This window comes from Gordonia sp. SGD-V-85 (assembly GCF_001456905.1).
GTDB classification, from domain to species: Bacteria; Actinomycetota; Actinomycetes; order Mycobacteriales; family Mycobacteriaceae; genus Gordonia; species Gordonia hongkongensis.
This window is the reverse complement of record NZ_LNQO01000002.1, coordinates 173,015-230,685: the sequence shown is the minus strand read 5'-3', so window position 1 is coordinate 230,685 and position 57,671 is coordinate 173,015. Positions and strand designations below refer to the sequence as shown.

At 69.7% G+C, this 57,671-nt stretch carries 53 protein-coding genes (1 of these 53 cut by a window edge); 15 read left to right on the top strand and 38 right to left on the bottom strand.

Features of this window, described 5'->3' with window-relative positions; all coding sequences use genetic code 11:
• Positions 1–432: 432 nt before the first annotated feature.
• Both rpsO and AS181_RS03100 read right to left on the bottom strand, forming a co-directional pair.
• Complete coding sequence (gene rpsO, locus AS181_RS03105; protein ID WP_004021887.1) at positions 433–702, bottom strand: 30S ribosomal protein S15; 270 nt, start codon at positions 700–702, stop codon at positions 433–435.
• A gap of 118 nt (positions 703–820) precedes the next feature.
• On the bottom strand, positions 821–1,789 hold the full coding sequence (locus tag AS181_RS03100) for a bifunctional riboflavin kinase/FAD synthetase (RefSeq protein ID WP_082652846.1): 969 nt from the start codon (positions 1,787–1,789) through the stop codon (positions 821–823).
• A gap of 100 nt (positions 1,790–1,889) precedes the next feature.
• Here AS181_RS03100 and AS181_RS03095 point away from each other — a divergent pair, with 100 nt between their 5' ends.
• A complete protein-coding gene (locus tag AS181_RS03095) occupies positions 1,890–2,558 on the top strand; it encodes a metal-dependent transcriptional regulator (RefSeq protein ID WP_082652845.1) in 669 nt (222 codons plus the stop codon).
• Positions 2,559–2,580: 22 nt separating this feature from the next.
• Here AS181_RS03095 and truB read toward each other — a convergent pair whose 3' ends face one another.
• The 10 genes from truB to rimP form a co-directional block, all read right to left on the bottom strand.
• The gene (truB, locus tag AS181_RS03090; protein WP_058250137.1) at positions 2,581–3,480 is read right to left on the bottom strand and encodes a tRNA pseudouridine(55) synthase TruB; all 900 of its coding nucleotides are present in this window, start codon (positions 3,478–3,480) and stop codon (positions 2,581–2,583) included.
• A 1-nt stretch (position 3,481) separates the two neighbouring features.
• On the bottom strand, positions 3,482–4,138 hold the full coding sequence (locus AS181_RS03085) for a 4'-phosphopantetheinyl transferase family protein (RefSeq protein ID WP_058250136.1): 657 nt from the start codon (positions 4,136–4,138) through the stop codon (positions 3,482–3,484).
• On the bottom strand, positions 4,135–5,136 hold the full coding sequence (locus AS181_RS03080) for a metallophosphoesterase family protein (RefSeq protein WP_175404254.1): 1,002 nt from the start codon (positions 5,134–5,136) through the stop codon (positions 4,135–4,137). Before AS181_RS03080 ends, AS181_RS03085 begins: the two co-directional genes overlap by 4 nt.
• 28 nt (positions 5,137–5,164) lie before the next feature.
• Positions 5,165–6,517 (bottom strand): MATE family efflux transporter, encoded by a 1,353-nt coding sequence (locus AS181_RS03075; protein ID WP_175404253.1) that lies wholly within the window; start codon positions 6,515–6,517, stop codon positions 5,165–5,167.
• Between the two features lie 38 nt (positions 6,518–6,555).
• Positions 6,556–7,512, bottom strand: coding sequence for a DHH family phosphoesterase (locus AS181_RS03070; RefSeq protein WP_058250134.1), 957 nt, complete (start codon positions 7,510–7,512; stop codon positions 6,556–6,558).
• Positions 7,509–7,964, bottom strand: coding sequence for a 30S ribosome-binding factor RbfA (gene rbfA, locus AS181_RS03065; RefSeq protein ID WP_058250133.1), 456 nt, complete (start codon positions 7,962–7,964; stop codon positions 7,509–7,511). Before rbfA ends, AS181_RS03070 begins: the two co-directional genes overlap by 4 nt.
• Before the next feature lie 100 nt (positions 7,965–8,064).
• Entirely contained in the window at positions 8,065–10,920 is a 2,856-nt protein-coding gene (gene infB / locus AS181_RS25600) for a translation initiation factor IF-2 (RefSeq protein WP_058250132.1), read from the bottom strand.
• 99 nt (positions 10,921–11,019) lie between these two features.
• Positions 11,020–11,304, bottom strand: a complete 285-nt coding sequence (locus AS181_RS03055) for a YlxR family protein (protein ID WP_058250131.1) — start codon at positions 11,302–11,304, stop codon at positions 11,020–11,022.
• Positions 11,305–11,405: 101 nt separating this feature from the next.
• Positions 11,406–12,416 carry a transcription termination factor NusA gene (gene nusA, locus AS181_RS03050; RefSeq protein ID WP_058250130.1) on the bottom strand — a complete coding sequence of 337 codons (1,011 nt, stop codon included), beginning with the start codon at positions 12,414–12,416 and terminating at the stop codon, positions 11,406–11,408.
• A gap of 16 nt (positions 12,417–12,432) precedes the next feature.
• Positions 12,433–13,029 (bottom strand): ribosome maturation factor RimP, encoded by a 597-nt coding sequence (gene rimP / locus AS181_RS03045; protein WP_058250129.1) that lies wholly within the window; start codon positions 13,027–13,029, stop codon positions 12,433–12,435.
• 96 nt (positions 13,030–13,125) lie between these two features.
• Between rimP and AS181_RS03040 the strand changes: the two genes are divergently transcribed.
• Both AS181_RS03040 and AS181_RS03035 read left to right on the top strand, forming a co-directional pair.
• The gene (locus tag AS181_RS03040; protein ID WP_058250128.1) at positions 13,126–13,689 is read left to right on the top strand and encodes a hypothetical protein; all 564 of its coding nucleotides are present in this window, start codon (positions 13,126–13,128) and stop codon (positions 13,687–13,689) included.
• On the top strand, positions 13,686–14,171 hold the full coding sequence (locus tag AS181_RS03035) for a ferritin-like domain-containing protein (protein WP_058250127.1): 486 nt from the start codon (positions 13,686–13,688) through the stop codon (positions 14,169–14,171). The genes AS181_RS03040 and AS181_RS03035 overlap by 4 nt, the downstream gene beginning before the upstream one ends.
• Before the next feature lie 6 nt (positions 14,172–14,177).
• On the opposite strand, the gene AS181_RS03030 is transcribed toward AS181_RS03035, so the two are convergent.
• A complete protein-coding gene (locus tag AS181_RS03030; protein ID WP_058250303.1) occupies positions 14,178–15,908 on the bottom strand; it encodes a proline--tRNA ligase in 1,731 nt (576 codons plus the stop codon).
• Between AS181_RS03030 and yaaA the strand changes: the two genes are divergently transcribed.
• On the top strand, positions 15,907–16,689 hold the full coding sequence (gene yaaA, locus AS181_RS03025) for a peroxide stress protein YaaA (RefSeq protein ID WP_175404252.1): 783 nt from the start codon (positions 15,907–15,909) through the stop codon (positions 16,687–16,689). The genes AS181_RS03030 and yaaA overlap by 2 nt on opposite strands.
• A 22-nt stretch (positions 16,690–16,711) precedes the next feature.
• Here the strand turns inward: yaaA and AS181_RS03020 are convergent, their stop codons facing one another.
• The 5 genes from AS181_RS03020 to AS181_RS03000 all read right to left on the bottom strand — a co-directional run bounded on the left by AS181_RS03020 (position 16,712) and on the right by AS181_RS03000 (position 21,565).
• Entirely contained in the window at positions 16,712–17,251 is a 540-nt protein-coding gene (locus AS181_RS03020; protein ID WP_058250125.1) for a pyridoxamine 5'-phosphate oxidase family protein, read from the bottom strand.
• A 30-nt stretch (positions 17,252–17,281) separates the two neighbouring features.
• Positions 17,282–18,727: a DHA2 family efflux MFS transporter permease subunit gene (locus AS181_RS03015; protein WP_175404267.1), complete on the bottom strand. Its 1,446-nt coding sequence runs from the start codon at positions 18,725–18,727 to the stop codon at positions 17,282–17,284.
• 189 nt (positions 18,728–18,916) lie between these two features.
• Positions 18,917–20,221, bottom strand: a complete 1,305-nt coding sequence (cobA, locus tag AS181_RS03010) for a uroporphyrinogen-III C-methyltransferase (RefSeq protein ID WP_231742230.1) — start codon at positions 20,219–20,221, stop codon at positions 18,917–18,919.
• A gap of 28 nt (positions 20,222–20,249) precedes the next feature.
• Complete coding sequence (locus tag AS181_RS03005; protein WP_091344227.1) at positions 20,250–20,516, bottom strand: hypothetical protein; 267 nt, start codon at positions 20,514–20,516, stop codon at positions 20,250–20,252.
• 41 nt (positions 20,517–20,557) lie between these two features.
• Positions 20,558–21,565 (bottom strand): acyl-ACP desaturase, encoded by a 1,008-nt coding sequence (locus AS181_RS03000; RefSeq protein ID WP_058250123.1) that lies wholly within the window; start codon positions 21,563–21,565, stop codon positions 20,558–20,560.
• A 138-nt stretch (positions 21,566–21,703) separates the two neighbouring features.
• Between AS181_RS03000 and AS181_RS02995 the strand changes: the two genes are divergently transcribed.
• Positions 21,704–22,399 carry a response regulator gene (locus AS181_RS02995; RefSeq protein WP_058250122.1) on the top strand — a complete coding sequence of 232 codons (696 nt, stop codon included), beginning with the start codon at positions 21,704–21,706 and terminating at the stop codon, positions 22,397–22,399.
• 1 nt (position 22,400) lies between these two features.
• On the opposite strand, the gene AS181_RS02990 is transcribed toward AS181_RS02995, so the two are convergent.
• The 6 genes from AS181_RS02990 to mqo are packed head-to-tail and all read right to left on the bottom strand — an operon-like array spanning position 22,401 to position 30,241.
• Positions 22,401–24,059: a GAF domain-containing sensor histidine kinase gene (locus AS181_RS02990; RefSeq protein ID WP_058250121.1), complete on the bottom strand. Its 1,659-nt coding sequence runs from the start codon at positions 24,057–24,059 to the stop codon at positions 22,401–22,403.
• Positions 24,059–25,540, bottom strand: a complete 1,482-nt coding sequence (locus tag AS181_RS02985; protein WP_058250120.1) for a cobyrinate a,c-diamide synthase — start codon at positions 25,538–25,540, stop codon at positions 24,059–24,061. Before AS181_RS02985 ends, AS181_RS02990 begins: the two co-directional genes overlap by 1 nt.
• Complete coding sequence (gene cobO / locus AS181_RS02980) at positions 25,534–26,151, bottom strand: cob(I)yrinic acid a,c-diamide adenosyltransferase (protein WP_058250119.1); 618 nt, start codon at positions 26,149–26,151, stop codon at positions 25,534–25,536. Before cobO ends, AS181_RS02985 begins: the two co-directional genes overlap by 7 nt.
• A 40-nt stretch (positions 26,152–26,191) precedes the next feature.
• Entirely contained in the window at positions 26,192–28,168 is a 1,977-nt protein-coding gene (locus AS181_RS02975; protein WP_058250118.1) for a VWA domain-containing protein, read from the bottom strand.
• Entirely contained in the window at positions 28,165–28,668 is a 504-nt protein-coding gene (locus tag AS181_RS02970) for a GNAT family N-acetyltransferase (protein WP_058250117.1), read from the bottom strand. The genes AS181_RS02975 and AS181_RS02970 overlap by 4 nt, the downstream gene beginning before the upstream one ends.
• Positions 28,669–28,714: 46 nt before the next feature.
• The gene (gene mqo / locus AS181_RS02965; protein ID WP_058250116.1) at positions 28,715–30,241 is read right to left on the bottom strand and encodes a malate dehydrogenase (quinone); all 1,527 of its coding nucleotides are present in this window, start codon (positions 30,239–30,241) and stop codon (positions 28,715–28,717) included.
• A gap of 197 nt (positions 30,242–30,438) precedes the next feature.
• Here mqo and AS181_RS02960 point away from each other — a divergent pair, with 197 nt between their 5' ends.
• Entirely contained in the window at positions 30,439–31,467 is a 1,029-nt protein-coding gene (locus tag AS181_RS02960; protein ID WP_058250115.1) for an alpha/beta hydrolase, read from the top strand.
• The gene (mtr, locus tag AS181_RS02955) at positions 31,464–32,861 is read left to right on the top strand and encodes a mycothione reductase (protein ID WP_058250114.1); all 1,398 of its coding nucleotides are present in this window, start codon (positions 31,464–31,466) and stop codon (positions 32,859–32,861) included. The genes AS181_RS02960 and mtr overlap by 4 nt, the downstream gene beginning before the upstream one ends.
• A 57-nt stretch (positions 32,862–32,918) precedes the next feature.
• Here the strand turns inward: mtr and AS181_RS02950 are convergent, their stop codons facing one another.
• Together AS181_RS02950 and AS181_RS02945 are read right to left on the bottom strand one after the other, a co-directional pair.
• Positions 32,919–33,722 (bottom strand): alpha/beta fold hydrolase, encoded by an 804-nt coding sequence (locus AS181_RS02950; RefSeq protein ID WP_078112257.1) that lies wholly within the window; start codon positions 33,720–33,722, stop codon positions 32,919–32,921.
• Positions 33,723–33,797: 75 nt separating this feature from the next.
• Entirely contained in the window at positions 33,798–35,393 is a 1,596-nt protein-coding gene (locus AS181_RS02945) for a cobyric acid synthase (protein WP_058250300.1), read from the bottom strand.
• Positions 35,394–35,556: 163 nt separating this feature from the next.
• Between AS181_RS02945 and AS181_RS02940 the strand changes: the two genes are divergently transcribed.
• Positions 35,557–37,770 (top strand): protein kinase domain-containing protein, encoded by a 2,214-nt coding sequence (locus AS181_RS02940; RefSeq protein WP_231742228.1) that lies wholly within the window; start codon positions 35,557–35,559, stop codon positions 37,768–37,770.
• Positions 37,771–37,813: 43 nt separating this feature from the next.
• Here the strand turns inward: AS181_RS02940 and map are convergent, their stop codons facing one another.
• On the bottom strand, positions 37,814–38,677 hold the full coding sequence (gene map / locus AS181_RS02935; RefSeq protein ID WP_058250111.1) for a type I methionyl aminopeptidase: 864 nt from the start codon (positions 38,675–38,677) through the stop codon (positions 37,814–37,816).
• A gap of 120 nt (positions 38,678–38,797) precedes the next feature.
• Here map and AS181_RS02930 point away from each other — a divergent pair, with 120 nt between their 5' ends.
• From AS181_RS02930 to AS181_RS02920, 3 genes are read left to right on the top strand one after another with little or no spacing between them, the layout of a single operon-like run.
• Positions 38,798–39,820 carry a heme/hemin ABC transporter substrate-binding protein gene (locus tag AS181_RS02930; RefSeq protein WP_058250110.1) on the top strand — a complete coding sequence of 341 codons (1,023 nt, stop codon included), beginning with the start codon at positions 38,798–38,800 and terminating at the stop codon, positions 39,818–39,820.
• A complete protein-coding gene (locus tag AS181_RS02925) occupies positions 39,817–40,953 on the top strand; it encodes a FecCD family ABC transporter permease (RefSeq protein ID WP_058250109.1) in 1,137 nt (378 codons plus the stop codon). Before AS181_RS02930 ends, AS181_RS02925 begins: the two co-directional genes overlap by 4 nt.
• Positions 40,947–41,753 carry a heme ABC transporter ATP-binding protein gene (locus AS181_RS02920; RefSeq protein ID WP_058250108.1) on the top strand — a complete coding sequence of 269 codons (807 nt, stop codon included), beginning with the start codon at positions 40,947–40,949 and terminating at the stop codon, positions 41,751–41,753. The genes AS181_RS02925 and AS181_RS02920 overlap by 7 nt, the downstream gene beginning before the upstream one ends.
• Positions 41,754–41,780: 27 nt before the next feature.
• Here AS181_RS02920 and AS181_RS02915 read toward each other — a convergent pair whose 3' ends face one another.
• From AS181_RS02915 to dxr, 5 genes are all read right to left on the bottom strand, one after another.
• Positions 41,781–43,622 (bottom strand): penicillin-binding transpeptidase domain-containing protein, encoded by a 1,842-nt coding sequence (locus AS181_RS02915; protein ID WP_058250107.1) that lies wholly within the window; start codon positions 43,620–43,622, stop codon positions 41,781–41,783.
• A gap of 58 nt (positions 43,623–43,680) precedes the next feature.
• The gene (locus AS181_RS02910; RefSeq protein WP_058250106.1) at positions 43,681–44,517 is read right to left on the bottom strand and encodes a GNAT family N-acetyltransferase; all 837 of its coding nucleotides are present in this window, start codon (positions 44,515–44,517) and stop codon (positions 43,681–43,683) included.
• Positions 44,518–44,549: 32 nt separating this feature from the next.
• On the bottom strand, positions 44,550–45,737 hold the full coding sequence (gene ispG, locus AS181_RS02905; protein WP_058250299.1) for a flavodoxin-dependent (E)-4-hydroxy-3-methylbut-2-enyl-diphosphate synthase: 1,188 nt from the start codon (positions 45,735–45,737) through the stop codon (positions 44,550–44,552).
• A gap of 70 nt (positions 45,738–45,807) precedes the next feature.
• On the bottom strand, positions 45,808–47,037 hold the full coding sequence (locus tag AS181_RS02900) for a M50 family metallopeptidase (protein WP_058250105.1): 1,230 nt from the start codon (positions 47,035–47,037) through the stop codon (positions 45,808–45,810).
• A 51-nt stretch (positions 47,038–47,088) separates the two neighbouring features.
• Positions 47,089–48,264, bottom strand: coding sequence for a 1-deoxy-D-xylulose-5-phosphate reductoisomerase (dxr, locus tag AS181_RS02895; protein WP_058250104.1), 1,176 nt, complete (start codon positions 48,262–48,264; stop codon positions 47,089–47,091).
• A 143-nt stretch (positions 48,265–48,407) separates the two neighbouring features.
• On the opposite strand from dxr, the gene AS181_RS02890 reads away from it, so the two are divergent.
• On the top strand, positions 48,408–48,710 hold the full coding sequence (locus AS181_RS02890; RefSeq protein WP_058250103.1) for a DUF2631 domain-containing protein: 303 nt from the start codon (positions 48,408–48,410) through the stop codon (positions 48,708–48,710).
• A 98-nt stretch (positions 48,711–48,808) separates the two neighbouring features.
• On the opposite strand, the gene rlmN is transcribed toward AS181_RS02890, so the two are convergent.
• A complete protein-coding gene (gene rlmN, locus AS181_RS02885) occupies positions 48,809–49,915 on the bottom strand; it encodes a 23S rRNA (adenine(2503)-C(2))-methyltransferase RlmN (protein ID WP_058250102.1) in 1,107 nt (368 codons plus the stop codon).
• Between the two features lie 30 nt (positions 49,916–49,945).
• Between rlmN and AS181_RS02880 the strand changes: the two genes are divergently transcribed.
• A complete protein-coding gene (locus tag AS181_RS02880) occupies positions 49,946–50,353 on the top strand; it encodes a LapA family protein (RefSeq protein WP_058250101.1) in 408 nt (135 codons plus the stop codon).
• Between the two features lie 25 nt (positions 50,354–50,378).
• Here the strand turns inward: AS181_RS02880 and AS181_RS02875 are convergent, their stop codons facing one another.
• The 4 genes from AS181_RS02875 to AS181_RS02860 all read right to left on the bottom strand — a co-directional run bounded on the left by AS181_RS02875 (position 50,379) and on the right by AS181_RS02860 (position 53,707).
• Positions 50,379–51,230, bottom strand: coding sequence for a phosphatidate cytidylyltransferase (locus AS181_RS02875; RefSeq protein WP_058250100.1), 852 nt, complete (start codon positions 51,228–51,230; stop codon positions 50,379–50,381).
• Entirely contained in the window at positions 51,227–51,784 is a 558-nt protein-coding gene (gene frr / locus AS181_RS02870; RefSeq protein WP_058250099.1) for a ribosome recycling factor, read from the bottom strand. The genes AS181_RS02875 and frr overlap by 4 nt, the downstream gene beginning before the upstream one ends.
• Positions 51,785–51,841: 57 nt before the next feature.
• Complete coding sequence (gene pyrH, locus AS181_RS02865) at positions 51,842–52,576, bottom strand: UMP kinase (RefSeq protein WP_058250098.1); 735 nt, start codon at positions 52,574–52,576, stop codon at positions 51,842–51,844.
• Between the two features lie 99 nt (positions 52,577–52,675).
• Entirely contained in the window at positions 52,676–53,707 is a 1,032-nt protein-coding gene (locus tag AS181_RS02860) for an alpha/beta hydrolase (RefSeq protein ID WP_058250097.1), read from the bottom strand.
• Between the two features lie 80 nt (positions 53,708–53,787).
• Between AS181_RS02860 and AS181_RS02855 the strand changes: the two genes are divergently transcribed.
• Positions 53,788–55,431 (top strand): condensation domain-containing protein, encoded by a 1,644-nt coding sequence (locus AS181_RS02855; protein WP_435082116.1) that lies wholly within the window; start codon positions 53,788–53,790, stop codon positions 55,429–55,431.
• A gap of 95 nt (positions 55,432–55,526) precedes the next feature.
• Positions 55,527–57,113: an MFS transporter gene (locus tag AS181_RS02850; RefSeq protein ID WP_082652853.1), complete on the top strand. Its 1,587-nt coding sequence runs from the start codon at positions 55,527–55,529 to the stop codon at positions 57,111–57,113.
• 54 nt (positions 57,114–57,167) lie between these two features.
• Here the strand turns inward: AS181_RS02850 and tsf are convergent, their stop codons facing one another.
• Positions 57,168–57,671, bottom strand: partial view of a translation elongation factor Ts gene (gene tsf, locus AS181_RS02845; protein WP_058250094.1) — the 3' portion only. It continues 321 nt past the right edge of the window; only the last 504 of its 825 coding nucleotides appear in the window; the start codon falls outside the window, past its right edge; the stop codon is at positions 57,168–57,170.

Below are 57,671 nucleotides of genomic sequence, written 5' to 3'. Positions count from 1 at the left end.
CGTCTGACGCGGCCACGAGAAGGTGGCCGCTTGTGCGGTTGGGGGTGGCCTTCGCGGAGGTGCGCAGCACGAACTCACGTGTCACGTCGAGCGGGCTCGCACAGGAGCGCACGCGCGGATCGGACCTACCCAGAACGCGCCGAGAATGTGCGGCAGCACGGTGAATGGCGCAGCGTGTCTGCGCCGGATGAGTGCTCAGACGGCCTTCGATCGAAGCGGCCGGAATCCTGCGCGCCCGAGGGTTGCCCGGGCGAGGGTTCCGGCGGCCACTACCGAGGACCGATCTGGCTGGTCGTTCCGCACTGCCTCGAGTTCCGGCACGATCCGTCTGTCAGCGTATCACCGCCGACTGTCGATACCTCAATACGACGACCCCCGATACGACAAAACCGGCCGCCCCCGTTTCGGGGGCGGCCGGTGGAAGTCGGGAGATCAGCGACGCAGGCCGAGACGCTCGATGAGCGAACGGTAGCGGTTGATGTCGACCTTGGCGACGTACTTCAGCAGACGACGGCGACGGCCGACCAGCAGCAGCAGACCGCGGCGGCTGTGGTGATCGTGCTTGTGCTGCTTCAGGTGCTCGGTGAGGTCGGTGATGCGCTTGGTCAGCATCGCGACCTGGGCCTCGGGCGAGCCGGTGTCGGTCTCGTGCAGACCGTACTCGGCGAGGATTTCCTTCTTCTGCTCGACAGTCAAAGCCATGGAGTTACTCCTGTTTCTCAGTACCGCGTCCGAAACAACCACGGTGCGCCACCGCGGACTGCAGCAACACCGACTGATCAGGCTACCGCCCGGGTGGGACCCGGCCCAAATCCAGGGCTCAGCTCTCGGCCGCCGCCAGGATCTCGCGCGTCTTCGTCACGTCGTCACCCATGGCGGTGATCAGGTCGTCGACGCCGTCGAACTGTTCCATCCCGCGGATGCGGTGCACGAAGTCGACGGCGACGTGCTGCCCGTAGAGGTCGGCGCTCTTGTCCAGAACGAATGCCTCGACCGTTCGGGTGCGGCCGGAGAAGGTGGGGTTGGTGCCGACCGACACCGCGGCCTGGTAGCGCTCCCCCGGTTCGACCTCGCCGACGACCGGACCCGCGCCCAGGATCGTGAACCAGGCGGCGTAGACCCCGTCGGCGGGGATCGCGGCGTACATCGGCGGGGCCACGTTGGCCGTCGGGTACCCGAGGTCGCGGCCACGGCCGTCGCCGCGCACCACCACACCCTCGACCCGATGCGGGCGGCCGAGCGCCTCGGTCGCGCGGTCGACGTCACCGGCCGCGACACACGAGCGGATGTAGGTCGACGAGAAGGTCACCGCATGTTCACCGAACAGCGAGACCGATTCCACCGAGAAGCCGAATTTCCCACCGAGTTCGGCGAGCTTGGCCACGTCGCCGGCCGCCTTGCGTCCGAACGTGAAGTTGTCGCCGACGACCACGACGGCCGCGTGCAACGTCTCCACGAGGATGTCGTGGGCGAAGTCCTTGGGCGACCGGGCGGCGAGTTCGGGTGTGAACGGCATGACGCAGAAGACGTCGATGCCGAGCTCCTCGGCCAGCTCGGCGCGTCGTGTCAGCGTCGTCAGTTGCGGCGGATGGGATCCCGGGCGGACCACCTCGGACGGGTGCGGGTCGAACGTCATCAGCACCGCCGGGACGCCGTGCTCCTTCGCCGCCTTCGTGGCGGCGTTGATGAGCTCGGCATGTCCCCGGTGAACACCGTCGAAGACACCTATGGTGACCACGCACCGTCCCCAGCCCGCGGGGATGTCGTCCAGACCTCGCCAACGCAACACGCGACCAGACTACGGGCACCCGGTGTTCCAAACCACCACCGCCACTCGCGTTTGCGGTGGGGTTAAGCTCTTGGTCATGCCTCGGGGAACGGATCGTCCGGTGACAGAACTGTCACAGGTGACCCAGGACTATCTGAAAGTGATCTGGACCAGCCAGGAGTGGGAAGACGTCAAGGTCACCACCAAGCTGCTGGCGCAATCCCTCGGCGTGTCCGCATCGACCGCGTCGGAGGCGATCCGCAAACTCGCCGACCAGGGCTTCGTCTCGCACGAACCGTACGGCGCGGTCACCCTCACCGCCGCTGGACGGTCCGCGGCCATCCTGATGGTGCGCCGCCACCGGCTGATCGAGACCTTCCTGGTGCGCGAGCTGGGCTACCGCTGGGACGAGGTCCACGACGAGGCGGAGATCCTCGAACATGCGGTGTCCGACCGGCTGATGGCCCGGCTCGATGCGAAACTCGGCTTCCCCGACCGGGATCCGCACGGCGACCCGATTCCCGCACTCGACGGCTCGATCCCCGCACCGGACGCGGCACTCCTGGCCGACCTGGAGGTCGGGGCGTCGGGCGCCATCGCCCGGATCTCCGACACCGATCCCGAGATGCTGCGCTACTTCGACCAGGTGGGCGTCGCCCTCGACTGTGTGGTGACCGTCGCCGAGAAGCGCCCGTTCGCGGGCACGATCTCGGTGTCGCTCGACGACGGCGACCCCATCGACCTCGGCGACATCGCCGCGCGCGCCATCTTCGTCGTGCCGCGCGGCTGAACCGTTTCTTCGGCAGGGCGCGTCAGCGCAGGGTCGCCGGCCGCACCACCATCACCGAACTCGCGCGGCGACCCTTCTCCTGGATCAGCGCGATCGCCTGTTCCCTCGGATCGACGACGACGTAGATCTCCTTGCGGCCGATCGGCTCCAGCCATCGCCCCTGACTGATCGACTCGGCCTCGTCGTCGTCGATGTCGCGGCGCGGGAACGAGATCTTGACCGCCTCGTCGATGTCGAGGCTGACGCGCGGCTCGTCGCGGACGTCGTCGAGTGTGCGCGCATGGTCGAGGGTGAACGGGCCGACCGCCGTCCGCCGGAGTTCGGTCAGGTGCCCCCCGACCCCGAGCGCGGCGCCGAGGTCGCGCGCCAGTGACCGGATGTACGTGCCCGACGAACAGTCAACGGCCACGTCGAGATCGACGAACGCGGCGTCGCGCCGGGCGTCGAGCAGCTCGAAGCGGGACACGGTGACCGGGCGCGCCGCGAGGTCGAAGTCGGCTCCGGTCCGCACCAGTGCGTGCGCTCGCCGCCCGTCGACCTTGATGGCGCTGACCTTCGCCGGGACCTGCTGGATGTCACCGGTGAGATCGGCCATGGCCGCGGCGATGTCGGCGTCGAGGACCCCGGATGCGTCTGCCGTGTCGAGGATCTCGCCTTCGCGGTCGTCGGTCGTGGTGGACGCGCCGAGTCGGATCGTCGCCGTGTACGACTTCGTCGTCAGCGAGAGGAGTCCGAGAAGCTTTGTGGCCCGCTCGATCCCGACGACCAGGACACCGGTGGCCATCGGGTCGAGGGTACCGGCGTGCCCCACGCGGCGGGTGTTGAAGATCTTCCGGCATCGTGACACGACATCGTGGCTGGTCATCCCGGCCGGCTTGTCGACGACGAGCAGTCCGGCGTTCTCGATGGTTGCGTCGGCCACGTCAGGTCAGCGCGATCGTGGTGGTGATGATGCCGCGCTCGACCAGCCAACGTCCGGAGAACTCCAGCAGCGGCGGTCCCCCGTCGGCGGCGGCCGGGTCGATGAGGATGCGCGAGGTGAACGTCCCCGACGTCGGGGTGGACTGTTCGAAGGTGATGTGCGCGTCCTCGAAACCCAACCAGCGCTTGGCGACCGGGAACCAGGCCTTGTAGGTGGCCTCCTTCGCACAGAACAGCAGACGGTCCCAGTGCAGGTCACCCGACCGGGTCGCGAGCACCTCGCGCTCGGCGGGCAGGCTGGTGTGCTCGAGCACACCGTCGGGCAGGCTGTCGTGCGGCTCGGCGTCGATACCGAGGGAACGCACCGACATCGCGTAGGCGACCGTCGCGGCGCGATAACCGTCGCAGTGGGTGAGGCTGCCCACGATCCCGGCCGGCCACACGGGTGCCCCCTTGTCCCCCTTGAGGATCGGGACGGGCTCGTAACCCAGCTCCCCCAGCGCCTGCCGGGCGCAATGCCGAACGGTGGTGAACTCGCGACGACGCTTCTCCACCGCGCGCGAGATCAGGCTCTGCTCGGCCGGCAGCAGGACGAGATCCGGCGGATCGGCGAACGCCTCCGCCGAGGCGACGCCGGCCGGCAGGAGCTGTTCGATCATCGGTTGTCCTCTCGCGCTTGCCGTTCCGCTTGCCGCTCGGCCTGTCGTGTTCGTCGTTCCGCCTGCCGCTGCTCGACCCGCTGCCGGAACTCGGCGGCCCGTTCGGCGTAGTCGGGCGGCAGGTCGAACCGGACTCCGTGCTCGGGCAGATCGGACGCACCGAGCCCGTCTCCGGGAACGATGTTGCGCATCAATGGGTTCGGGAGTCCGCGGCGCTTCCACTCCCGCGGGTAGCCGACCGACACCTCCTCGAACCGGATGCCGTCGTACCAGGTGGTCCGGGGGATGTGCAGGTGCCCGTACACGCAGCACGCTGCGTTGAACTCGGTGTGCCAGTCCGCGGTCAGCTCGCTGCCGCACCACAGCGCGAACTCCGGATAGATGAGCGCGTCACACGGTTCGCGGCGCAGCGGCCAGTGGTTGATGAGGACCGTCTTCTCGGCGGGGTCGATGGCCTGCAGCCGACGCCGGGTGATCTCGATCCGCGCCCGACCCCAGGCGTCCCGGGTCGGGAACGGCTCGGACGACAGCAGGAACTCGTCGGTGGCCACCACATTGCGTTCCCGGGCGAGCGCGAGCGCGGTCAGTTTGTTGGCCGTGCCCTCCGGGCGGAAGGTGTAGTCGTACAGCAGGAACATCGGGACCACGCGGACGGGATCGGAGCCATCGCCCGGATCGAACAGCGGGTAAATGTCCTCCGGGGTCACCACGCCGATGTCGCGGCAGGCCTGGACGAGGTAGTCGTACCGCGCGACCCCGAACACCTGCAGCGGATCCTTCGCCGTCGTATACAGCTCGTGGTTGCCCGGGACCCACACGACGGTGGCGAACCGAGCCCGCAGACGACGCAGGGTGTCGACGATGTCGTCGGTGCGTTCGGCGACGTCACCGGCGACGATGAGCCAGTCGTCCGGCGAGGTCGGCCGGATGCTGTCGATGATGTGCTCGTTGCCCCGATGCGCGATGTGCAGATCGCTGATCGCCCACAGAGTAGCCACGAGGATCCATCGTGCCAGAGGATCGCGATCAGGCGCGGACCGCACCTGCCCGGCGCCACCGGCCGGACCGGATCCGCCACACCACGGTGGCCAGACGCACGAGCATGAACACCACCAGGCCCGACCACACACCCGCGAGTCCCCAGTCGAACACGAGCGACAGCCAGATCAGCGGCAGGAACCCGATCAGGGCGCCGGCGAGGGTCGCGGTGCGCAGGAAGGCGGCGTCGCCGCTGCCGAGGAGCACGCCGTCGAGCGCGAAGACCACGCCGGCGATCGGCAACATGCCGACGAAGAACCACCAGGGCACCCCGACGGCGTCGAGGACGGCGGCGTCGGAGGTGAAGATACGCGGGATCAGCGTCGCACCGGCCGCGAAGAGGGCAGCCATCGCGGTGGCGGCGACCACGGACACCGCGGTGACGCGCCGGGCGACGGAGTCGGCTGCGCCGAGTCGTCCCGCTCCCAGCGCCGCGCCCACCAGCGCCTGGGCGGCGATGGCCACCGAGTCGAGGAACAGAGCCATGAACTCCCACAGCTGCAGCACGAGCTGGTGCGCCGCCACCTGGGCGACCCCGAATCGCGCCGCGACCGCGGCCGCCGAGACGAAGCAGATCTGGAACGACAGACTGCGCACGATGAGATCCCGCGCCATGACCAGTTGCGCGCGGATGATCGACCAGTCGGGTGCGAAGGCGCGCGAGCCGGGCCCGTGGCCGGCACCCACGGCGACCCGCCGTGCCTCGCGGACCACCCGCACGGCGAACAGCACGCCCGTCACACCCTGTCCGATCACGTTGGCCACCGCGCTGCCGTCGAGACCGAGACGCGGGAACGGGCCGACGCCGTGGACCAGTCCGACGACGAGGACCGCGGCGAGGGACAACCCGACCACGACGTAGACGACGGGACGACGAGTGTCCTGGACGCCGCGCATCCACCCGTTCCCGGCCATCGACAGCAGGATCAGCGGGACGCCGAACATCGCGATCCGCAGCCAGCCCGCCGCGTCCTCGGCCACCGCGGCGGACTCCGGCGAGGACGTCCCGACCAGCAGACGCATCACGACCGGGGCGCACGGGTAGGCGACGGCGACGATCGGGACGCCGACCGCCACCGCGATCCAGCTCGCCTGTACGCCTTCGACGACGGCGCCGGGCCGGTCACCGGAGCCGAAGCGACGCGCGGAGCGGGCGGTGGTGCCGTAGGACAGGAAGGTCAGCTGCGTGCTGACGATCGAGAGCACCAGGGTGCCGACGCCGAGAGCGGCCAGTTGTTCGCCGCCGAGGCGTCCGACGACCGCCAGGTCCAGCAGGAGGTACAGCGGCGGCGCGATGAGGACGGCGAGAGCCGAGACGGTGAGGGTGGCGATGCGTGCCACGCCCGGGGCGTCCCCGGCGTCCGGCTCCGACGCGAGGCTCAGAGCGACTCCAGCAACCTGGCGACCACCTCGTCGGCGGTACCGGTGTCGCTGTACCCGGAGGCCTGACGATGCCCGCCGCCGCCGTGCGCCCGGGCGATCGGTACGAGATCGACGATGTCCTTGGACCGCAGCGAGACCGTCCAGACACCCGGCTCGCCCTCCTTGAACACCGCTGCCACCTCGGCCTCACGGGCGGTCCGGATGGTGTCCACGACGCTCTCGGACTCCTCCCAGCTCATCCCGGCCAGCGCCTGCTGGTCGACCACGGCGTACACCAGACCCTCACCGTCGCAGGCGGTCGGTACGAGCTGCGCCGACGCCAGGACACCCGACATCATCGAGAACCAGGCGAACGGATGGGAGTCGAACAGGATCCGGCTCCACTTCCGTGTGTCGACGCCGGTCTCCAGGAGCCGGGCCGCGACCCGGAACGACGCCGGACGGGCCCAGCGGAACGAGCCGGTGTCGGTGCTGAGGCCGGCGTAGACGCAGGTGGCGATGTCGGCGTCGAGTTCGACACCCAGGTCGTCGAGGACGTCGAGCACCAGCACGGCGGTGCAGTCGGCGGCCGGGTCCACCAGGTCGAGATCGCCGAAACCGGGGTTCGACGCGTGGTGGTCGATGACGATCGAGGTCTGCGCCGCGGTGAACGTCTCACCGAGCGAGTCCAGCCGCTCGAGGTTGGCGGCGTCGACCGCGACCACCAGTGGGTGTCCGACGACCTGCGCGGGAGCGCACAGCAACTTGCCACCGGGCAGCCCGGCGAGCGACGCCGGGAGCTGTTCGGTCCCCGGGTAGGAGACCTCGACGTCGACGCCCCGGCGGTCGAGTGCCAGCCCCAGCGCCAGACCGCTGCCGATCGTGTCCGCATCGGGGCGGACATGACAGCAGATGGTCACCGCGGTCGCGGAGGCCAGCGTCGCGGCGATCGCCGCACTCGACGAACTGCTCACTCGCGGGTACCGGTGGTGTCGTCGTCCGCCGAGCGGTACGGGTCGGACTCCCCCGCCGGCTTCGCCTCGGCAGCGCGTCGGGCGACGAGTTCGTCGTTCGCGCGGGCGCGGGCGACGAGCTCCTCCATCTGACGCGCGGCATCGGGAACCGTGTCGAGTACGAAGCGCAGGGTCGGGGTGAAGCGCACCCCGGTACCCGCACCGACCTTCGACCGCAGCACGCCGGTCGCCTTCGCCAGACCCGAGGCCGCAGCCTCGAAGTCGGGTTCGGCGTCGATGGATTCACCCATCACGGTGTAGTAGATCGTCGCATCGTGGAGATCGTTGGTCACCCGGGCATCGGTGACCGTCACATACGCCAGTCGCGGATCCTTGATCTCGTGCGCGATCGCCGACGCGACGATCGACGAGATCCGCTTGGCCAGGCGCTGAGCCCGTGCCGGATCTGCCATTCCAGGACTCCTTCCATAGCGCTGCGTGCGCGCCGACCGGAGACCGGTCGGCGCGCACCACAACTGTCGAGATGTCGTACGAGGGTGGTCGTCGCCGCGATCAGTCGCGCGGCTTCTCCCGCAGCTCGTAGGTCTCGATCACGTCGTCCACCTTGATGTCCGAGTAGGTCAGCGTGAGACCACATTCGTAGCCTTCGCGAACCTCGGTGGCATCGTCCTTCTCACGCTTGAGCGACGACACGGTGAGGTTCTCGGCGACCACCACGTTGTCGCGCAGCAGGCGGGCCTTGGCGTTGCGCCGCATGATGCCCGACTGCACGAGGCAACCGGCGATGTTGCCGACCTTCGACGACTTGAAGATCGCGCGGATCTCGGCGCGGCCGAGCTCCACCTCTTCGTAGATCGGCTTGAGCATGCCCTTGAGCGCGCTCTCGATCTCGTCGATGGCCTGGTAGATCACCGAGTAGTACCGGATGTCGACGCCCTCGCGGTTGGCCAGCTCGGTGGCCTTGCCCTCCGCCCGGACGTTGAAGCCGATGATGATCGCATCCGAGGCCGCCGCCAGGTTGACGTTGGTCTCGGTGACGCCACCGACACCGCGGTCGATGATCCGCAGCGAGACCTCGTCGCCCATCTCGATGTTCAGCAGGGCCTCTTCGAGGGCCTCGACCGTACCCGAGTTGTCACCCTTGAGGATGAGGTTGAGCTGGCTGGTCTCCTTGAGAGCCGAATCCAGGTCTTCCAGGCTGATCCGCTTGCGGCTGCGTGCCGCCAGCGCGTTGCGCTTGCGCGCGTTGCGCCGGTCGGCGATCTGCCGGGCGATGCGGTCCTCCTCGACCACGAGCAGGTTGTCGCCTGCGCCGGGGACCGAGGTGAAGCCGATGACCTGGACCGGACGCGACGGCAGCGCCTCGGGGACGTCGTCGCCGTGTTCGTCGACCATGCGTCGGACACGTCCGTAGGCGTCGCCGGCGACGATCGAGTCGCCGACCTTGAGCGTGCCGCGCTGGACCAGCACGGTCGCCACCGGGCCGCGGCCGCGGTCGAGGTGCGCCTCGATGGCGACACCCTGGGCGTCCATGTCCGGGTTGGCACGCAGGTCCAGCGACGCGTCCGCGGTGAGTAGGACGGCCTCGAGCAGCGCGTCGATGTTCTCGCCCTGCTTGGCCGAGATGTCGACGAACATGGCGTCGCCGCCGTACTCCTCGGGGACCAGACCGTATTCGGTCAGCTGCCCGCGGATCTTCTGCGGGTCGGCGCCTTCCTTGTCGATCTTGTTCACCGCGACCACGATCGGCACGTCGGCCGCCTGGGCGTGGTTGACCGCCTCCACCGTCTGCGGCATGACGCCGTCGTCGGCCGCGACCACGAGGATCGCGATGTCGGTCGCCTTGGCGCCGCGGGCACGCATGGCGGTGAACGCCTCGTGACCCGGGGTGTCGATGAAGGTGATCAGGCGATCCTCACCGTTGAGGTGGGTGTTCACCTGGTAGGCACCGATGTGCTGCGTGATGCCGCCGGCCTCGCCCTCCCGGACGTTGGCCTTACGGATCGTGTCGAGCAGTCGGGTCTTACCGTGATCGACGTGGCCCATGACGGTGACCACCGGCGGACGCTGTTCGAGGTCTTCCTCGCCGCCCTCGTCCTCTCCGTAGGTGAGGTCGAAGCTGTCGAGCAGCTCGCGGTCCTCGTCCTCGGGGCTGACCACCTGGACGCGGTAGTTCATCTCCGAGCCGAGCAGCTCGAGCGTCTCGTCGTTGACCGACTCGGTCGCCGTCACCATCTCGCCGAGGTTGAACAGCGCCTGGACCAGCGAAGCCGGGTTGGCGTCGATCTTGTCGGCGAAGTCGGACAGCGACGCACCGCGGGCGAGACGGATGATCTCGCCGTTGCCGCGCGGCAGCCGGACGCCACCGACGGCCGGTGCCTGCATGTTCTCGTACTCGGCGCGTTTCGCCCGCTTCGACTTGCGACCACGGCGCGGTGCACCACCGGGACGACCGAAGGCGCCTGCTGCGCCGCCGCGTCCACGGCCGCCACCGCCACCGCCGCCGGGACGACCGCGGAAACCGCCACCGGGAGGTCCTCCCGGTGCACCGGCTCCGCCGCCGCCGCGGTAACCACCGCCGCCGCCGGGGCCACCACGGCCTCCGCCGGCACCGCCTCGACCACCCGGACGGGCGTCAGGACGGGCCGCGCGTGACGGCATCGCGCCGGGACTCGGACGCGGGGGCATGTTGCCGGGATTGGGACGGGGACCGCCCTGGCCGGGAGCGGGACGACCGCCACCGGGACGCGGACCACCCTGGCCGGCGGCGCCGGGACGACCTCCGCCGGGACGCGGACCGCCCTGACCCGGTCCGGGACGGGCAGCCGGACGCGGCGCGGGCGCCGGTGCCGACGAATACGGGTTGTTGCCCACCCGCGGCGTACGCGGACCCGGCTTCGGGCCGGGACGCGGCCCCGGGCTCGACGTGGGGGCAGACGGTGTTGCCGACGCGGCCGGGGCCTGCGGCGCCGGTGCCGCGGGAGCGGGACGCGGGCTCGGACGTTCCGCCGCGGGGGCGGGCGCCGGGGCCGGGGTCTCCGCCGGTGCGGGCGCGGGCTTGGGTGCGCCCGGCTTCGGCGCGTTGGTGCGCGGGCCGGGGCTCGGACGATCGGCGACCGGCGCCGACGGGGTTGCGGGTGCACCGGGCTTCGGTGCGTTCGTGTTGCCGGACGGCTTGGGTCCGGGCTTGGCGCTCTGGCGCGGGCCGGGGGCCGGGGACGACTTCGAGTCCTTGGCTCCCCCGTCCTTGCCGGGGAACGATTCACGCAGTCGACGGGCCACGGGGGCCTCCACCGTCGACGACGCCGATTTGACGAACTCGCCCTGCTCCTTCAAACGCTCGAGCACCTGCTTGCTCGTGACGCCGAGCTCTTTGGCCAGTTCGTGCACGCGGGCTTTGCCTGCCACTGCTCTCCTCACTTGGAGGCCAAGCGGCTCACCCGCTACGGCCTCGATTTAAGTCCGGTACATGCTCATCGTGACTTCACGGTGTGCTCATGTCTTCTGCTACCTGTTCCGGCTCCGGGGAGCCATCCTCTGGTGGGTGATCGCGCCGAGCTGTTCGGTGAGATCGTCCGGGTCCACGGTCAGACCGGGGGTCCGGAGTGCCGCGGCGAAGGCCCGGCGTCGCGTCGCGGTGGAGATGCACTCCGACCGCGCGTGCAGCCACGCGCCTCGTCCCGGCATGGTCTTCGCGGGATCGACCACGACTGTCGGGGTGTCACCGCACAGCTGTGCGACGACACGGACCAACTCGCCGGCCTCTGCCCGCTGCCGGCAACCGATGCACATCCGGATGGGTGTGCCGCCGGCTGGCGAACGGGGGGCGGATCGCTGAACCATCGATCAGTCTAGCGCGAGCGGGCCCGGCGGGGACAATCGGCCGCTGCGCGTCACTCCGGCCCGCCCTCGGCCGCCGGCGCGGCGTCGGACCGGATGTCGATCCGCCACCCCGTGAGCCGGGCCGCGAGCCGGGCGTTCTGGCCCTCTTTGCCGATGGCCAGCGACAGCTGGTAGTCCGGCACGATGACCCGCGCGGCCTTGGCGGCGGCGTCGACGACCGTCACCGAGACAACCTTCGCGGGCGACAACGCATTCCCGACGAAGACCGCCGGGTCGGTGTCGAAGTCGATGATGTCGATCTTCTCGCCGGCGAGTTCGCTCATCACGTTCCGTACGCGCTGGCCCATCGGACCGATGCACGCGCCCTTCGCGTTGAGGCCGGCCACGCCGGTGTGCACCGCGATCTTCGACCGGTGGCCGGCCTCGCGCGCCACGGCGACGATCTCGACGCTGCCGTCCTCGATCTCGGGCACCTCGAGGGAGAACAATTTCCTCACCAGGTTCGGGTGGGTCCGGGACAGGGTGATCTGCGGACCGCGGGGTCCGCGGCTCACGCCGACGACGTAGCACTTGATCCGGTCGCCGTGGGTGTAGACCTCGCCGGGCACCTGCTCGGCGGGCGGGATGATCCCCTCGGTGGAATTGGCGTCGCTGCCGATCTGGACGACGACCATCCCGCGTGCATTGGCGCGCGAGTCCTGCTGCACGACGCCGCCGACGATCTCACCCTCGTGGGCGACGAGGTCGCCGAAGTTCTTCTCGTTCTCGGCGTCGCGCAGGCGCTGGAGGATGACCTGCCGTGCGGTCGTCGCCGCGATGCGGCCGAAACCCTCGGGGGTGTCGTCCCATTCGTGGACGACGTTCCCGTCCTGGTCGACCTCCTGCGCCATCACGCGGACGGCGCCGGACTTGCGGTTGACGTCGACACGGGCATGCGGCGCGAAACCGTCGGTGTGGCGGTAGGCCGTCAGCAAGGCGGTCTCGATGGCGGTGATGACGGTCTCGATCGAGATGCCCTTGTCGGCCTCGATCATGCGCAGGGCGGCGATGTCGATGTTCATGTCGTCGGTCTCCTATTCACTTGTCGTGTTCATTTGTGGTGTTCAGTTGTCGCGCGGCCGCGGGGGCGCGGCGCGCTTCGATCTCGTCGGGTCCGAGGCCGCACAGTTCGAGCTCGCGCACGCTCGGCTGAGAGAAATCCACCTGCACCACGGCTTCGGTCACTGAGGCGAGGTCGACGGTCTCCACCGCGATCCGCCCCTTGTGGTTCGCGACCACCTCGACCGCCGGCGCCGGGTCGTCGAGCAGCCTGCCGATGCGTCCGGCGACGGTGCGCGGCTGCGATCCGGGTCCGCCGGCGACCCCCACGACGACGCGCCGACCGGTGTTGCGACGCCAGTGCCGCGGCAGGGTGAGCGGGCTGTCGACGCCGCGCGAGGTCACCTCGAGCACGTAGGCGAGGTCGGCGAAGTCCGGCGTGGCGTCGAGGAGGTCGGAGATCTCGGTGCTCAGTCCGGCGAGGACGTCGAGGTCGCTGCCACCGTCGCGGTCGACCACGATCGACAGTTCCTCCTGGCCGTCCCGGCTGCGCGCCGTGATGTCCTCGAGGTCGAATCCCCGTTCGGCGACAAGCTTTTCGACGAGTTCGCGCACCTGCGTCGGGCTGATCGGCATGCCACTCCCCTCGTCTTCAGTTGTCGGGCCGTGCCGGGTCTCGCACGACGTTGCTCCGAACATCCTAGTGGATCGATCGCGCGGAGAACTGCTGGCATGATGTCCCGGGTGAGCATGCCCCCGATCGAGCGACGGACCCTGCGGCACCCGATCGACCGGCGCACCGCCTTGCGCGGCGGACTCCTCGCGGGCGCCGTCGTCGTCGGTGCCGGGGCGGCCGGCGTCGGACTGACCGGTTGCGATTCGTCGCCCTCCGCGGAGACCCTGCTGGCCGAGAGCCTGGTGCCCCTGGTGCGCTCGGCGTCCGCGGACGAGAGCACCGCGCGCGCCCTGGTCGCCGTCGAGCCCGCCTACGCCACCGCACTCGGTGTCGTGGCCGATCAGCGCGCCCAGCACGCTCGCGCACTGCGCGAGGAGATCATCCGGCTCGACCAGGAGGTGGCGGCGACACTCGACCGTCCCGCCACCTCGGCGACCGCCTCGACATCCCCGGCGGGTGCCCCACCGGCGGCACCGTCCCTGGCTCGACTGCGCGTCGATCTCGACGCCGCGGCCGGGCAGGCCCGCCGGGTCGCGCTCGGCGCCGCCGGGTACGCAGCCGGGCTGACCGGGTCGGTCGCCGCGGCGGTCACTTCGATGCGAGAGGTGCAACTGGCATGACGTCCCCCGTGAACACACCGGCGTCGAACTCACCGGCCGCGCAAGCAGATCCCGACGACCCGTTGGTCGTCGCCGCCGAGACCGAGAACGCCGCGATCTTCACCTACGGCGTCATCACCGCCTTCGTCGCCGCCTCCCGTCGACGCACCGTCGCCGAGTACGCCGACGCCCATCGCGCCCGACGCGACGAGATCGACCGGACGATCGAGGCGGCGGGGAACACACCGCCGCTGGCGGCAGCCGGCTACACGCTGCCGATCGAGGTCACCGACCCGACCACGGCGGCCCGCGCCGCGCTCGGCGCCGAGAACGACTGTGCGAGCGCCTATCGTGCGTTGCTGGAGCAGGCCGACGACGAGACCGGACGCCGGATCGGCGCCGACGGGCTGTCGGAGAGCGCGGTGCGCGCCGCGCGCTGGCGGGTGGCTCTGCAGGAGAGCCCGGTCACGGTGGCGTTCCCCGGGTCTCCCGCAGACGGCTGAGCCGCCTCAGCCGCGGGCGGCCGCCACCACCGCGTCGACCGCGGTGTCGACCGCGACCTCGGTGGCCTCACCGGTGAAGCGGTCGCGGATCTCGATGGTGCCGTTGGCATATCCGCGACCGACGACCACCACGGTCGGCATCCCCAGGAGTTCGGCGTCCTTGAACTTCACTCCGGGCGACGCCTTCCGGTCGTCCAGGAGCACATCGAGACCGGCCGCGTCGAGGTCGGCGGCGAGCTGCTCGGCGCCGGCGACGGCGGCCTCGTCCTTGTTGGCGATGACGAGGTGAACCGCGAACGGCGCCACCGACTTCGGCCAGCGCAGGCCCTTGTCGTCGTGGGACTGCTCGGCGATGACCCCGACGAGGCGCGACACCCCGACACCGTAAGAACCCTGGGTCAGGCGGACCGGCTTGCCGTTCTCGCCGAGGACGTCCACCTCGAAGGCGTCGGTGTACTTCTGGCCGAGCTGGAAGATGTGCCCGATCTCGATGCCCTTGGCGCTCACCAGGGGTCCGGCGCCGTCCGGCGACGGATCGCCGTCGCGGATCTCGGCGGCCTCGACCGTCCCGTCGGGCGTGAAGTCGCGGCCGGCGACCAGACCGACGTAGTGCCGGCCCGGCTCATCGGCGCCGGTGATCCAGGACGTCCCCTCGACCACCCGCGGATCGACGAGGTAGCGGATGCCGTTGTCGGCCAGCGCCTTCGGTCCGATGTATCCCTTGACCAGGAACGGGTTCGCGGCGAAGTCGGCGTCGGTGAGCAATTCGACCTCGGCGGGTTCGACGGACGCCTCGAGACGCTTGAAGTCGACCTCGCGATCGCCCGGGACACCGATGCCGGTGACCTCCCAGTCACCGCCCGGCACACGGAGTTTCACGAGCACGTTCTTGAGGGTGTCGGCGCCGGTGTACTGACCGTCGAGCGTCGCGTTCGCCCAGTCGACCAGGCTGTCGATCGTCGGGGTGCCGGGCGTGTCGTGGACGACCGCCGCGGGCAGGTCGTCGTAGGGCAGCGGATCGGGCGCACGGGTGATGACCGCTTCGACGTTCGCGGCGTAACCGGATTCGACGCAGCGCACGAAGGTGTCCTCGCCGACCGCGGACTCGGCCAGGAACTCCTCGGAGGCGCTGCCACCCATCGCGCCCGAGGTCGCGGCGACGATGACGTACTCGATCCGCAACCGCTCGAAGATCTTCTGATACGCCTCGCGGTGCGCGTTGTAGGCGGTCTTGAGTCCGTCGTCGTCGAGGTCGAAGGAGTAGGCGTCCTTCATCACGAACTCACGGCCGCGGAGGATGCCCGCGCGCGGCCGTTCCTCGTCGCGGTATTTGGTCTGGATCTGGTACAGGATGACCGGCATGTCCTTGTACGACGAGTACTCACCCTTGACCAGCGTCGCGAACAGCTCCTCATGGGTCGGGCCGAGGAGCATGTCGGCACCCTTGCGGTCCTTGAGGCGGAAGAGCGAGTCGCCGTATTCGGTCCAGCGGTTGGTGGTGTCGTAGGGCTCGCGGGGCAGCAGGGCGGGCAGCAGGATCTCCTGGCCGCCGATGGCGTTCATCTCCTCGCGGACGACGTTCTCGATCGCCTTCAGCACGCGTAGACCGAGCGGCAGCCACGAGTACACACCGGGCGCGACCCGGCGGATGTAGCCGGCTCTGACCAGCAGCTTGTGGCTGGGGACCTCCGCGTCGGCGGGGTCGTCGCGCAGGGTCCGCAGGAACAGGGTCGACATGCGTGTGATCACGACCAACCAGCTTAGTTATGGTGTTGCGGTGCTCGTCATCCTGCCTCCCTCCGAAACGAAATCCGACGGCGGGCGCGGCGCTCCCCTGGATCTCGACACGCTGTCCTTCCCCGAGCTGAACCCGGTCCGCAAGCAGGTCGCCGAGGCGCTCGTCGCCCTGGCCGCCGATCTCGAGGCCAGTCGTACCGCGCTCGGGCTCGGCGCCACCCAGCTCGACGAGGTCGACCGCAACGCCGACCTGTGGCTGTCCCCCACCCGGCCGGCTCTCGAGCGCTACACCGGCGTCCTCTACGACGCCCTCGATCACCGGTCGCTGACCCGGGCGGGCAAGACCAAGGCGTCCGACCGGCTGGCGATCGGGTCGGCGTTGTTCGGTGTCGTGCGGGCACCCGATCCGATTCCCGCGTACCGGCTCTCGGGCGGTTCCAAGCTGCCCGACATGCCGACGCTGGCGGCGCTGTGGAAACCGGACCTGTCCCCCGCGCTGGACGCGGTCGACGACTTCGTCGTGGACCTGCGCTCGGGCGTCTACCACCAGCTCGGTCCGGTGCGCGGCGCGGTGACGGCGACCGTGATGACCGAACAACCGGACGGCTCACGCAAGGTGGTCAGCCATTTCAACAAGCACTACAAAGGTCTGATGGCCCGCGAGCTGGTCCGCACGCGGCGTTCCGTACGCGACGTGAACGGTGTGGCCGCGGTCCTCGCCGACGCCGGGCAGCGGGTCGAGATCGAAGCGCCGGACCGCATCGTCGTACTGACCGACTGACCCGGCACCGAGATCCACGACGCTACTGCGCGTCGAAGTCGAAGAGGGTTGCGCCACCGGGCTCCACGGTCTGCAGGACGGTCGCCCGCCGCGGCGTCACCCGGTAGACGTACCAGGGCGGCGGGCCGGCCGACGGCGCACTGAAGTCGGCGGTCAGCGCGGCACCCGACTCATCGACACGGCACGGCCACCCGTCGCTCGCCCACAGCTCCGCCATCTCGGCGACGACGGCGGGCTCGGTGACCAGGTTCGCGTCGCCCTCGACCACCAGGTCGGCCTCGTCGAGTGCCACCGACAGGGTGCAGCGCGGGTCGCGGGCGAGGTTGCGCGCCTTCCGGGTCGACCGACCGGTCTCCAGCCAGATCGCGTCCCGGTGCCACAGCGCCCCGATGCCGGTGACGTGCGGGCTGCCGTCGGCGTTGATCGTGGCGATCCACCACGTGTGCCGGTCGGGGCCACCGGTCCCGGGTGCCTGGGACACCCCGGCGGTCAGTCGGGCCGCGACGGGCTGCCAGTCGAGCGTGCCGATGTCGTAGAGCTCAGCGAGATTCTTGGCATCCATACCGGGACCGACCGTGCGTCCGCCCGGAATTCATCGCCGGGTGTCGGACCCCGGGGTGTTCGGCTCGGCGTCGAGCCCGGCGTCGGCGGCTTCCTGGGCGGCCTGTCCCTCGGCGACCTGCTCCGGCGTGAACCGCATGAACAACACCACGACCGCGGCGAGGACGGCGATGCCAGCGCAGGCGGCGAAGGCCAGCCCGTAACCCTCGGCCTGCGCGGCGAGCTGGGTGGGGTTCATCGTCTCGACCGGCGCGGTGGTGCCGCCCTTCGACAGCGCGCGCGAGGTGACCATCGCACCGACGACGACCAGGCCGACGGCCCCGCCGAGGTTCTGCGCGACCTGCGCGAGCGCGGTCAGGGGGCCGATCTCGGTGGTGCCCACCCCGGCCACCACGGACAGGGTCAGCGGGATGACCGCCAGACCGACGCCGAAGCCGATCACGACGACGGGGACGAAGATGCTCGGGAAGTAGTCCGGTGAGTCGGTCGCGATCGACGATGCGTAGAGGCAGCCGACGAGGATCACCGCGCCGCCGACCAGGACGAGCCAGCGCGGCTGGATCATCAGCGCCAGCTTCGACGCGATCGCCGCGGCGATGCCCAGCCCGAACGCGAACGGCACGACCGCGAGCCCGCTCTGGATCGGCGAGTACTGCAGGATGCCCTGCAGGTACAGCGAGATGAACACCGCCATGCACATCATGATCATGCTGGCGAGCAGGATGGCGAGCAGGGCTGCGACGCGTGAGCCGTTGTCGAAGAGGGAGAACGGCAGCAGTGGGTTCCGGGCGCGCCGTTCGACCACGATGAACGCGGCCAGGGCGAGGGCGCCGAGGATGAACGAGCCGACCACGACCGGCGCCGTCCAACCGTTGGGCCCCTCGTTCACCGCGAGCACCAGCAGGGTGCAACCGAGGGTGCCGAGGACCGCGCCGGGCACGTCGAGGGGCAGCCGCTCACCCTGGGATTCCCGCAGCGCGACGATCGCCCCGACGACGACGATCAGACCGATCGGCACGTTGATGAGGAAGACCAGGCGCCACGACAGCTCGGTCAGCACCCCGCCGAGGATGAGCCCGGCCACCGATCCCACGCCGGTCATGGCCGCGTAGACCGCGAAGGCCTGACTGCGCGGTTTGCCGGGCGCGAAGGTGGTGGCGACCAGCGCCATGGCGGTGGGCGCCGCGATCGCCGCCGACGCGCCCTGCAGGGCCCGGCCGGCGAGGAGGCTCGCCTCGTTCCAGGCCAGTCCACACAGCAGCGAGGTGAGGGTGAAGGCGACCACGCCGACGATGAACATCCGCTTGCGGCCGAACGTGTCACCGAGACGGCCGCCGAGGAGCATGAGACCGCCGAACGCCAGCACGTAGCTGCTGATGACCCAATTGGCGCTGGACTCCGAGAGCGTGAGCGCGTCGCGGATGCTCGGGAGCGCCAGCGCGGCCACGGTGCCGTCGAGCACGACGAGCAACTGCATCCCGGACAGCACCAGGATCGGCAGGCCGAAGACCGGACGGAACTGCTCGCTGTTCCCCGTTCCTGTGTTCACCGTTCCAGTGTTCACGGTTCCGGTGTTCGCAGCTCCGGGAGTCGACATAGAGAACGACCGTACCGGCCGATCGCCGGGACATGCCAATCTGCGTTGATTCGGTCTGGGTTGATCTGTTCAGGCGCCCTCGGTGAATGCGGCCACGTCGCCGATGACGACGATCGCGGGCGGACGCAGCCCCTGCGCCTCCGCGACCTCGCCGGCGTGCGCGAGATCGGTACGCAGCAGACGCTGGGTCGGCAGGGATCCGTTCTCGATCATCGCGACCGGGGTGTCGGGCCGCCGGCCGCCGTCGAGCAGTGCGTCGGCGAAGACCTCGACGCGTTCGACCGCCATCATCAGGACCAGGGTGCCGCGCAGCTTGCCCATGGCCGACCAGTCGATCAGCGAGTCGGGGTGGCCCGGCGGCACGTGGCCCGAGGCGATCACGACCTCGTGGGTGACGCCGCGGTGCGTCACCGGGATGCCCGCCGATGCCGGTGCGGCGATCGAGCTGCTGATCCCCGGCACCACGGTGACCGGGACCCCGGCGGCCACACAGGCCTGCAGTTCCTCGAAACCCCGCCCGTAGACATAGGGGTCCCCGCCCTTGAGGCGGACCACGAACTTGCCCTCCTTGGCCTTCTCCACGAGGACGTCGTTGATGGCTTCCTGCTTCATCGCGCGGCCGTAGGGCACTTTGGCGGCGTCGATCACCTCGACCTGCGGGCCGAGTTCGGCGAGCAGTTCGGGGGGCGCGAGCCGATCGGCCACCACCACGTCGGCCTCGGCGAGGAGCCGTTGGCCGCGGACGGTGATCAGGTCGGGGTCGCCGGGACCGCCACCGACGAGGGCCACGCCCGCGGCGTGCGGGGCGGCGTCGTCGACACTCAGCGACCCCTCGGCGAGGGCACGGCTCATCGCGGCTCGGAGTGCGGCCGACAGTTTGTGGTCGCCGCCGGCGAGGACGCCGAACTGGACGTCGCGGTGACGGCCGGACGCCGGGGTGACGGCGGTGCCGTGGCGGGCGTCGTCGGCCCGGACGCAGAACGTGTGCCTGCGCTCGGCCTCGGCCACCACCGCCTCGTTGACGGCGGGATCGTCGGTGCAGGCCATCGCGTACCAGGCGCCCTCCAGATCGCCGTCGGCGTAGCGGCGCTGGGTGACGGTGATGCCGGTGAAGGATTCGACGGCCGGGGTGGGATCGAGCGCGATGACGTGCACGTGGGCACCCGCGGCGACCAGATTGGGCAGCCGCCGCTGCGCGACGGACCCGCCGCCCACCACGACGACCTTGCGTCCGCGGAGGTCGAGGCCGACCAGGTAATGCCCCTCTCCGGAGGGGAAGGCGTCGGGCCCGGGGACGTGCGGGGGTCCTGGGACATTCGACCCCGGGACATTCGACCCCGGGACATTCGACAGGGCGGAGTCAGGCTCGGACATGGGAGCTGACCTTACCGGGACAGCCGATCTAGAGCGGCAACTCACCCGTCCGCCGGACGTGGGCCCACACATCGGCAGCCGGGACACCGAGCCGGTGGGCCGCGGACTGCAGCAGCGCCCCGAGCAGGCTCGAGGTGCAGAACGCGGCGTCCAGCGAGTCGTCGGCGTTGATCCGGATCTGGTTCCACCACAGCGGGTTCCGGTCCGCGGCGGCCTCGGCCATGGCGATCGCGGTGGCGAAACCGGCAGGGGCGGAGGCGGACGGCCGCGCGCCGGCCCCCCTCACGTCGGTCACGGTCACGTCGGTCACGGTCACGTCGGTCACGGTCACGTCGGTCACCGGGCCCGCAGTTCCCGTGCGTGCTGGCGCTGCAACGCCCGCTCCCGCGACTCCTCGAACTTGCGCACCTTGACGTCCATCTCCTCCAGGAACTCCGCGAGGCGTTCGCGGTAGTGTTCGCCGACCGGCCCGAAGTCGTCGCGCTCGAAGATGCGCCACTTCCGCAGCACGGGCATGACGACATCCGACATGTGTTGCGGCAGATCGTAGATGCCGCCCTTGGCGATCAACACGGCGTTGCGCCGGAAGTTCGGCATGGTCGCGCCGGGCATCTGGAAGTTGGTCACGATCGCGTGGATGGCGGCCATGGTCTGGTCGGGAACGAGGTCGAGCGCGCCGGCGACGATGTTGCGGTAGAAGAGCATGTGCAGGTTCTCGTCGGCCGCGACACGTTGCAGCATGCGGTCGGCGATCGGGTCCCCGCATGCCTTCCCGGTGTTGCGGTGCGAGACCCGGGTGGCCAGTTCCTGGAAACTGACGTACGCGACCGCGAACAGCATGTCGAAGCTGTGGTCGCGCTGCCCGTCGTCGTCGGGCAGCGGGTTGAATCCCGACGTCATGTGCGCCATGCGTATCTCTTCGAGCTCGACCGGGTCGACACCGCGGGTCACCACCAGGTAGTCGCGCATCACGATCGAGTGGCGGTTCTCCTCGGCCGTCCAGCGCCCCACCCACCAGCCCCAGGCATCGTCGAGGGTGAAGTTGTCGGCGATCACCCGGTGGTACGACGGCAGGTTGTCCTCGGTGAGCAGATTGGTGATCATCGCGGCCTTGGCGACATCGGAGAGCCGCGACTGCGACGGATCCCAGTCGAGTCCGCCGAGAGCTGCGAAGTTGCGTCCGTCGTCCCAGGGCACGTAGTCGTGCGGGTGCCAGTCGCGCGTCATCTTCATGTGCCGCTCGACCTCGGTCTCGCACACGGGCAGCAGTTCACGCAGTAGATCCGAACCGGTCATGCCGCGGTCGGCGGGTTCGGCGTCGGGGGGTCCGATGAGGGTGGTCACGTGCTCTCCTGATCACAGCGGGGTCGTACCATCCACTCTGCGCGGCGGGACGGGTGGTGCTCGTGAGGCGAAGGTCCCGCATGTATGGGGTCCGACGTCGCGACTTCCCGGCGCCGCACATCCGGTACTTTCAGACCCATGTCCCCTGTCACGACCGATTCGGCCACCGCCGATCCGACCCCGTCCCCGAATCCGGTCCGCGCCTACCTCGTCGACGACCACGAGCTCGTCCGGCGCGGTCTGCGCGACCTGCTCGGAACCGCCGGCGACATCGAGGTGGTGGGCGAGGCGGCCTCGGTCGGCGAGGCACTTGTCGGCATCCTGGCGACCAAGCCCGATGTGGCCGTGCTCGACGTCCGGTTGCCCGACGGCAACGGGGTCGAGCTGTGCCGGGACGTTCGCGCCGCCGAACCGGGGATCAAGTGCCTGATGCTCACGAGCTACGCCGACGACGACGCGCTGCTCGCCGCGGTCCTCGCCGGCGCCTCGGGTTTCGTGCTCAAACAGATCCTGGGGCACAACCTGGTCGCCGCGGTTCGGACCGTCGGTCGGGGCGGTTCACTGCTCGACGATCGGTCCACGGCGGCCCTGCTCGCCAAGCTGCGCAACGAGAAGCAGACCGAGAAGGATCCGCTCGCCGAGCTCACCCATCAGGAGCGCGAGGTGTTCGCCCTGATCGGCGAAGGCCTGACCAATCGGCAGATCGCCGGCCGGATGTTCCTGGCGGAGAAGACGATCAAGAACTACGTGTCCCGCATCCTGGGCAAGCTGGACATGCAGCGACGCACCCAGGTCGCCGTGATGGCGACCAGACTCCGCGACGGCAAGGAGTGAGCTAACCCACCAGCGGCACCGACCAGGTGAGCGTCGTCCCGCCGCCGCTGGTCCGGCCCTCGCTCGTCCCGCCCCCACTCGTCCCCCGCGGGCGGGTGACGATGCTGAACGTCCCGTCGCAGTCCTCGGCCCGGCGCGTCAGGTTCTCGAGACCGCGATAGGTGACGTCGGCGCCGATGCCGACCCCGTCGTCGCTGATCTCGACGGTCAGGACGTCGTCGGCGGTCACCGACACCGCGATGTGGTCGGCCCGCGCGTGCCGGAGCGCGTTGCTCAAGCCCTCTCGCAGGACGGCGTCGATGTGTGGTCCGAGGGAGTCCGGGACCACCGTGTCGACGGGGCCGTCGAACTCCACGCTCGGCGAGATCGACGCGTGCCCGGACAGTTCGGACACGATGTCGAGCACGCGCCGCCGCAGCGTCGGGCCGACGTCGGTTCCGTAGGGCGTCTGCAGGTCGAAGATCGAGGTGCGGATCTGGGCGATCGTGCGATCGAGGTCGGTCATGATCTGCTCCAGGCGCGCGGCCGCGGCGGCCGGATCGGTGGTCCCGGCCAGCAGCGTCTGTACCGACATCCCGACCGCGAAGAGTCGCTGGATCACATGATCGTGCAGGTCGCGGGCGATGCGGTGCCGGTCTTCGAGGACCTCGAGATCGCGGGCGATCTGTTGCTGCTCGGCGTAGACGACCGCCAGCGAGGCGACCTCGGCGACACCGGCGAGCCCGGCGATCTCCTCGTCGTCCCAGTAGGGGCGGTTGCGGTGGGTGATGAGCATCCAGCCGAACGCCCCCGATGCGCGCTGGAGGGGTTGCACCGAGGTCCAGCGGGCGCCGCGCCGGATCAGCGACTCGGCGATCTGGCCGGAGCGCTGCACCCGCAGCGCCGTGGCGTCCGGCGGGATGAAGTGCTCGATCTCCACCGGGTCGCCGGTGTGCCCGCGTAGTTCCACCTCCCCCGCCATCTCGGTGAGCAGGTAGACATCGACCGCGCCGACGAGATCGGCGACATCGGCGCACATCCGGGACATGGTGTCCGACAACGCGATTCCGGCCAGCGGCTCCGACCCACGCCGGGCCAGGACCTGCATCCAGCGGTGGCGGGTGCGGGCCCGTTCGAAGAGACCCGCGTTGTCGACGGCGATCCCGGCGGCCACCGCCAGCACCGCGACGACGGTCTCGTCGACCTCGGAGAAGTCCTCCGCGGACCGCTTCTCGGTCAGGTACAGACTGCCGAACACCTCGCCGCGCACCATGATCGGAGCACCGAGGAAGGTGTGCATCGGCGGGTGGTTGGGCGGGAACCCCACCGACGTCGGATGAGCGCCGAGGTCGTGGATGCGGTGCAGGCGGGGATCGTCGATGAGCAGGCCGAGGACCCCGCGCCCGACCGGCAGATGTCCCATGGTGGCGCGTTGCGCATCGGTGATACCGATGTGCACGAATTCACTCAGCCCGCCGTCCGGTCCGCGCACACCGAGGGCACCGTACTGGGCGTCCACGAGTCCCGCCGCGACCTCGACGATGCGCTGCAGCGCGCGGTCGAGTTCGACCCCCTGCCCGACCACGAGCACCGCCTCCAGCAGTTCCCGGAGCAGGGCGGGATCGTCGGCACCGTGATCGGCGAGCGCGTCGAGCGTCTCGCGGAGCCGGTGCGCCAGCATCAGGACGCCCCGGGGGCGTCGCCGACGGACTGGGGCGTCGGCACCCGCCCACTCTCGGCGGATCGGGACACGAAGCGGCACAACGCTTCCGGGATCGCGGCCGGATGCAGATGCAAGTACGAGGCGTGCACTGCGGCCGTCGCGAACCCGTGCATCGACGCGCGGCCGGCCGAGTCGCGCCAGGCCCAGGCCGGGGCGAGCGCGCCGTCGCCGACCCCGCTGCGGTGGAACTCGTGACCGGTGACGCGTTCACCGGTCCGGAACAGGGCCGAGTCGCCCACGGCCACGGCATCGCGGTATCCCAGCGTCAGGGTCGGGCCGAAGTGGCCGGGGATGTCGAGGACGCCACTCATCGGGTGCCCGTCGAGTTCGGTGCACAGGTACAGCAGGCCCGCGCACTCGGCGTGGATCGGCCGACCCGCCGCGGCGTGCGCCCGGAGGTCGGCGCGCAGGAGATCGTTGGCGGCCAGCGCCTCGGCGTGTTCTTCCGGGAATCCGCCACCGATCACCACGCCGGCCGCGTCCGCGGGCAACCGGTCCACGAGCGGGTCGAAGACGACGACGCGCGCGCCGGCGGCGGTCAGCATCTCGGCGTGCTCGGCGTAACCGAAGGTGAACGCCGCGCCCCCGGCGACCGCGATCACCGGCGAACCGGCCGACGCGACGGGACGATATGGCGCGACGGCTTCCGCAGCCGACCAGGCCGCGGCGTCGGGGACCGCACGTCCGCGGGCGGCGGCCACGATCGCCGGCAGGTCGAGGGCGCCGCGCAGGTGCGCGGTCATCGCGTCCACGGCGGCGACCGCGTCGGCGTTGCGTTCGGCGGCCGGGATCAGGCCCAGGTGCCGGGAGGGCACCGTCAGCGACGGGTGGCGCCGAAGCACCCCGAGAACCGGCAGTCCCACCCGCGCGGCGGCCTGTCGCAGCACCATCTCATGGCGTGGCGAGCCGACCCGGTTGAGGATGACGCCCGCCATCGACACCGAGGGGTCGTAGGAGAGGAACCCGTGTAGCACGGCGGCCAGCGACTGGCTGTGGCCCGCGGCGTCGACGACGAGGATCACCGGCGCACCGATGATCGACGCGACGTGCGCGGTGGAGCCGACGCCGAGTGAACCGGCATCGCCACCCGGACTGCCGCCCGTCCCGTTGCCACTGTCGGAATCCACGATCCGGCCGTCGAAGAGGCCCATCACGCCCTCGACGACCGCGATGTCGGCGCCCGCGGCGCCGCGGGCGAAGAGCGGCGCAATGCGTTCGGCGCCCACGAGATTCGGGTCGAGATTGCGTCCGGGTCGTCCGGCCGCGACGGCGTGGTAGCCGGGGTCGATGTAATCGGGGCCGACCTTGAACGGCGCCACCCGGTGTCCGGCCGCCCGCAGTGCGCCGATGAGGCCGGTCGTCACGGTGGTCTTGCCGCTGCCCGACGACGGCGCGGCGATCACGACGGCGGGCGTCGACGCCCGCGCGGAGATCACCATTCGATCCCCTTCTGCCCCTTGCGTCCGGCGTCCATCGGGTGGGCGATCTTGTGCATCTCGGTCACGAGATCGGCAGCGTCGACGAGGGCCTGCGGGGCGCGCCGGCCGGTGATGACCACGTGCTGGCGTCCGGGTCGGCGGGCGAGGGTGTCGAGCACCTCGGCGGTGTCCACCCAGCCCCAGTGAAGCGGATAGGTGAACTCGTCGAGGACGTAGAAGTCGTGTTCGCCGGCATCGAGACGGCGTGCGATCTCCGCCCACCCGGCCCGCGCGGCGGCGGCGTGGTCGTCGTCCTGGTCGTCGTTGGCCCGCAACCAGGACCAGCCCTGACCCATCTTGTGCCATTCCACCGGCCCACCGGCGCCGGTCTCCGCGTGCACCCGGTCGAGGGTGAGCATCGTCGACTCCTCCCCCACCTTCCATTTCGCACTCTTCACGAACTGGAACACCGCGACCCGCATACCCGCGTTCCACGCGCGCATCGCCATCCCGAAAGCGGCGGTCGACTTGCCCTTGCCGTCGCCGGTGTGCACCGCGAGGACGGGCTGGTTACGGCGCTGTCGCGTCGTCAAGCCGTCATCGGGGATGCTGACCGGAACTCCCTGGGGCACTCGACTTCTCCTCTGGTCTCAGATGGGGGTGGCGGGGCGGTCAGGCCGCCCCCCGCGCGGGTGCGTGTCCCGTCAGCGCGGTGGCGGACAGTTCGTCCATGGGGATCAGGCTCGCGCCGAGATGGGCCGCGAGATCGCCGGCGAGTCCGAGCCGGACCATCCCCTGCTCGCAGTCGACGACCACGGACGCGATGCCGCGCCGACGGATACCGTCCGCGGCTTCCCGCGCCCGTGCCATCGCGCCTCGTCCTGAGGTGGCACGACCGTCGGTGAGCACCACCAGCAGCGGTCGTCGGTCGGGCTCAGCGCGGCGACACCGCTGCACGACATCGGCGGCGAGCTGCAGGCCCTCGCCGAGCGGTGTCCGGCCGCCGGTACGGATCTCCTCGAGGCGGCGCACCGCGATCTCGACCGATTTGGTGGGCGGCACCGCAAGCGTCGCGGAGGAACCCCGCGCCACGACCACCGCGACGCGGTCGCGCCGGGTATACGATTCGCGCAACATCTCCACGCACAGTTCGGACACCGCGGCCAGCCGACGCCGGGCGGTCATCGACCCGCTGAGGTCGACCACGAAGACGACGAGGTTGGCCTCCTGGCCGACCCGTTGCGCCGACCGCAGGTCGGGGGCGGCGATCCGCACACCGCGCTCGGACCCGGCCCCGCCACGACCGGCCCGGCCCGCGGCGGCGAGCACCGTGCCGAACAGATGCACCGGTCGGCCGGCATCGAAGTCCACGGCATGGGTGGTGTGTCCGCGACGGCTCCGCGCCTTCGATCGGCGACCCGGGTCTCCGTCGCCGAGTCCGTCGACGCGCAGGGTCGGCATGCGGCGAGCCGTCGAGGTCGGCACGGATCCGAACGCCGGTCCGGGAGCGTGCTGCGGGGCGTCGGTGTCGCCGGTCTCGGGAGCCGCATCGGGGTCGGTGTCGGGCGCCGGGCCGGTGTCGGATGCGGAGTCCGGGGCCTCGCCGCCGCCACCGGGCGGCGGTGGTGTCTCGGGCGGTTCCGGGTCGTCATCGGGTGAGTCGGGTCCGGCCGCGTCCTCGCCCGCCGACATCGCCTCGTCGAGCTGGTCGCGGCTGAGCCCCGACTCGTCGAAGGGGTTGCGGCGGCGCCGATGCGGCAGCGCGAGCTCGACGGCCGCCCGGACGTCGACGTCCTCGACGGCGGTGGCCCCGCGCCAGGCGGCATGAGCGAGCGCGGTCCGGGCCACCACGATGTCGCCGCGGAGTCCGTCGACGTCGAGGTGGGCGCAGATCCCGGCGATACGGCGCAATTCCCGGTCCGGGAGGGCCACCGCACCCACGGCGGCTCGTGCGCTCGCGATCCGTTGTGTCAGTTCGTGTTCGGCGGCGGCGTGGGCGGCGACGAACGACGCCGGGTCGGCGTCGTACGCCATGCGGCGGCGCACCACCTCCACGCGTTCGTCGACCTCGCGGCCGGCGGCCACGTCGACCGCGAGCCCGAACCGGTCGAGCAGCTGCGGGCGCAACTCCCCCTCCTCCGGGTTCATGGTGCCGACGAGAACGAAATCGGCCGCCTGGGTGTGCGACACACCATCGCGTTCGATCGTGACCCGTCCACTGGCCGCCGCATCCAGCAGCACGTCGACGAGGTGGTCGGCGAGCAGGTTGACCTCGTCGATGTACAGCACCCCGCGGTGCGCCCGGGCGAGCAGACCGGGAGTGAACTCGGCACGGCCGTCCCGCAGCACCGAGGTGAGATCGAGCGAGCCGATCACACGGTCCTCGGTCGCACCGATGGGCAGTTCGACCACGCGGCCGGCGGTGTCGTCCGTGGCACCGGGGACGCTGAGCAGCGGACCGAGCCCGCGCACGATGGTCGATTTCGCCGTGCCCTTCTCCCCGCGGATCAGGACACCCCCGATACCCGGCGAGATGGCCGACAGGATCAGTGCGAGCTTGAGCTGCTCCTGCCCGACGACGGCGCTGAACGGATAGCGCACGTCGGCGTGCGTGTCCACGGAAGCGGGGAGTTCACCGAGGGTCGTCATCGTGACCCGGCGCGGAGCATCGACACGTGGGGGATCCCGTCCTCGAGGTAGTCGTCGCCGTCGCGGACGAAACCGAACTTGCCGTACATCTCGGTGAGGTAGGCCTGCGCCTCGATCCGGCACGGGCGCTCCCCGACCTCGGCGAGCGCGGCGGTCATGAGGGTCGCCACGAGGCCGTGACCCCGATGGTTGCGTTCGGTGCAGACGCGGCCGATCCGGAAGACCTGTCCGCCGTCGGCCTCCGGTTCCTCGAGCAGACGCAGCGTCGCCAGTACCGCCCCCGGGTCGGGCCCGTCCTCGTCGCCTCCGTCGGTCCGGTCCCCACCGTCGGTGATCCAGAACTGGCGCGTCGTCGGTTCCAGGTCTCGGCCGTCGAGTTCGGGATACGGACAGGCCTGCTCGACGACGAAGACCTCGACCCGCAGCCGGAGGACCCGATACAGCGTGGCTGCGTCCATGTCGTCGGCCAGGGCGCGGTGCACCCGCGGTTCAGAGATCATGTGTCGTGGTTAGCACACAAGGCGACCGGACTTCACCTCGCGCGGATCAGCCGGCGGTGGCGGGCGCGAGCCGGCCGGTCTCGGCGGGGACCTCGTTCCGGTCGGTCAGCTGCAGCGTCTTGTTGGTCCAGTCCCACACCTGGCGGTACAGGTCGCGGTTGTCGTTGAGCTTCTGACCGAAGGACGGGATGATCGCGGTCAGCTTCGACGACCAGCCCGCGTACTCCTTCGGGAAGCACTGTTCGAGCACCGAGATCATCGCCGGCACGGCGGTCGAGGCGCCGGGGGACGCACCGAGGAGCCCGGCGATGGTGCCGTCGCCGGCCGCGACGACCGCGGTGCCGAACTCCAGCTGACCACCCACCCCGGTCTTGCGGATGACCTGCACGCGCTGTCCGGCGGTGATGAGCTCCCAGTCGGCGCCGAGCGCGCGGGGGACGAATTCCGACAGCGTCTTCACCCGGTCGGCCGGCCCGGCGGCGAGCTCGCTGATGAGGTACTTGAGCAGCCCGAACTCTTTGGGCGCGATCGACACCATGGGGAGCAGGTTGCCCGGCTTGATCGAGGCGGGCAGGTCGGTGATCTTGCCGCTCTTGAGGAACTTCGGCGACCACCCGGCGTACGGGCCGAACAGCAGGCCCGGCTTGTGGTTGATGACGCGGGTGTCGAGGTGCGGCACCGACATCGGCGGGGCACCGACGGCGGCCTGCCCGTAGACCTTCGCGTGATGCTCGGCGACGAGATCGGGGTTGGTGCAGCGGAAGAACTCACCGGACACCGGGAACCCGCCGAACCCCTTGGCTTCTTTGATGCCCGACTTCTGCAGCAGGTGCAGCGCACCGCCGCCGGCACCGACGAACACGAACTTCGCGTGCACGGACAGCTTCTGCCCGGTCCGGCCGTTACGGACCTTCACGATCCAGCTGCCGTCGGACTGCTTGGACAGGTTGGTCACCGAATGGCCGAAGTAGATGTCGGCGCCCTGGGCGACGTAGTTGAGGAGCTGCTGGGTGAGCGCGCCGAAATCGACGTCGGTACCCTGGTCGAACCAGTTCAGCGCGACCGGGTCGGCGAAGTCGCGTCCCTCCGACATCAGCGGCAGTCGTGCGGTGAACTCGGCCGGGTCGTCGATGAACTCCATGCCCTCGAACAGGGTCTGGGTCGCGAGATTGTCGTAGCGCTTGCGGAGGTACTTCTGGCCTTCGGCGCCGTGGGTGAAGGCGACGTGCGGAATGGGGTTGATGAACTCCGACGGGTCACCGAGGATGCCGTTGTCGACCGAGTGGGCCCAGAACTGGCGCGACACCTGGAACTGCTCGTTGATGGTGAGCGCCTTGTCGATGTTGACGTCGCCGTCGGCGGTCTTCGGCGTGTAGTTCAGCTCGCAGAGTGCCGAGTGTCCGGTGCCGGCGTTGTTCCACGGGTCGCTGCTCTCGGCGGCGGCGGCGTCGAGCTGCTCGAACAGGCTGATCGACCAGTCGGGCTGAAGCTGTCGGAGCAGCGCTCCGAGGGTCGCACTCATGATTCCCGCACCCACCAACGCGACGTCGGTCGTGATCACCGTTTTCGACACCTGGACTCCACTTCACCTGGAGGGACACTGTGACCGGTGTTCGTCGCGGCACGTCGTCCCGGATGGCAACTTCTCGACCGGGCACTTCTCACCCGGTCCTTGTCGATCGTCATTGTCCAGCATGGCACGTCCAGCACGAGAATCGACCTTCGCAACTGTGTGCTGCACGACATCCGGGCAGTCGGTGACCTGTCACTATGCTGGTCGCCGTGAGCGCATCCGCAGCCGCCGACTGGCAGCCCGACCGATTTCTCGAGGACTACCGGCAACGCGTGCTCCCCCTGGGCCCCGATCCCGACGGTGAATCGCCGATCACCGCGACCCTGGTGCGACGCGCCGAGTCGTCACCCGCGCGCGGCGCCGTGCTCTACGTCCACGGTTTCACCGACTACTTCTTCCACGAGCCGCTCGCCGACTTCTTCGTCGACCGCGGGTACGCGTTCTATGCCGTCGACCTGCGAAAATGCGGGCGATCGCGGCAATCGCACCACACGCCGCACTTCACCACCGACCTCGCGATGTACGACGAAGAGCTCAACGCGTCGCTGCGGACCATCTTCGACGAGGTGGGACCCGACTGCCGGGTCGTGGTGGCCGGGCATTCGACGGGCGGCCTCATCACCGCACTCTGGCTCGACCGGTTGCGACAGCGCGAGCCGGCGCTGCACGCGGCAGTTGACGGACTCCTGCTCAACTCGCCCTGGTTCGATCTGCAGGGCGACGCGGTGCTCCGCACCCTCCCGGTCACGCTGCTCGTCAAGGCGATCGCCGCCGTCGCGCCGACCAGGGTGATACCGAAGGAACTCTCGCAGGCCTACGGCGAGAGCCTGCACGACAGCGCGCACGGCGAATGGAACTACGACCTGTCAGCGAAACCGCTGGGCGGATTCCCGGTCACCTTCGGTTTCCTCGACGCGGTGCGCAGCGGTCAGCGTCGCCTGCACCGCGGCATCGACGTCGGTGTTCCCGCGCTCGTGTTACGTTCGGACAAAACGCATTTCGCCAGGACCTACTCGGCGTCCACCGATCATGCCGATGCCGTCCTCGACGTCACCCACATCGCCCGCTGGAGCGGGTGCCTCGGCGGCCGCGTGACCGCGGTACCCATCCCCGACGCCCGGCACGACGTCTTCCTCTCCGTCGCACACGCCCGCGAGCACGCCTATCGCGAGGTCGACCACTGGCTGTCCGCCGTCCTCTCAACCGAAAGCGAGAATCCCCTATGACCGCCACGCAGGTCGTCGACCTGGCCATCATCGGCTCCGGCAGCGGCAACGCCATTCCCGATGACCGCTTCGCGGACAAGACCCTCGCGATCTTCGAGGAGGGCGTCTACGGCGGCACCTGCCTCAACGTGGGGTGCATCCCGACCAAGATGTTCGTCTACGCCTCCGAGGTGGCCGAGATCGCCACGCACGGTGCGCGCCTGGGCGTGCACTCGAAGGTGGACTCGGTCGACTGGCCCGGCATCGTCGAGCGCGTGTTCGGCCGCATCGACCCGCTGTCGCAGGGCGGCAAGGAGTACCGGGTCGACCGGTGCGAGAACATCACCGTGTACGACTCCCATGTCGAATTCGACGGCCGCGACGACGACGGCCGGTACCGGTTGGTCACGCGAGACGGCGACACGGTCCTCGCCGACGAGGTCGTGCTCGCCGCCGGATCGCGCGCGGTCATCCCCCAGATCGTCGCCGACTCGGGGGTCACCTACTACACCAACAACGACGTCATGCGTCTCCCCGAGCTGCCCGAACGCCTGATCATCGTCGGGAGCGGTTACATCGCAGCGGAATTCGCACACGTCTTCGGCGCGCTGGGCTCACATGTGTCGATCATCGCGCGCGGCCCGGGTCTGCTCCGCAAGCAGGATGCCGACATCTCCAACCGCTTCACCCAGGTGGCCCGGGAGAAGTGGGACGTGCGGCTGGAGACCACGATCACCGAGGCCGAGGACCTGCCCGACGGCGGTGTGCGGGTCGGGCTCTCCGACGGCGCGACACTCGAGGCCGACGTCCTGCTGATCGCGACCGGCCGGCAGCCGAACGGCGACCGGCTCAACCTCGACTCCGTCGGTATCGAGCTCGACGACGAAGGTCGCGTGCGCTGTGATCAGCACGGCCGCACCGCTGCCCGCGGAGTGTGGACGCTGGGCGACGTCAGCTCGCCGTACCAGCTCAAACACGTCGCCAACCACGAACAGCGGGTGGTGCAGGCCAATCTCCTGAAAGGCTGGGACGCAACCGATCTGGACGCCTTCGACCACCGGTACGTCCCGGCGGCCGTGTTCACCCACCCGCAGATCGCCGCGGTGGGCCTCACCGAGGACGAGGCTCGCGAGGCCGGCCGCGACTTCGCGGTCAAGGTCCAGGCCTATGGCGACGTCGCCTACGGCTGGGCGATGGAGGACACCACCGGATTCTGCAAGCTGATCGCCGAACGCGGCACCGGCCGGCTGCTGGGCGCACACCTCATCGGCCCGCAGGCACCGACGGTCATCCAGCCGGTCATCCAGGCGATGCACTTCGGCCAGACCGCACACGAACTCGCCCGCGGCCAGTACTGGATCCACCCGGCGATGCCCGAGGTCCTGGAGAACGCGATCCTCGGCCTGGACATCTGACCCCAGGCCCTCCGCGCGACCTCAGAAAATCGTTGACCCCAGGCCCTCCGCGCGACCTCAGAAAATCGTTGAGCGCAGGGCGATCTCGCTGGCGAGTGCCGGGGCCGCGCGCTGCGGGATCCAGTGGTCCACGCCCGCGAGTTCGCAGTAGCGGAAGTCGCCGTAGACGTACCGACCGCTGCCCTGCGCCTGTTCGCGACCCAGGGCGGTGTCGGCGTCGCTCCACAGCAGCGTGGTCGGGATCTCGACCGGCGGGCACGCCATGGTCGCCTTGATGTCGCCGGTGAAGTTCGCGCGGTACCAGTTCAGCGCGGCGGTCAGGGCGCCCGGTTCCCGCAGCGGGGCGAGTTCGTCCTCGGAGATCCCCACCGCCCGCAGCTCGGCGGCGTCGTCGGCGAGCAGCCTCTCCTCGGCCCCGTCGGCCACGAAATCGAGGATGTACGAAGAACGTTCACGCTGGTCGCTACCGACGAGCGCGTCGCGCATGGCCGACGGATGCCCGGTGCTGGCGACGACGAGACCGGTGAACCGGTCGGGGTACTTCCCGGCGAGATGCCACGCGACGATGCCGCCCCAGTCGTGCCCGACGAGGATCGCGTAGCCGATGCCGAGGGCGTCGAGAACCCCGATCACATCGGAGACGAGGTGGGTGAGCCGGTAGTCGTCCACCCCGGGCGGCCGCGCGCCGGGGCTGTACCCACGTTGATCGATGACCAGTGTCCGCAGCCCCGACTCGTGCAGGCGCGGCAGTACGTCGTCGTAGCAACTCCCGTTCACCGGGAACCCGTGCAGCAGCAGAACCCACGGACCGGTCTCCGGTCCCCCGATCCGGACGTCGAAGGTGAGGCCGCCCACGGTCACCTGACGTCGGTCGTCGATCATGGGGCGGTCTTCAGTCATGGCGCCCACGATAACCCGTCTCCACGACCCCGGCGTCTACAAGTCCTCGAGGTGGTGACGGATGACCTTGGGGTGGCGCGGCGGCCCTTGTTCGATGAGGCGCGTCACGGCGTCGAGGTCGAGGTGTTCGGTGACGAGATCGGCCATCGCGTCGACCTGTCGCCGACGTACGGCGTCGACGTCGGTGCCCGGCGCCACGCGGAATCCTCGGACACCGGCCTCGGCCGCCACGTCGGCCAGAAGTCGACGCCGGAAGTCGTTGCACGCCAGCAGTCCGTGCCAGTGGGTACCCCGGACCGCCCCCCGCACCGCGCCTTCCGGACCGTGCCGGTCGTCGACGATCCACGTGTTCTCGGCCGATCGGGTCACCCGGCCGTGATGGATCTCGTAGCCACTGATCGGCACCCCTGACATCGGAACACCGGACACCTCGCCGCCGGTCCCGGTCACCTCGCCGCCGGTCCCGGTCACCTGCCGCACGGTTTTTTCGGCGTAAAACTCGATGTCGAGGTCGAACAACCCCAGTCCGGGCACCCGCCCGCGACCGGACTCCACTCGGTCGTCGAGGGTGCGGCCCAGCATCTGGAATCCGCCGCACACGGCGACGATCGGACGTCCGCGGGCCGCGCGTTCGGTAAGTGCCTCCCCGAGACCGCGCGCCCGCAGCCACTCGAGGTCGGTGATGGTGGCGCGGGTGCCGGGCAGCACGACGAGGTCGGCGGCCGCCACCCCGGCCGGGTCGTCGACCCAGGTGACGTCGACACCGGGTTCGCAGGCCAGCGCCTCGACGTCGGTCGAGTTGGAGATCCGCGGCAGCCGGATGGCGGCGACCCGCAATCGAGGTACTCCGGTCGCGGAGGATTCGGTGAACGAGCGCGGTGGCCCGACCCGCCGCCCGACCGGCGCCGCGAGCGAGTCCTCGGCGTCGAGCCACAGGTCGTCGGCGAAGGGCACCACCCCGAGTGTCGGCCGTCCCGTGATCGCCTCGACCTGCCGCAGTCCCGGCTCGAGGATCGACGGGTCACCACGGAACTTGTTGACCACGAACCCCGCGATCAGCCGCTGATCGGCGTCGTCGAGGACCGCGGTGGTACCGAACAGATGGGCCAGCGACCCGCCGCGGTCGATGTCGGTGACCAGCACCACCGGGAGGTCCGCCGCCTGTGCGAGACCGAGATTCGCGATGTCGTTGGCGCGCAGATTGATCTCGGCGACCGAACCCGCACCTTCACAGATGACGACGTCGAAGTCGCGTCGGAGACCGGCCAACTCGTCGGCGACGACGGCACGCAGCCGCGCCCGCCAGTGCAGGTAGTCGGCGGCCCCGACGTCTCCGGCGGGCCGACCGCGGAGGATCACGTGCGAGCGACGGTCACTGCCCGGTTTCAACAGCACCGGGTTGAACCTGGTGGAGGGTTCGAGGCCACAGGCGAACGCCTGCAACGCCTGGGCACGACCGATCTCGCCGCCGTCGAGGGTGACCACCGAGTTGTTGGACATGTTCTGCGCCTTGAACGGTGCGACCCGCACACCGGTGCGCCGCAGCGCACGGCACAGCCCGGCGACGATGAGGCTCTTCCCGGCATCGCTGCTGGTACCGCCCACGAGCAATGCGCCACCGAGTCCGTCCACCCGGAACAGACTAGAGGCCGAACCCGAGGCCGCGACCACGGTGGCGTCGTTCACAAGTCCCACCGTTCACCTCGCGGTCGTGCGGGTCTGGATACAGTGACCCGGACGAACAGGTCGACAGCCGGTCGTTCGGAGTCAAGGGGGGTCATCGGACGTGGAGGTCGTGAAGCCCGGGTCCGTGTTCGCCGGATATCGCGTCCTCTCGATGCTCGGGCGCGGCGGCATGGGACAGGTCTGGCTCGTCGAACACCCCACCCTGGGCCGCCGCGAGGCCCTCAAGATCATCTCGCCGAACCCCGCCGATCCCAGTTTCGCCGAGCGGTTCCGCAACGAGGCCCGCACCGCCGCGGCCCTCGATCACCCCGGCATCGTCACGGTCTACACCCACGGCGTGGAGAACGGCAGCCCGTGGTTCTCGATGTCCTACCTCGAAGGCGAGGACCTCGCCGCCGCGTCGGCCCTGCCGGTCGACGACGTGGTGACGGTCGTCGGCAAGGTCGCCGACGCGCTCGACTATGCCCATACCCGGCGCGTCATCCACCGCGACATCAAACCCGCGAACATCGTGGTCGCCCGCGGCCCCGACGGCCGGATCACCCGGGTCACCGTGCTCGACTTCGGCATCGCCCGCCTGATGGACGGCGCGAAGATGACCGCGACCAACCTGTTCGTCGGCACCCTCGCCTACGCCGCACCCGAGATCCTCACCGGCGAACCGGCGATCCCGGCGTCGGACCAGTACGCGCTCGCGTGCACGACCTTCCAGCTGCTCACCGGATCGCAGCCCTATCCCGGGCAGACCCCGATGGCCCTGATCGCCGGCCACGTCAACACGCCCGCACCGCGGATCTCCGAGCGCCGCCCCGACCTCGTCCACGTCGACGCCGTGTTCGCGCGCGCCCTCGCCAAGAACCCCGCCGACCGGTTCGCGTCCTGCTCCGAGTTCGCCGCGGCGCTCGCCCGGGCGGTCGAGATCGCGTCGACGGCGCCCTCCGTCGTCGCGGCGCAGGCACCCGGCCGTCCGTTCTCACCACCGCTGCCCACCCAGCAGGCGCCGGTGCACCCGGTGGCCCACCGTGCCCAGCCACCTGGCGGTCACCCACCGTTCCCGGCGTACGGTCCCGGCGGGCCGCCGCCGGGTCCACCACCCGGATATGTGACCGGGCCCGGCGGACCCCACGGACCCGGCCCGGGGTCCCGGGGAACGGGCTCACGCACCGCCTGGATCGTCGCCGCGGTACTCGGCGTCGTCGTCCTCGTCGTCGGTGTCGTCGGCGCCGCGATCGCCCTCAGCGGATCGGGGTCGGGTCCAGGGACGGCGCCGGTCGCCGGGTCATCGACGACGCCGCCCAGCAGTTCCGGCGGATCCTCCACCGGCAGCGATGAGTTCGAGTCCATCGCCTCCAGCGGGGACAGTACGTGCGCGGTGCGCGGCAATCGACTGTACTGCTGGGGCGACAACGAACGGGGCACGCTGGGCGACGGTACGACCACCGACCGCCCGCGCCCGGTCGCGGTCACCAGCATCTCCGACGTCTCGGCGGTGAGCATGGGCGGCCTCGGGACGACCTGCGCGATCAGTTCCGGAGACCTCTACTGCTGGGGTTACGGGATCGGACCGCCCGGGCAGAACGTGCCGCTGCCGACGAAGGTGTCCGGCCTGTCCCGGGTGTCGGCGGTGTCGGTCGGGCTCACGATCTGCGCGATCAGCGACGGCGACGCCTACTGCTGGCGCAACAACGCGAGCGGCCAGGTCGGCAACGGCAGTACCGGGTCGGTGGACGTGCCCACCCGCGTCGCCGGTCTCTCGGACGTGACCGCCGTGTCCACGTCGCACACCACGAGTTGCGCCATCGCCGGCGGTTCGGCGTACTGCTGGGGCAACAACCGGGAAGGCCAGATCGGCGACGGCACCACACTCGACCGCCTCACCCCGACCCGGGTCCTCGGACTCGACTCGCCCACGTCGATCAGCACGAGCCTGTACTCGACGTGTGCGGTCGCCGGCTCCGGCGGCGTGTTCTGCTGGGGCCAGAACACCAGCGGCCAGCTCGGCGACGGCACCGAGCAGAACCGGCGCACCCCGACCCGCATCGACGTCCGCGGGGCCACCGAGGTGTCCACGGCGGCCTACGGCGGTTGCGCCGCCGCGGGCAGCTCCGCCTACTGCTGGGGTTCGCGCAGCGATCAGCCGGACAAGAGCCCCGACCGCGTCAACGGACTGTCGGGGGTCACCGAGGTCACCACCGGTTCGGCGAACGTGTGCGCGGTCGCGGACGACGAGATGTACTGCTGGGGCCTCAACGGCCAGGGTCAGCCCGGCAACGGGACGACCACGACGAGCAGCGAACCGCAACCCGTCCGCTTCCCCGCCTGAGCGTCTCGGTTGTCGGACCGAACCTCAGTTGTCGGGCCCGATGTCAGTTGTCCGGCACAGTGAGAATCTCGGCGCCGTCGTCGGTGACGACGAGGGTGTGCTCGAACTGCGCGGTCCACCGGCGGTCGGCGGTCACCACGGTCCAGCCGTCGTCCCACATCTCCCACGGCAGTGCGCCGAGGTTGATCATCGGCTCGATGGTGAAGACCATCCCGGGTTCGAGGACCGTGTCGACGTTCGGTTCGTCGTAGTGCAGCACGATCAGCCCGTTGTGAAAGGTCTCACCGATGCCGTGGCCGGTGAAATCGCGCACGACCGTGTAGCCGAACCTGTTCGCGTAGGACTCGATGACCCGACCGATGACATTCAGCTCGCGACCCGGTTTGACGGCCTTGATGGCCCGCTCGGTCGCGATCCGCGTCCGCTCGACGAGATCGGCGGCCTCCTGGTCGACGTCGCCGGCGAGGAAGGTCGCGTTGGTGTCGCCGTGCACGCCGTGGATGTAGGCGGTGACGTCGATGTTGACGATGTCCCCGTCCTCGATCACCGTCGAATCCGGGATGCCGTGGCAGATCACCTCGTTCAACGAGGTGCAGCACGACTTCGGAAAGTCCTTGTAGCCCAGGGTTGACGGGTAGGCACCGTGGTCGATCATGTACTCGTGCGCGATCGCGTCGAGTTCGTCGGTGGTCACGCCCGGGGCGACGGCCTTGCCCGCCTCGGCGAGTGCGTTGGCCGCGATCTTGCTCGCGATGCGCATCTTCTCGATCGTCTCGGCGGTCTGCACCCAGGGCTCATGGCCCTCGTTCACCGTCGGCTTCCACACGTATTCGGGACGTTCGATGGAGTCGGGCACGGACCGGATGGGCGACACGATCCCCGGCGTGAGGGCACTGCGAACTGGCATGCGACCAGACTATCCCGGCCCGTCGCGGCGAGGCCCGTGGGCGGACACCGCGGCGAACGTCACTAAGCTCGCCGGGAGGAGCCGATGGGAGGCCATCGGAGTCGACGATGGAGGTGTGCGGTGCGGACCAGGGGCTTACGGGCGGCGCTGGTGATGGTGCTGACCGTGCTGAGCCTGTCGGCGTGCTTCGTCACCCCGATCGAGCAGGAGCGGCACTCGCCGGGCGCACATCTGCGCGACGGCCCGCAGACTGCGACGCTCGCGGAGTCCGACGTCACGCCCGTCGTCGAGAATCCCGCTCCCCGGCTGCCCGCGACCGTGGACTCGCTGCGGTACGGCGACGTGACCGTCGACGACGCCGACCGGATCATCGCCGTAGACATCAACGGAACCCTCGGCAACATCGTGTACGCCCTCGGACTCGGGTCGCACGTGGTGGGGCGCGACACGTCCACCGCCTTCCCCTCGGCGAGATCGCGGCCGGTGGTGACCAACCGCGGACACAGCCTCAACGCCGAATCCGTTCTCGCCCTTGACCCGAGCGTCCTGCTCGTCAGCGAGTCCACTGTGCCCACCGCCGCCGTCGACCAGATCCGCGACTCCGGCGTCGCGGTCGTCGTGTTCCCGGCCGCCCGCAATCTGGAGTCGAACGACACCCTGATCCGCTCGGTCGCAGCCGCACTCGGTGTCGCCGATGCCGGCGAGAAGCTCGTCGCCCGGACCGACGCCCAGATTCAAGAGGCGCGCGCGCTGGTCCCGGATCCGTCCGGAGATCCCACCATGGCGTTCCTCTACATCCGCGGACGCAACCTGCTGCTGCTGGCCGGGCCCGGATCGGGTGCCGACGACCTCATCGAGGCGCTCGGTGGCCGGGATGCCGGCGCGGCAGCCGATCTCACCGGCGCGTTCACCGCGATCAGCGCCGAGGCCATGATCACGGCCAACCCGGACGTGATCCTCGTGATGACCCAGGGCGCGGCCACCGTCGGCGGACCCGAGGGGGTGCTGACCCTGCCGGGTGTGGCCGACACCGAGGCCGGCCGCAACGGACGGGTCGTGCAGATGGACGAGAGTCAGATCCTGGCGTTCGGCCCCGAGGTCGGACTGGTGCTGGGTGCGCTGGCGAGGTCGATCTACGCATGACCGACCCAGCGCGGACCACGACGGACCCGGCGACCGAGCCGACGACCCCGTCGGCCGTCGTCGCTCCCCCGGCCGGCACGTCGCATCGGGTCCGTGACCTCACGGTGGTGGCGGTGATGCTGGTCGCCTTGGTCGTGCTCGTCATCGTGTCCGCGGGCACCGGAAAGGTGTCGGTGCCGCCGCTCGAGGTGCTCGGCAGCCTCGCCCACCATTTCCACCTCGATCTCGGACCGCTCCCCTCCCACCCGAACGGCGAAGGCGCGCTGTGGAATGTGCGCTTCCCGCGCATCGTGCTCGGACTGTTCGTCGGAGCCGCGCTCGGCGCCGCGGGTTGCCTCCTGCAGGGAGTGCTGGCGAACCCGCTGGCCGAACCGGGGATCATCGGCGTCTCCTCCGGCGCCGCGGTCGGCGCCTGTCTGATGATCGTGCTCGCCGGCGGGACCGCCGGAGCCGGTGGCGCGGCGGGCAATTGGGCTCTCGCCGGGGCGGCCTTCGTGTTCGGCCTCATCACCGCGGCGGCGGTGTACGTGTTGTCCCTTCGCGACGGGTCGTCGTCGGCGATCATGCTGGTGCTCACCGGTATCGCGGTCAACGCGTTCGCGGCCGGGATCATCGCGTTCCTCACCTTCGTGGCCACCACCGCCGCCCGCGAGCAGATCATCTTCTGGCAGCTCGGCTCGCTCGCCGGACGCACCTGGAGCGAGATCTGGGTCGTCGCACCGCTCGTCGTCGTGGGTGTCGCGGCCTGCCTGTTCCTGGTCTCGAAGCTCGATCTGCTCGCGCTGGGCGACATCCAGGCCGCCTCCCTCGGCGTGAACGTGGAGGCCGTCCGCCGGCAGGCGATCGTGCTCACCGCGGTGCTGACCGCCGCGGCGGTCGCCTTCGCCGGGATCATCGCCTTCGTCGGCCTCATCGTGCCGCACGTGATGCGCCTCATCGTCGGACCGCGCCACGCGATCCTGTTACCCACCAGCGTGATCGGTGGAGCGCTGGTCATCACCGGTGCCGACCTCGCCGCCCGGACGATGCTCGGTGACGCCGACCTCCCGCTCGGCATGTTCACGTCCCTGATCGGTGGCCCGGTCTTCTTCATCCTGTTGCGTCGCAGCCGTCACGCGGGTGCCGGATGGTGACGACCGAAACCGCCGCGACGACGGCCCTGGGCATCCACGCCCGAGACGTCTCGGTCGTTCTCGGCGGACGCGAGGTGGTGAGCGAGGTGACCCTCGACGTCGGGCGCGGTGAACTCGTCGCCCTCGTCGGCCCCAACGGGTGTGGCAAGTCCACGCTGCTGTCGGCCCTGTCCGGCACCCGCACACCGCAGCGCGGTCACATCGAGGTCGACGGCCGGGACGTCGCGACGACCTCGATGCGCGAACTCGCCCGCCACCGCTCGCTGGTGACCCAGCAGAACCGGGTGGACACCCCCTTCACCGTGGCCCAGGTCGTCGCGATGGGCCGCTACCCGTGGCTGCGGACACCGCGCGCGGCGAACTCCCCCGCCGTGATCGCCGACGCGATGGCACTGTGCGAGCTCGGCGACATCGCCGACCGGCCGTTCGGACAGCTCTCCGGCGGCCAGCAGGCACGCGTCTCCCTGGGTCGTGCCCTTGCCCAGGACACCCCCGTCATGATGCTCGATGAGCCGACCGCGGCACTCGACATCCACCATCAGGAGCAGGTCCTCGACATCCTGCGCGTCCACCGCGATGCCGGGAACGCCGTGCTGCTGGTGGTGCACGACCTCACCCTCGCGGCCGCCTACGCCGACCGGGTGGCCGTGATGAAGGACGGCCGGCTGCTCGCGATCGGGCCGACGCCGGAGGTGATGACCGTCGATCTGCTCAGCCACACCTACGACCACCCCGTCGAGGTGATCGAACATGCCGGGCGACGGGTGATCCTCCCCGTCCGGACACCCGGTAGCGCCTAGAAGATGGTGCGCACTGGTGAGGGCGTCTCAGGAGAGAGGGCGCACCGCGTAGCCCGGTCCGAGACCGGCGAAGAAGTCGCGGGTGACGGCCACCGCGTTGTTCGAATCACCGCCACCTACGACGAGGGTGGCGAACGCGATGTCGCCACGGTAGCCGGCGAACCAGGCGTGTGACCCGCCGGCGAACTCCGCCTCACCGGTCTTGCCGAAGACCGCACCCTGGCCGTCGATCACCGACGCCGTACCGCTCGTGATGACCTCACGCATCATCGGGCGCAGCTGGGCGTAGACCTCGGGCGCCATCGTGGGCGTCGGACCCTCGACCTTCGTGGGCTTGTCCAGGATGAGTTGCGGCACCGGCGCCTTCCGACCGTTCGCAACGGTGGCGGCCACCAGGGACAGCCCCAGCGGCGAGACGAGGACCTTGCCCTGCCCGAAGCCGTCCTCACTGCGGGCGACGAGTTCGTTCTCGATCGGCACCGAGCCGGACACGGCGTCGAGGCCGGCGATCTCGTACTGTTGTCCGACGCCCATCGCGGCCGCGGCGTGCGCGAGATCCGACGGTCCCATCTCGCTGGCGAGTTTGGCGAACGTGGTGTTGCAGGACTGCGCGAACGCCCGCAGCATCGACACCGTCCCCAGCGAGAACCCGTCGTAGTTCGGGATCAGGCGCGGACCGATCTGGATGGCGCCGGGACATCCGACGGGAGTGTCGGGGGTGGCCATCCGATGGCTGATCGCGGCCGCGGCGGTCACCATCTTGAAGGTCGACCCGGGCGGGTACAGACCGGTCGTCGCGATGGGCCCCGACCGGTCGGCCGCGGGATTCTGGGCGACCGCGAGGATCCGACCGGTGGACGGCTGCACGACGACCAGCGCGATCTGGAACCGGTTGGTGGCGTTGACCGCTCGCTGGGCCGCGTTCTGCACCGTCCGCGACAGACTCAGCGAGACCGCCGGCGCGGGGTCCGGGTCGTGGTCGGCGAGGACGTCGGCGTCGAGGCCGTTGGGGTTGACCGTCACCACCCGCCAGCCCGCCCGCCCCGACACCTCGGAGTCGACGACCTTCTTGACCTCGGTCAGCAGGGCGGGCGCGAATCTCGGGTCCTCGGGGACCAGTTCGGCCTGTTCGTTGGTCACGACGCCGGGGATCGCCAGTTGGTCGCGCAAGCGGTCGAACTGGTCGTGGGACAGCCGGGCGAGCGGGTACTGCTGCCGGTTCGCGGTGACCTGTTCGATGATCGTCTGCTCGTTGAGCGAGGGACTGAACCGGCGCAGTACCGCGACCGCACCGGTCACCGACTCGGCGACCGACGCGCCCTGTTCGGCGGCGGCGGTCGCATCGAAGTTGACGCCCACGACGGTGCCGTTGACCATCACCTCCGAGCCGTCGGACTCATTGACCGTCGCGCGCGGCGCCTCGACGATCTGGAGCGAAAGGCGTTGATCGGCACCGAGTTTCGGATGGATGTTCGTCGACGCCCAGCGCACCGCCCAGCCGTCGTCGGACCGGCCCATCCGCAGGGTGGCGTCGTAGGCCCAGTCGCGGCCCCGCGGCAGCGCCCACGTGTAGTCGACGTCCACCTCGGCGGTGTCCCCGGTGACGCGGACCCGCCCGGCCTGCGACTCGAGCGCCTCGGCACCCAGCCCGGCCCAGGCCGACTCCATCGCGGACTCCGCGGCAGCGGGTGTGTCGGTCAGCGCCGCCGCGGACGCCACCTCACGATCGGCGTAGGCCTGCAGGAAGCGCTCCGCGGCGCGGCGCGGCCCGTCGTCCTCGGAAGCCGAACAACCGACCGTGGCCACCGTCACGGCAGCACACACCGCGACGATCACCGCCGGGGTCCATCGAGTTCGCATGCGCCACATCGCAGTCGAGTCTAGGGTGGCCCGGCCGGAATCCCGCGACGCCACGCGGGGCGGGCGCTCAGTCGACGAGGACGGTCGCGAAGGTGCCGACCTCGGTGAACCCGATGCGGTCGTACACCGCGCGCGCGGTCACGTTGAAGCTGTTGACGTACAGACTCGGAATGCGGCCGTGAGCGGCGACGGCCTCGGCGACGGCCGCGGTACCACCCAGTCCCAGTCCCTCACCGCGCCGGTCGGGATCCACCCAGACTCCCTGGATCTGGCCGACCCGGCGGGACAGCGAGCCGATCTCGGCCTTGAACACGACGTCGGGGCCGTCGAAGCGGGCGAACACCCGCTGCGCGGTGATGAGCGAGGCGAGGCGTCGTCGGTAGGAACGACCGCCGTCGCCGGCCGTCGGATCGACACCGACCTCGCCGATGAACATGTCGATGGCCGCGGGCATGTACGCGTCGAGGTCGTCGAGGGTCACCAGCCGCACGAGCGGGTCGGCGGGTACCGCCGCACAACACGTGAGGGCGAGCAGCGGTTGCACCGGCCGGACCTCACGCGCCGGACCCCACACCGGCTCGATCTGTTCCCACATCTGCATCACGAGGTCGGCGCGGCCGACGATGGAGGAGCATGCCCGCGGTCCGGCGATGGCGCGGTCGGAGAAGTAGTCGAGATCCTCGGGCGAACCGGTGAGCGGGATCAGGTTGGCGCCGGAGAAGCAGAGGGACGACGCGGGATTATGCGCGGTCCACAGCTCGCCGCCCAGCAGCCGAGGGTTGATCCCGTGCGTCTCGAAGCGGGCCGCGACCATGCACATCGCCACCGGGTCCGAGGTGAGGACACGTTCGACAGCGGCCGCATCACGAGCGCCGAGCGGCTTGTCGCCCAGTAGCTTCAGCAACGCCGCTCCTCCCTCTCGAGCCTGCCGCCGACCTAGGAAACGGTCACCACGGGCGGGCCCACGTGAGTACCGTCTCCAGTTTCTCCTGATTCCTCGGCGATCCGCAGCGCTTCTTCGATCAAGGTCTCCACTATCTGCGCCTCGGGAACCGTCTTGATGACCTCGCCCTTGACGAAGATCTGCCCCTTGCCGTTCCCGGAGGCCACGCCGAGGTCGGCCTCACGGGCCTCACCGGGGCCGTTGACGACGCACCCCATCACGGCCACGCGCAGCGGAACCTCCATGCCCTCGAGTCCGGCGGTGACCTCGTCGGCCAGCTTGTAGACGTCGACCTGGGCGCGGCCGCACGACGGGCACGAGACGATCTCGAGTTTGCGCGGGCGGAGATTCAGCGACTGCAGGATCTGGTCGCCGACCTTGATCTCCTCGGCCGGCGGGGCCGACAAGGACACCCGGATGGTGTCGCCGATGCCCTCGCTGAGCAGCGCGCCGAAGGCGACGGCGGACTTGATCGTGCCCTGGAAGGCGGGCCCAGCCTCGGTGACCCCGAGGTGCAGCGGGTAGTCACAGGCGGCGGCGAGCTGGCGGTAGGCCTCCACCATGATCACCGGGTCGTTGTGTTTCACCGAGATCTTGATGTCGCCGAAGCCGTGCTCCTCGAACAGCCCGGCCTCCCACAGCGCCGACTCGACGAGCGCCTCCGGGGTCGCCTTGCCGTACTTCTGCAGGATCCGCTTGTCGAGGGACCCGGCGTTGACGCCGATCCGGATGGGGATCCCGGCATCACCGGCCGCCTTGGCGACCTCCTTGACCCGGCCGTCGAACTCCTTGATGTTGCCCGGGTTGACACGCACGGCGGCACAGCCGGCGTCGATCGCGGCGAAGATGTACTTCGGCTGGAAGTGGATGTCGGCGATCACCGGGATCTTGGACTTCTTGGCGATGATCGGCAGCGCCTCGGCGTCTTCGGGACGCGGGCACGCGACGCGCACGATGTCGCACCCCGAGGCCGTCAACTCCGCGATCTGCTGCAGGGTGGCGTTGATGTCGTGGGTCTTGGTGGTCGTCATCGACTGCACCGAGATCGGGTGGTCGCTGCCGACGCCGACCGAGCCGACGAAGAACTGCCGGGTCTTCCGACGCGGGGCGAGCACCGGCGGTGGTCCGGCGGGCATGCCGAGTCCGATCGGCACGGGGGTCGCGGGAGTCGGGGCGTTCATCTCGTTCACCTCTGGGGGTTTCGGTTCTCTAGTGGTATTCGGCGCCGGACGGCGACCCGGATCGTTCGGGTCACTGCCACGGGTTGATCGGGTTGATGATGTCGGCGGTGAGCGTGAGCACCATGAAGCCGGCCATGATCACCACGGCGGCGTAGGTGATCGGGAGCAGTTTGTAGTAGTCGACGGCCCCACCGGGTGCCCGGCCGAACCAGCGCCGCACGGTGTCGCGGCCCTTCTCGTAGCCGACGATCGCCATGTGGCCGCCGTCGAGCGGGAGGAGCGGGACCAGGTTGAACAGTCCCAGGAAGAAGTTGATGCTGATCAGGAGCATCCAGAACATGTCCCACAGCCCACGCTCGACGGCCTGACCGCCGAGCACCGAGGCGCCGTACACGCTGACCGGGGTGTCGAGGGCGCGCTCACCACCGGTGACCGCCGTCCACAGCGCACCGATCTTCGACGGCAGGGACAGCAGCGCGTTCCAGGTCTCGACCGCCAGTTCGCCGGTGAATCCGATCGCGCCGGGCACGATCTCGAGGCCGCTGTAGGTGATGACGTTCGGCGGGACGTCGTAGGCGATGCCGACCATGTTGTAGGTCAGGGTCTCGGAGGTGCCGTCGGCCTTCGTCGCCGTCACCGTGGTGGGCTCGGGGGTCATCGTCAGGTCGAGCCGCTGACCGTCGCGGTCGACCGTCAGCGCGACCGGGCCGGTGGACTCGCGGATCACCGGGGTCAGATCCGACGCCTGCCCGACCGGCTGACCGTTGATCGCCACGATGTCGTCACCGGGGAGCAGCCCGGCGGCGCCCGCCGGGCCGGTGCCGGCGCAGGGCGCGTCGGTCTGCTTGTTGCCTTCGATGGTGATCGTCGACGGGACGCACTGGGTCTTGCCGACGGTTGCCGGAGTCGGGCCGGGGTTGAGGTTGGGCAATCCGAACGTCAGGCCGACGATGATGATGAGGACGAAACCGAGGAGGAAGTTCTGGGCCGGTCCGGCGAACAGCACGACCAGGCGTTTCCAGGCCTTCTGCTTGTACATCGCCCGGTCCTTCTCGTCCCGGGCCAGTTCCTCGTGCGGGGTCATCCCGGCGATGTCGCAGAAACCGCCGAGCGGCAGCGCCTTGATCCCGTACTCGGTCTCGCCGCGCCGGGTGGACCAGATCGTGGGACCGAAGCCGACGAAGTACCGCCGGACCTTCATGCCCGTCGCCTGCGCGGCCCACATGTGGCCGCACTCATGCCAGGCGACCGACAGCAACAGCGCCACGGCGAACAGCGTGACGCCGATCGCGAAACTCACGTACCTACTCCATCCGGATCACGGGGCGCACCCGCTCACGACAGCCGCCGATCAGACGGATGCGGCCGCGACCAGCTGCGCAGCACGATCCCGGGCCCACCGATCGGCGGCGAAGACCTCTTCCACAGTACCTGGCGTCCGGCGCCACTGATCTGCCTCGCCGAGCACCTCCTCGATGACCTCGACGATGCGCGGGAACCGGATCGCACCTGCGAAGAACCCTGCTGCGGCGGCCTCGTTGGCGGCGTTGTAGACGGCCGTCAGACTGCCTCCCGCCGCACCGGCGCGGCGGGCCAGGTCGATCGCCGGGAACACCGCGTCGTCGACGGGCTCGAACGTCCACGACGACGCCGTCGAGAAGTCGCAGGCCGTCGACGATCCGGGCACCCGGTCCGGCCATCCCAGGGCCAGGGCGATGGGCAGCTTCATCGACGGCGGTGAGGCCTTCGCCACCGTCGCCCCGTCGACGAAGGTCACCATCGAGTGCACGATCGACTGCGGATGGACGGTGACGTCGATGCGGTCGTAGTCCACGTCGAACAGCAGGTGCGCCTCGATGACCTCGAGGGCCTTGTTGACCAGGGTCGCGGAGTTGAGCGTGATCATCGGGCCCATCGACCACGTGGGATGTCGGCCGGCCTGCTCGGGGGTGACGTCCTCGAGTTGCGCACGGGTCCATCCACGGAACGGGCCACCCGACGCGGTGAGGACCAGTCGATCCACCTCGGCGGCCGTGCCCGCGCGCAGACACTGTGCGATCGCAGAATGCTCGGAGTCGACCGGGACGATCTGCCCCGGCGCGGCGGCGTCGAGGACCAGTGCCCCGCCGGCGACGAGGGATTCCTTGTTGGCCAGCGCGAGCCGAGCACCCGATCGGAGTGCGGCGAGGCTGGGCGCCAGACCGATCGAGCCGACGACGGCGTTGAGGATCACATCGACCCCGGTGTCCGCGGCGACGGCGTCGACCAGATCGCACATGGCGTCCGGTCCACCCAGGACCCGGCCGCCGAGACGTTCGCCGAGTTCCTGCGCCCGCGTGGCGTCGGCGACGGCGATCCGCGAGGCCGGCACGCCGAACGCGGCGGCCTGATCGGCGAGCAGATCGGGATTCGACCCGCCGGCACCCAGACCGGCGACCTCGAAACGATCCGGATGCTCGGCGATCACCTCGAGAGCCTGGACGCCGATGGAACCAGTGGAGCCGAGGATCAGCACGCGTGTGGGCACGCACCCATTCTGGACCATCCTCGTCGACGAACCGCCGCCGCCGGTGACACCGGACCGACCTGCGGGCAGGAGGTGCCGCTATGCTGCTCGGAGAACTACTACCGATCGTCAGACATCTGACGTCCGCGCTGTGAGGAGTGGCTGTGGCAAGCACCGATGTGGAGCACACTGTGGGGCACGGCGATGGGGGGCATGGCGAAGTCGAGGTCATCGACACCGGCTGGCGCCGCGAGCCCGCCGATGCCCCGTCCGCCCGGTTCGGCTGGCACGGAGCAGCGACCAAGACCTTCTACGGTGCGGCCATCTTCTTCGCACTGTTCCTGCTCGCGATGATCATCGGCAACCACACCGGGCACATCGAGGACCTGTATCTCATCGCCTTCGCCGCGGGCACGATCTTCCTCGTGGTGCGCGGCTGGTGGATGAACCGCGGAAAGTGGTCCTGACCAGCCAGATCGCCTCGTCTACGACGAACGCCGAGCGGTGATCCGCTCGGCGTTCGTCGTATCTGCCTCTCAACACGCCCCGGGTCGGCGCCTCGGTGTCAGCGCTCTTCGGCCGCCAGCTGACCACACGCGGCGGCGATCTCCTGCCCGCGCGTGTCGCGAACGGTGCACGAGACTCCCTGCTCACGGACCCGGCGGACGAACTCGCGTTCGACCGGTTTGGGACTGGCGTCCCATTCCGAGCCCGGCGTCGGGTTCAGCGGGATGAGATTCACATGAACGAGTGACCCAAGGGCCCGGTGCAGCTTCTCCCCCAGCAGGTCGGCCCGCCAGGGCTGGTCGTTGACGTCCCGGATGAGTGCGTACTCGATGGAGACGCGCCGTCCGGTGGTGTCGGCGTAGTAGCGGGCCGCCTCGAGCACCTCGACGACCGACCACCGGTTGTTGACCGGGACGAGGGTGTCGCGCAGTTCGTCGTCGGGCGTGTGGAGGGAGACGGCGAGCGTCACCGCGAGCCCCTCGTCGGCGAGACGGCGGATCGACGGCGCGAGACCGACGGTCGACACGGTCACCGAGCGCGCGGAGATCCCGAGGCCCTCCGGCGCCGGCGAAGTGATCTGCCGGACGGCGCTGACCACGCGCTTGTAGTTGGCCAGCGGCTCACCCATACCCATGAACACGACATTCGACAGGCGCCCGGGCTCGCCGAGTTCCCCGTCGCGCAGCGCGCGGGCCGCGGCCCGCACCTGATCGACGATCTCGGCGGTCGACAGGTTGCGGTCCAGTCCGCCCTGCCCGGTGGCACAGAACGGGCAGGCCATGCCGCAGCCCGCCTGGCTGGAGATGCACAGCGTGTTGCGATCGGTGTAGCGCATGAGGACGCTCTCGAGGAGCGTGCCGTCGTGCAGGCGCCAGAGCGTCTTGCGGGTGGAGTCGTCGTCGCAGGAGATGTGCCGGACCGGGGTGAGTAGCTGCGGGAAGAGCTTGTCCCGCACCGATTCGCGCGACGCCGCCGGCAGATCCGTCATCTCGTCGACGTCACCGTTGAGGCGCGCATAGTACTGGCGGGCCAGTTGATCGGCCCGGAACTTCGGCAGCCCCAGGTCGGCCAGCGCCGCGACGCGACCGGCGGGGTCGAGGTCGGCGAAGTGTGTCGGCGGCCGCCCACGCTTGGGCGCGTCGAACACAAGTGGCAATGAGGTCATTTCGCCATTGTCGCATGTCATGATGAAGTGATGACGACACCCGAGGACCGACGGCACACGGGTTCGGTACCGGCGTGGGGCGAACAGCCCGCCGGGTCACCGCCACCGGCGACCGGTCACGCGCACACCCCGGAGCAGCACGCCCCTGACCCGGACCATCGCGATCGTCTCCGCCGCACGGTCGCCGACGTGGAGCACACGCGGACGCGCGCCACCTGGTTCGGCGTGGTGATCGGCGCGATCATCCTGGTCCTGTTGCTCGTCTTCATCGTGCAGAACCTCCAGTCGCAGACCATCGACTTGCTGTTCTGGGAGGTCAACCTGCCCCTCGGGGTCAGCCTGCTGATCGCGGCCATCGCCGGTGCACTGGTCGTCGCGCTCGTGGGCGGCCTGCGGATGCTTCAACTGCGGCGCGCGCTGAAGAAGGCAGCCAAGTAGCGTCCGGCGGCGCGGTGGCGCGTGCTCAGAGCAGCGCGGTGAGCACGACCCACACCACGAACGCCGACGGCAGCAGGCTGTCGAGCCGATCCATGATGCCACCGTGGCCAGGCAGCAGCGTGCCCATGTCCTTGATCCCGAGATCGCGCTTCACCTGGGATTCGACGAGATCGCCGAGGGTCGCGCAGACCACCAGGACCGGTCCCAGGATGATGCCGATCCACCAGTGGCTCTCGAGCAGGAACACCACGCAGCCGACGGCACCGACAGTGCCGACGAGGAGCGAGCCCACCATGCCTTCCCAGGACTTCTTCGGACTGATCGCCGGCGCCATCGGGTGCTTGCCGAACATCACGCCCGCGGCATAGCCGCCGACGTCGGAGCACACCACGACGACCATCAGCGTGGCCACTCTGGCAGCCCCGTCGTCCTGTACCACCAGGTGGGCGCCGAATGACGCGAGCAGCGGCAACCACGCCAGCACGAACACGGTGACGGCGAGGTCGCGGAGGTAGTTGACCGGCGCCTTGTCGATGCCCTGCCCGAGGAGCTTCCACACCATCGACACCAGGGCCGTCGCCACGAAGGCGACGAGGGCTCCGGTCGGACCCCAGGGCCAGCTCGCCCAGATGATGGCCTGGCCGCCGATGAGCAGTGGCCAGAGGGCGACGTCGTAGCCGCCGGTGCGGAGACGTTTGATGACCTCCCAGGTGGCGACCGCGAACGCGACCGCCACGAGGCCGTACCAGACCTTCGGGACGAAGATCAGGATCGCGATGATGCTGATGCCGAGTGTGCCGCCGACCGCGATCGCGGCCGGCAGGTCGCGGCCGGCGCGCGACTTCTTCTCACCGCCCCGTTGCGGAACCTCGTTCACACCTCGAGCAATTCGTCTTCTTTGTGCTTGACCAAGTCGTCGATCTGGTGCACGTAGGTCGCCGTGGTCTTGTCCAGTTCCTTTTCGGCGCGCGACACCTCGTCCTCGCCGGCCTCGCCGTCCTTCTGGATGCGCTTGAGTTCGTCGGCAGCCTTGCGGCGCACGTTGCGGATCGCGACCTTCGCGTCCTCACCCTTGCCCTTGGCCTGCTTGACCAGATCGCGGCGACGCTCCTCGGTGAGCTGCGGGACGGCGACGCGGATGATCGTGCCGTCGTTGGTCGGATTGACCCCGAGGTCGGAGTTGCGGATCGCGGTCTCGATGTCGCGCAGCGTCGACGCCTCATACGGCTTGATCACGACGAGTCGCGGTTCGGGCGTGTTGATGCTCGCGACCTGGGTCACGGGGGTCATCGAGCCGTAGTACTCGATGTTGACCTTGTTGAACATGGCCGGGTTCGCCCGCCCGGTGCGGATGGAGCCCATGTCCTCCTTGGCGACGTTGACCGCCTTCTCCATCTTCTCCTCGGCGTCGAGCAACGCGTCGTCGATCATCTTCGTCCTTGTTCCGTTCGGTCGGTGTTCTCGTCGATCTCGGGGTCAGGCGCCGGTTCAGGTGCTGACCAGGGTGCCGATGCGGTCGCCTGCGACCGCACGGGCGATATTGCCCTGCTGGAGCAAATTGAACACCAAGATCGGCATCTTGTTGTCCATACACAGGCTGAAGGCCGTCGCGTCGGCGACCTTGAGCTCCTTGTCGAGCACCTCGCGGTGGGTGATCTCGGTGAAGAGGGTGGCGTCGGGGTTGGTGCGCGGGTCGGCGTCGTACACGCCGTCGACCGCCTTGGCCATCAGGACCACCTCGGCCTTGATCTCCAGCGCACGCTGGGCCGCGGTGGTGTCGGTGGAGAAGTACGGCATCCCCATGCCGGCGCCGAAGATGACGACGCGGCCCTTCTCCAGGTGCCGCTGGGCACGCAGCGGGAGATACGGCTCGGCGACCTGCCCCATCGTGATGGCGGTCTGCACCCGGGTCGAGATCCCGCGCTTCTCCAGGAAGTCCTGCAGCGCAAGGCAATTCATGACCGTGCCGAGCATGCCCATGTAGTCCGAGCGGCTTCGGTCGAGCCCTCGTTGCTGGAGCTCGGCGCCGCGGAAGAAGTTGCCGCCGCCGATCACGACGGCGACCTGGACACCGGAATTGACGACGTCGGCGATCTGGTCGGCGACGGTACCCACGACGTCGGGGTCGAGCCCGACTTCGCCGCCACCGAACATCTCGCCGCCCAACTTCAGCAAGACCCTACGGAATCCATCCCGCCGGATGGGGTCGGACGCTTCACTCATCGGCTTCCTCACTCGTCGGTTCGGTGAACTATCGTACGTCGTCACCGGAACCGACCCGCGATACGCGTCGTGCGCGCCGCGCGAGGGTGCCCTGGGGATTCAGCCGCGCAGGGCCGCCTCGAACTGCGGCCAGGCACGATGCAGTTCGTCCTGCCAGTACGGCCACGCATGGGTACCGCCCTCGTAGAGGTGGAACGTCGCCGGCACACCGATCTCGCGCATCCGGCGCTGGAGGTTCCTCGTGCACTGCGCCGTGGCGGTCTCGATCACCGCCCCGACCGCGATCTGGTCGAACAGCTTGGAGCCGTTGCCCTCGATGCCGGGGCCGTCGAGGGTGTCGTACCGGCCCGGCATCCCGGATCCGTTCGAGACGTAGATCGACGTGCCCCGGAACGCCTCGGCATGCAGGTACGGATCGTTGGCACGCCACGCGGGATCGTCGGGAGGTCCCCACATGTTCAGGGTGTTCGCACCGCCGCGGCCCTCGACGACCATCCGGACGACGGCCTGGCCGAGCGGATCGCTGGTCTGGGCGCAGCCACTGAACGAGCCGATCGCCTGAAAGACCGACGGCGCGTGCAGGGCCAGCTGGAACACCGACGTGCCCGCCATCGAGATCCCGGCGATCGCGTTGCGCCCGGCGCCGTCGAAGCGCTCGTCGATCGTTGCCGGCAACTCCTCGGTGAGGAAGGTCGCCCACTTCTGCCGCCCCAGCACGGGGTCGGACCGCTGCCAGTCGGTGAAGTAGCTCGCCGCGCCGCCCATCGGGACGACGACGTTGACGTTCTCGTCGGCGAAGAAGGTCCGGATGTCGGTCCGGTCGAACCAACTGCTCCCACCTTCGCCGCCGGCCGCGCCGTTGAGGAGGTAGAGCGTCGGGGCGGGCCCCTGTCCGCGGGCCGGCCACACCTTGACCGGGACCACCCGACGCATCGCCACCGACCGGACGGCGACCTCGATCTCACCCCCGCGCTGTACCGTCTCGCCGACGATGCGAGCGGGCGCGGGTGTCGCGGCGGCGGGCGCCGCCAGTCCGAGTGTCGCAGCGAGCAGCGCGATCACGAGGGTCGCGGTCCGCACCGTCGTGTGCAGGTTCCCCGGTCGGTCACCGTTGGCAGACCCGTCGTCCATACCCCTCGCCTTCATTCGGGTGCGACCGCCGTCACACGCGCAACCCCGGCAGTGTGCCCGACGCACCGCCCGATGTCCACATGGGTCAATCGTCCAGCACCGCAACGGCATTCGATGAGACAGAGAGACAGGGACTGATACAACGTCTCATCGCACCACGGTTGTCCCGTTTCCCCGGCCGTCGAGGTTACCGTGCGGTAGGGTGCGTCCCGGTCGGCCGCTCCACCGTCGGGGACACCTCGGACATCTCTGGTGCGTCGGTCGCCGGATCCACTTTCCCGCAGGCGAATCGAGGAGCACACATGATGAAGTTCGGCCTCATCGAGGAATGGGAGCCCCGTCCCGGTCACCTGACCAGCTGGGTGGCCTCCCTCGCTTCGGTGACGAATGCCGATCGGGCTCCTGTGCATCCCTCCCCACCGTCCCACCAGCAGGAGGAGTACCTGCGTGTGGCGTGGCGCAACGAGTCCGCGGGTTTCCGTTTCGCGCGGCTCTGCCTGATGGCGTTCGACGTCTCGGCCCCACTCGACGTGTCCGCCATGACGAGCGCGGTCAACGAGTTCGTGCGGCGCCACGACAGTTTCCGGTCGTGGTTCTCGATGGAGGACGACGGTTCGATCCTCCGCCATCTCGTGCCCCCGGAGGTCGTCGAACTCATCCCGGTCGTATACGGAGACCGCGACGCCCCGCAGCTGCGGACGCACGTGCAGGACGAGACCTCGGGGCCGTTCAACTGGGACTGCTTCACCTTCGGAGCCATCGAGTGGGAGGGCGGGTTCACCCTCTACGCCGCGGCCGACCATCTCAACACCGACGGGATCTCCCAGGCCATCACCTGCGTGGACCTGTTGACCCTCTACATGAATGCGGCCTTCGGCGGCGACGCCGAGCTGCCCCCGGTCGGCAGCTACCTCGACTACTGCGCGCGCGAACGCGCCGTGTCGCGTCAGTTGACACGTCGTTCACCGCACGTCCAGCGCTGGATCGACCTGGTGCAGGCCAACGGCGGACGACTACCCGGTTTCCCGTTGCCGCTCGGCACCGGCGCGCAGACCTACACGCGCAGCGCGATCGTGAACTCGACCCTGTTCGACGAGCCCACCGCCGCGCGCTTCGAGCAGATCTGTCGCGATCTGGGCGCCAACATGATTGCCGGGATCATGACGGCGGCCGCCCTCGTGTACGCCGAATTCACCGGTCGAAGTGAGTATTTCGGGATGACGCCGAAGAGCACGAGATCGGGCACCGCGGAGTTGAAGTCGGTGGGCTGGTTCACGAGCCTGATCCCCGTTCCTCTCACCGTCGACGACGACACCACGTTCCGCTCCCTGGCGCCGGAGGCTGCGCGCAGCTACGAGTCCGGAAAAGAATTGACCGACATCTCGTTTCACCGGGTTCTCGAACTCGTGGAACCCGCCGACGAGATCGCGGTCCGATCCGGCTGGGCGGTGCCGATGGTGTCCTACATCGACGTCCGCAAACTACCCGGTGTCGAGATCTTCGAAGCCGGGAACGGGTGCCTCTTCGGCAATCGCGGTAGCAGCGAGGAGGTGTACATGTGGGTCAATCGGTTCTCCGGCCAGACCTCGATCACGTTGCTGTACCCCGACACCGAGATCGCGCGGGAGTCCGTCACGCACTACGTCGAACGATTCGTCGCGGTGATGGCCGCGGTCGCCGACCTGGGTGACTACCGACCCTCGCTGCCGGCCCTCGCACCGTGACCGCCGGCCCCGCGGCGGGCCGGGAGACGACGGGCGCTCTGCGCGATCGTCCGGGGGCCTGGGCGGCTCTCGCGGGATGCCTGCTCGGGGTGTTCATGCAGATGCTGGACACCACCATCGTCAACATCGCTCTGCCCGATCTCGCCCGGGATCTCGGCGCGTCGACGTCGCAGCAACTCCTGGTGCTGACGGTGTACACCCTGTCGTTCGCGTGCACCCTGCTGACCGCAGCGACACTGGGGGCGCGTGTCGGACGCCGGCGGATGTTCGTGGTCGGGATGGTGGCCTTCACCGTGACGTCGGTGCTGTGCGGTGTGGCGACCGGTCCTGCTGAACTCATCGCCTGTCGCGGAATACAGGGCGTGAGTGCGGCGCTCATGTCCGCGCAGACCCTGGCTCTCATCGCGGCCCTGTTCGACAAGAGGCGTCACGGACTGGTCTTCGGCGTCTACGGGGCCGTCGCCGGTATCGCCGCCATCCTCGGTCCGGTGATCGGCGGCTTCCTCGTCGACGCCGACGTTCTCGGATGGGGCTGGCGCGCGATCTTCTTCGTCAACGTCCCGCTCGGCCTGCTCTCGTGCCTGCTCGCCCACCGCCGCCTACCCGACGCGCGCGAGCCGACGCCGGGACGCGTGGACGTCCCGGGCGTGCTGCTGTCGGCGACGGCGCTGTTCCTGCTGCTGTACCCGCTGGCCCTCGGACGCGAGTTGGGGTGGCCCCCGATCCTGTGGGCGATGATCGGGACGGCCGGAATCCTGTTGACGCTGTTCGCTGTTCACGAGGTGCGCGTCGACGCCCGCGGTGGCACTCCCCTGTTACGACCACGGCTGTTCGCCTCGCGCCGCTTCGCGGTCGGGCTTCTCCTGTCGCTCCTGTTCTTCAGCGTGTTCGCCGGGTTCTTCTTCACCGTGTCGATCTCGGCTCAGTTCGGACTCGGCTACTCGGCATTCCGGACCGGGATGCTGGCCCTGCCCTTCGCGATCGGCGCCGCGGTCGGCTCACTCGCCTCACCACGCGTGGTCGCCCGCGTCACCGCACCGCACACCCTGATGGCCGGATCCGTCGCCGTCGGAGCCGGATTCGTCTGGCTCGCGATGATCATCGAACCGGCTGCGGAGACCCTGCCGGTGCCCGGCATCCTCGGTCCCCTCGTACTCGGCGGTCTGGGGACGGGTGTGTTCATCGCACCGCTGCAGGCCGTGATCCTGTCCGACACGACCGAAGCCACGGTGGGCACGGCAACCGGGACGATCCCCACCGTTCAGCAGATCGGCGCCTCGATCGGGCTGGCGGTCGTCACCCTCTTCTTCTTCGGTCAGGTGGCCGGCCAGACAAGCGAGACGGTTCCGGCGGTGAGAGCCGAACTCGTTGCGTCGCTGTCGGAGTCACCGGTTCGCCCGGTGCTGCACGGGGCGGTCGCCGATCGTTTCGCATCCTGCGCGAGCGATCAGCTGCGGTCCGCACATCCGGAGCGACCGGCGCCCGCCTGCGCGGGCGGACCGACCTCGCCGGCGGTCGCCGCGGTCGCCGCGCAGGCACGGCCCTCGACTCAGGATGCGGCCCGGTCGGTGACCGCTCGGACCTTCCTGGCCGCGCTGAGGACGACCTTGATGATGCTGGGTCTCGTCGCCGTGGCGATCGGGGCACTCGCCGCCGCTCTGCGGACGCGACGGACCCCATGAACGCACATCGCCCCGTCTCCTCGACGGAGACGGGGCGATGTGGAACGCGTTCGATCAGGCCTGGCCGACCTCGAACCGGGTGAATGCCTTGACGGTCACACCGGCGTCGTCGAGCAGGGCCTTGACGGACTTCTTCGAGTCCTGGACCGAGGCCTGGTCAAGCAGCACGACGTCCTTGTAGAAGCCGTTGACGCGACCTTCGACGATCTTGGGCAGGGCCTGCTCGGGCTTGCCCTCCTCCTTGGCCGTCTGCTCGGCGATACGACGCTCGTTCTCGACGACGTCCGCGGGGACCTCGTCGCGGGTGGCGTAGCGCGCCTTGAGCGCGGCCACCTGCATCGCGGCGCCGCGAGCGGCCTCCTCGGCGGCCTCGCCCTCACCGGTGTAGGACACCAGCACGCCGACGCCCGGAGGCAGGTCCGACGCGCGCTTGTGCAGGTACACGGCAACGGGACCGTCGTAGTAGGCCACGCGCCGGAGCTCGAGCTTCTCGCCGATCTTGGCCGAGAGAGCCGCCACGGCCTCGTCCACGGTGCCGTCGCCGAGCGGAGCCTTCTT

Coding starts and splice junctions, on each gene's coding strand:
- rpsO (WP_004021887.1), bottom strand. CDS start 702: ATGGCTTTGACTGTCGAGCAGAAGAAGGAAATCCTCGCCGAGTACGGT.
- AS181_RS03085 (WP_058250136.1), bottom strand. CDS start 4,138: ATGATCGAACAGCTCCTGCCGGCCGGCGTCGCCTCGGCGGAGGCGTTC.
- rbfA (WP_058250133.1), bottom strand. CDS start 7,964: ATGGCAGATCCGGCACGGGCTCAGCGCCTGGCCAAGCGGATCTCGTCG.
- AS181_RS03055 (WP_058250131.1), bottom strand. CDS start 11,304: ATGTGCATCGGTTGCCGGCAGCGGGCAGAGGCCGGCGAGTTGGTCCGT.
- nusA (WP_058250130.1), bottom strand. CDS start 12,416: ATGAACATCGACATCGCCGCCCTGCGCATGATCGAGGCCGACAAGGGC.
- rimP (WP_058250129.1), bottom strand. CDS start 13,029: ATGCCGATCAGCCCGACGCAGGTGCGCGAACTCGTCGAAAAGCTTGTC.
- AS181_RS03040 (WP_058250128.1), top strand. CDS start 13,126: ATGATGTCCCGGGTGAGCATGCCCCCGATCGAGCGACGGACCCTGCGG.
- AS181_RS03035 (WP_058250127.1), top strand. CDS start 13,686: ATGACGTCCCCCGTGAACACACCGGCGTCGAACTCACCGGCCGCGCAA.
- yaaA (WP_175404252.1), top strand. CDS start 15,907: ATGCGTGTGATCACGACCAACCAGCTTAGTTATGGTGTTGCGGTGCTC.
- AS181_RS03030 (WP_058250303.1), bottom strand. CDS start 15,908: ATGTCGACCCTGTTCCTGCGGACCCTGCGCGACGACCCCGCCGACGCG.
- AS181_RS03020 (WP_058250125.1), bottom strand. CDS start 17,251: ATGGATGCCAAGAATCTCGCTGAGCTCTACGACATCGGCACGCTCGAC.
- AS181_RS03015 (WP_175404267.1), bottom strand. CDS start 18,727: ATGCAGTTGCTCGTCGTGCTCGACGGCACCGTGGCCGCGCTGGCGCTC.
- cobA (WP_231742230.1), bottom strand. CDS start 20,221: ATGTCCGAGCCTGACTCCGCCCTGTCGAATGTCCCGGGGTCGAATGTC.
- AS181_RS02995 (WP_058250122.1), top strand. CDS start 21,704: ATGTCCCCTGTCACGACCGATTCGGCCACCGCCGATCCGACCCCGTCC.
- AS181_RS02990 (WP_058250121.1), bottom strand. CDS start 24,059: ATGCTGGCGCACCGGCTCCGCGAGACGCTCGACGCGCTCGCCGATCAC.
- AS181_RS02985 (WP_058250120.1), bottom strand. CDS start 25,540: ATGGTGATCTCCGCGCGGGCGTCGACGCCCGCCGTCGTGATCGCCGCG.
- AS181_RS02975 (WP_058250118.1), bottom strand. CDS start 28,168: ATGACGACCCTCGGTGAACTCCCCGCTTCCGTGGACACGCACGCCGAC.
- AS181_RS02970 (WP_058250117.1), bottom strand. CDS start 28,668: ATGATCTCTGAACCGCGGGTGCACCGCGCCCTGGCCGACGACATGGAC.
- AS181_RS02960 (WP_058250115.1), top strand. CDS start 30,439: ATGCTGGTCGCCGTGAGCGCATCCGCAGCCGCCGACTGGCAGCCCGAC.
- mtr (WP_058250114.1), top strand. CDS start 31,464: ATGACCGCCACGCAGGTCGTCGACCTGGCCATCATCGGCTCCGGCAGC.
- map (WP_058250111.1), bottom strand. CDS start 38,677: ATGCCAGTTCGCAGTGCCCTCACGCCGGGGATCGTGTCGCCCATCCGG.
- AS181_RS02925 (WP_058250109.1), top strand. CDS start 39,817: ATGACCGACCCAGCGCGGACCACGACGGACCCGGCGACCGAGCCGACG.
- AS181_RS02920 (WP_058250108.1), top strand. CDS start 40,947: ATGGTGACGACCGAAACCGCCGCGACGACGGCCCTGGGCATCCACGCC.
- AS181_RS02915 (WP_058250107.1), bottom strand. CDS start 43,622: ATGTGGCGCATGCGAACTCGATGGACCCCGGCGGTGATCGTCGCGGTG.
- ispG (WP_058250299.1), bottom strand. CDS start 45,737: ATGAACGCCCCGACTCCCGCGACCCCCGTGCCGATCGGACTCGGCATG.
- rlmN (WP_058250102.1), bottom strand. CDS start 49,915: ATGACCTCATTGCCACTTGTGTTCGACGCGCCCAAGCGTGGGCGGCCG.
- AS181_RS02880 (WP_058250101.1), top strand. CDS start 49,946: ATGACGACACCCGAGGACCGACGGCACACGGGTTCGGTACCGGCGTGG.
- frr (WP_058250099.1), bottom strand. CDS start 51,784: ATGATCGACGACGCGTTGCTCGACGCCGAGGAGAAGATGGAGAAGGCG.
- pyrH (WP_058250098.1), bottom strand. CDS start 52,576: ATGAGTGAAGCGTCCGACCCCATCCGGCGGGATGGATTCCGTAGGGTC.
- AS181_RS02860 (WP_058250097.1), bottom strand. CDS start 53,707: ATGGACGACGGGTCTGCCAACGGTGACCGACCGGGGAACCTGCACACG.
- AS181_RS02855 (WP_435082116.1), top strand. CDS start 53,788: ATGGGTCAATCGTCCAGCACCGCAACGGCATTCGATGAGACAGAGAGA.
- AS181_RS02850 (WP_082652853.1), top strand. CDS start 55,527: ATGCAGATGCTGGACACCACCATCGTCAACATCGCTCTGCCCGATCTC.